This is a genomic window from Nitrobacter sp. (genome assembly GCF_051535215.1).
Classification (GTDB): domain Bacteria; phylum Pseudomonadota; class Alphaproteobacteria; order Rhizobiales; family Xanthobacteraceae; genus Nitrobacter.
The window spans coordinates 1-42,911 of the sequence record NZ_JBPPLY010000019.1; the positions used below are offsets into that span (position 1 = coordinate 1).

41 protein-coding genes and 1 tRNA gene are annotated in these 42,911 nt (G+C 61.2%); 21 read left to right on the forward strand and 21 right to left on the reverse strand.

All coding sequences use genetic code 11. The features are described from left to right. Nucleotides 1-344: hypothetical protein (locus ACS3WB_RS14285; protein WP_438276159.1), on the forward strand; the 344-nt coding region annotated here is incomplete at its 5' end. 599 nt (nt 345-943) lie between these two features. After that, nucleotides 944-1,387 (forward strand): tRNA (N6-threonylcarbamoyladenosine(37)-N6)-methyltransferase TrmO, encoded by a 444-nt coding sequence (gene tsaA, locus ACS3WB_RS14290; protein WP_438276160.1) that lies wholly within the window; start codon nt 944-946, stop codon nt 1,385-1,387. Between the two features lie 69 nt (nt 1,388-1,456). Here tsaA and ACS3WB_RS14295 read toward each other — a convergent pair whose 3' ends face one another. Beyond that, nucleotides 1,457-2,608 (reverse strand): hypothetical protein, encoded by a 1,152-nt coding sequence (locus ACS3WB_RS14295; RefSeq protein ID WP_438276161.1) that lies wholly within the window; start codon nt 2,606-2,608, stop codon nt 1,457-1,459. Nucleotides 2,609-3,149: 541 nt separating this feature from the next. Here ACS3WB_RS14295 and ACS3WB_RS14300 point away from each other — a divergent pair. The 3 genes from ACS3WB_RS14300 to ACS3WB_RS14310 all read left to right on the forward strand — a co-directional run bounded on the left by ACS3WB_RS14300 (nt 3,150) and on the right by ACS3WB_RS14310 (nt 5,140). After that, complete coding sequence (locus tag ACS3WB_RS14300; protein WP_438276162.1) at nt 3,150-3,317, forward strand: hypothetical protein; 168 nt, start codon at nt 3,150-3,152, stop codon at nt 3,315-3,317. Nucleotides 3,318-3,670: 353 nt separating this feature from the next. Further along, the gene (locus tag ACS3WB_RS14305) at nt 3,671-3,940 is read left to right on the forward strand and encodes a hypothetical protein (RefSeq protein WP_438276163.1); all 270 of its coding nucleotides are present in this window, start codon (nt 3,671-3,673) and stop codon (nt 3,938-3,940) included. A gap of 120 nt (nt 3,941-4,060) precedes the next feature. Further along, the gene (locus tag ACS3WB_RS14310; RefSeq protein ID WP_438276164.1) at nt 4,061-5,140 is read left to right on the forward strand and encodes a CobW family GTP-binding protein; all 1,080 of its coding nucleotides are present in this window, start codon (nt 4,061-4,063) and stop codon (nt 5,138-5,140) included. Between the two features lie 794 nt (nt 5,141-5,934). Here ACS3WB_RS14310 and ACS3WB_RS14315 read toward each other — a convergent pair. Together ACS3WB_RS14315 and ACS3WB_RS14320 are read right to left on the reverse strand one after the other, a co-directional pair. Beyond that, complete coding sequence (locus ACS3WB_RS14315; protein WP_292617925.1) at nt 5,935-6,132, reverse strand: hypothetical protein; 198 nt, start codon at nt 6,130-6,132, stop codon at nt 5,935-5,937. A 1,016-nt stretch (nt 6,133-7,148) separates the two neighbouring features. Continuing rightward, nucleotides 7,149-7,904 carry a hypothetical protein gene (locus tag ACS3WB_RS14320; RefSeq protein WP_438276165.1) on the reverse strand — a complete coding sequence of 252 codons (756 nt, stop codon included), beginning with the start codon at nt 7,902-7,904 and terminating at the stop codon, nt 7,149-7,151. A 617-nt stretch (nt 7,905-8,521) separates the two neighbouring features. On the opposite strand from ACS3WB_RS14320, the gene ACS3WB_RS14325 reads away from it, so the two are divergent. Then, nucleotides 8,522-8,929: a DUF59 domain-containing protein gene (locus ACS3WB_RS14325; protein ID WP_438276166.1), complete on the forward strand. Its 408-nt coding sequence runs from the start codon at nt 8,522-8,524 to the stop codon at nt 8,927-8,929. A 773-nt stretch (nt 8,930-9,702) separates the two neighbouring features. On the opposite strand, the gene ACS3WB_RS14330 is transcribed toward ACS3WB_RS14325, so the two are convergent. From ACS3WB_RS14330 to argH, 4 genes are all read right to left on the reverse strand, one after another. Continuing rightward, nucleotides 9,703-10,260, reverse strand: a complete 558-nt coding sequence (locus tag ACS3WB_RS14330) for a c-type cytochrome (RefSeq protein WP_438276167.1) — start codon at nt 10,258-10,260, stop codon at nt 9,703-9,705. Nucleotides 10,261-10,551: 291 nt separating this feature from the next. Then, nucleotides 10,552-11,817 (reverse strand): diaminopimelate decarboxylase, encoded by a 1,266-nt coding sequence (gene lysA / locus ACS3WB_RS14335; protein ID WP_438276168.1) that lies wholly within the window; start codon nt 11,815-11,817, stop codon nt 10,552-10,554. A gap of 372 nt (nt 11,818-12,189) precedes the next feature. Further along, complete coding sequence (gene lptM, locus ACS3WB_RS14340; RefSeq protein WP_438276169.1) at nt 12,190-12,495, reverse strand: LPS translocon maturation chaperone LptM; 306 nt, start codon at nt 12,493-12,495, stop codon at nt 12,190-12,192. Nucleotides 12,496-12,557: 62 nt separating this feature from the next. Further along, nucleotides 12,558-13,955 carry an argininosuccinate lyase gene (gene argH, locus ACS3WB_RS14345; RefSeq protein WP_438276170.1) on the reverse strand — a complete coding sequence of 466 codons (1,398 nt, stop codon included), beginning with the start codon at nt 13,953-13,955 and terminating at the stop codon, nt 12,558-12,560. Between the two features lie 223 nt (nt 13,956-14,178). On the opposite strand from argH, the gene tlpA reads away from it, so the two are divergent. Then, entirely contained in the window at nt 14,179-14,850 is a 672-nt protein-coding gene (gene tlpA / locus ACS3WB_RS14350) for a thiol:disulfide interchange protein TlpA (RefSeq protein WP_438276197.1), read from the forward strand. Between the two features lie 183 nt (nt 14,851-15,033). Here tlpA and ACS3WB_RS14355 read toward each other — a convergent pair whose 3' ends face one another. From ACS3WB_RS14355 to ACS3WB_RS14365, 3 genes are all read right to left on the reverse strand, one after another. Then, nucleotides 15,034-15,615 (reverse strand): YqaA family protein, encoded by a 582-nt coding sequence (locus ACS3WB_RS14355; protein WP_438276171.1) that lies wholly within the window; start codon nt 15,613-15,615, stop codon nt 15,034-15,036. Between the two features lie 50 nt (nt 15,616-15,665). Next, nucleotides 15,666-16,064, reverse strand: coding sequence for a phosphoribosyl-ATP diphosphatase (gene hisE / locus ACS3WB_RS14360; protein WP_438276172.1), 399 nt, complete (start codon nt 16,062-16,064; stop codon nt 15,666-15,668). A gap of 119 nt (nt 16,065-16,183) precedes the next feature. Continuing rightward, entirely contained in the window at nt 16,184-16,564 is a 381-nt protein-coding gene (locus tag ACS3WB_RS14365; RefSeq protein ID WP_438276173.1) for a hypothetical protein, read from the reverse strand. Nucleotides 16,565-16,780: 216 nt separating this feature from the next. Between ACS3WB_RS14365 and ACS3WB_RS14370 the strand changes: the two genes are divergently transcribed. The 6 genes from ACS3WB_RS14370 to ACS3WB_RS14395 all read left to right on the forward strand — a co-directional run bounded on the left by ACS3WB_RS14370 (nt 16,781) and on the right by ACS3WB_RS14395 (nt 24,577). Beyond that, entirely contained in the window at nt 16,781-17,842 is a 1,062-nt protein-coding gene (locus tag ACS3WB_RS14370) for an ABC transporter substrate-binding protein (protein WP_438276174.1), read from the forward strand. Nucleotides 17,843-17,968: 126 nt separating this feature from the next. Continuing rightward, complete coding sequence (locus ACS3WB_RS14375; protein ID WP_438276175.1) at nt 17,969-19,768, forward strand: glucan ABC transporter ATP-binding protein/ permease; 1,800 nt, start codon at nt 17,969-17,971, stop codon at nt 19,766-19,768. 307 nt (nt 19,769-20,075) lie between these two features. Next, complete coding sequence (locus tag ACS3WB_RS14380) at nt 20,076-21,512, forward strand: D-alanyl-D-alanine carboxypeptidase family protein (RefSeq protein ID WP_438276198.1); 1,437 nt, start codon at nt 20,076-20,078, stop codon at nt 21,510-21,512. 97 nt (nt 21,513-21,609) lie between these two features. After that, the gene (locus ACS3WB_RS14385; RefSeq protein ID WP_438276176.1) at nt 21,610-23,292 is read left to right on the forward strand and encodes a long-chain fatty acid--CoA ligase; all 1,683 of its coding nucleotides are present in this window, start codon (nt 21,610-21,612) and stop codon (nt 23,290-23,292) included. 80 nt (nt 23,293-23,372) lie between these two features. Next, complete coding sequence (locus tag ACS3WB_RS14390) at nt 23,373-23,942, forward strand: DUF924 family protein (protein WP_438276177.1); 570 nt, start codon at nt 23,373-23,375, stop codon at nt 23,940-23,942. Between the two features lie 149 nt (nt 23,943-24,091). After that, a complete protein-coding gene (locus ACS3WB_RS14395) occupies nt 24,092-24,577 on the forward strand; it encodes a peroxiredoxin (protein ID WP_438276178.1) in 486 nt (161 codons plus the stop codon). A gap of 207 nt (nt 24,578-24,784) precedes the next feature. On the opposite strand, the gene rnhA is transcribed toward ACS3WB_RS14395, so the two are convergent. The 3 genes from rnhA to ispH all read right to left on the reverse strand — a co-directional run bounded on the left by rnhA (nt 24,785) and on the right by ispH (nt 27,307). Then, entirely contained in the window at nt 24,785-25,240 is a 456-nt protein-coding gene (gene rnhA / locus ACS3WB_RS14400; protein ID WP_438276179.1) for a ribonuclease HI, read from the reverse strand. Beyond that, nucleotides 25,237-26,217 carry a homoserine kinase gene (locus tag ACS3WB_RS14405; protein ID WP_438276180.1) on the reverse strand — a complete coding sequence of 327 codons (981 nt, stop codon included), beginning with the start codon at nt 26,215-26,217 and terminating at the stop codon, nt 25,237-25,239. The genes rnhA and ACS3WB_RS14405 overlap by 4 nt, the downstream gene beginning before the upstream one ends. A gap of 127 nt (nt 26,218-26,344) precedes the next feature. Then, nucleotides 26,345-27,307 carry a 4-hydroxy-3-methylbut-2-enyl diphosphate reductase gene (gene ispH, locus ACS3WB_RS14410; RefSeq protein ID WP_438276181.1) on the reverse strand — a complete coding sequence of 321 codons (963 nt, stop codon included), beginning with the start codon at nt 27,305-27,307 and terminating at the stop codon, nt 26,345-26,347. Nucleotides 27,308-27,554: 247 nt separating this feature from the next. Here ispH and ACS3WB_RS14415 point away from each other — a divergent pair, with 247 nt between their 5' ends. Further along, nucleotides 27,555-28,253 carry a DUF1013 domain-containing protein gene (locus tag ACS3WB_RS14415; protein WP_438276182.1) on the forward strand — a complete coding sequence of 233 codons (699 nt, stop codon included), beginning with the start codon at nt 27,555-27,557 and terminating at the stop codon, nt 28,251-28,253. A 227-nt stretch (nt 28,254-28,480) separates the two neighbouring features. Here the strand turns inward: ACS3WB_RS14415 and ACS3WB_RS14420 are convergent, their stop codons facing one another. The 5 genes from ACS3WB_RS14420 to ACS3WB_RS14440 form a co-directional block, all read right to left on the reverse strand. Further along, on the reverse strand, nt 28,481-28,738 hold the full coding sequence (locus ACS3WB_RS14420) for a hypothetical protein (RefSeq protein ID WP_438276183.1): 258 nt from the start codon (nt 28,736-28,738) through the stop codon (nt 28,481-28,483). Nucleotides 28,739-28,814: 76 nt separating this feature from the next. Continuing rightward, the gene (locus ACS3WB_RS14425; protein WP_438276184.1) at nt 28,815-30,740 is read right to left on the reverse strand and encodes a propionyl-CoA synthetase; all 1,926 of its coding nucleotides are present in this window, start codon (nt 30,738-30,740) and stop codon (nt 28,815-28,817) included. 836 nt (nt 30,741-31,576) lie between these two features. Then, complete coding sequence (fba, locus tag ACS3WB_RS14430) at nt 31,577-32,662, reverse strand: class II fructose-bisphosphate aldolase (RefSeq protein WP_438276185.1); 1,086 nt, start codon at nt 32,660-32,662, stop codon at nt 31,577-31,579. Nucleotides 32,663-32,812: 150 nt separating this feature from the next. After that, entirely contained in the window at nt 32,813-33,685 is an 873-nt protein-coding gene (locus ACS3WB_RS14435) for a phosphoribulokinase (protein WP_438276186.1), read from the reverse strand. 19 nt (nt 33,686-33,704) lie between these two features. Beyond that, nucleotides 33,705-34,742 carry a class 1 fructose-bisphosphatase gene (locus tag ACS3WB_RS14440; protein WP_438276187.1) on the reverse strand — a complete coding sequence of 346 codons (1,038 nt, stop codon included), beginning with the start codon at nt 34,740-34,742 and terminating at the stop codon, nt 33,705-33,707. Between the two features lie 129 nt (nt 34,743-34,871). Here ACS3WB_RS14440 and ACS3WB_RS14445 point away from each other — a divergent pair, with 129 nt between their 5' ends. Further along, a complete protein-coding gene (locus ACS3WB_RS14445; protein ID WP_438276188.1) occupies nt 34,872-35,828 on the forward strand; it encodes a LysR family transcriptional regulator in 957 nt (318 codons plus the stop codon). Nucleotides 35,829-35,914: 86 nt separating this feature from the next. Here ACS3WB_RS14445 and ACS3WB_RS14450 read toward each other — a convergent pair. Then, nucleotides 35,915-35,991: transfer RNA gene (locus ACS3WB_RS14450), tRNA-Pro, on the reverse strand. A gap of 67 nt (nt 35,992-36,058) precedes the next feature. On the opposite strand from ACS3WB_RS14450, the gene ACS3WB_RS14455 reads away from it, so the two are divergent. Both ACS3WB_RS14455 and ACS3WB_RS14460 read left to right on the forward strand, forming a co-directional pair. Continuing rightward, the gene (locus tag ACS3WB_RS14455) at nt 36,059-37,045 is read left to right on the forward strand and encodes an L-threonylcarbamoyladenylate synthase (protein WP_438276189.1); all 987 of its coding nucleotides are present in this window, start codon (nt 36,059-36,061) and stop codon (nt 37,043-37,045) included. A 38-nt stretch (nt 37,046-37,083) separates the two neighbouring features. Continuing rightward, nucleotides 37,084-38,520, forward strand: coding sequence for an FAD-binding oxidoreductase (locus ACS3WB_RS14460; RefSeq protein WP_438276190.1), 1,437 nt, complete (start codon nt 37,084-37,086; stop codon nt 38,518-38,520). Nucleotides 38,521-38,578: 58 nt separating this feature from the next. Here ACS3WB_RS14460 and ACS3WB_RS14465 read toward each other — a convergent pair whose 3' ends face one another. Next, a complete protein-coding gene (locus tag ACS3WB_RS14465; RefSeq protein WP_438276191.1) occupies nt 38,579-39,346 on the reverse strand; it encodes an SOS response-associated peptidase in 768 nt (255 codons plus the stop codon). A 63-nt stretch (nt 39,347-39,409) separates the two neighbouring features. Between ACS3WB_RS14465 and ACS3WB_RS14470 the strand changes: the two genes are divergently transcribed. The 4 genes from ACS3WB_RS14470 (at nt 39,410) to ACS3WB_RS14485 (ending at nt 41,215) form a co-directional block, all read left to right on the forward strand. After that, entirely contained in the window at nt 39,410-39,919 is a 510-nt protein-coding gene (locus ACS3WB_RS14470) for a hypothetical protein (RefSeq protein ID WP_438276192.1), read from the forward strand. After that, on the forward strand, nt 39,919-40,344 hold the full coding sequence (locus ACS3WB_RS14475) for an NUDIX hydrolase (RefSeq protein WP_438276193.1): 426 nt from the start codon (nt 39,919-39,921) through the stop codon (nt 40,342-40,344). The genes ACS3WB_RS14470 and ACS3WB_RS14475 overlap by 1 nt, the downstream gene beginning before the upstream one ends. 90 nt (nt 40,345-40,434) lie before the next feature. After that, nucleotides 40,435-40,812, forward strand: a complete 378-nt coding sequence (locus tag ACS3WB_RS14480; RefSeq protein WP_438276194.1) for a TIGR02301 family protein — start codon at nt 40,435-40,437, stop codon at nt 40,810-40,812. Between the two features lie 136 nt (nt 40,813-40,948). Then, complete coding sequence (locus ACS3WB_RS14485) at nt 40,949-41,215, forward strand: hypothetical protein (RefSeq protein WP_438276195.1); 267 nt, start codon at nt 40,949-40,951, stop codon at nt 41,213-41,215. Nucleotides 41,216-41,346: 131 nt separating this feature from the next. Here ACS3WB_RS14485 and ACS3WB_RS14490 read toward each other — a convergent pair whose 3' ends face one another. Next, entirely contained in the window at nt 41,347-42,681 is a 1,335-nt protein-coding gene (locus ACS3WB_RS14490) for a dihydroorotase (RefSeq protein ID WP_438276196.1), read from the reverse strand. Between the last annotated feature and the right edge of the window lie 230 nt (nt 42,682-42,911).

Sequence of the window (42,911 nt, forward strand, 5' to 3'; positions counted from 1 at the left end):
CCGCAAACGCCGATCCACTCGCGGCAGCCGCCGCTACTCCAAACGCCAATCCCAGAAACCGGCGGCCAAACCGGCGGCCATCAAGGCCATTCGACATCTTCATGCCGCTCGCGCTCCTTGTCATAAACCCGCACCAGCACCTGGCGGCCATCGATACGGGCCCAACAAGCGCGTTACGTACCGGCCGTTTTCTTAAAGGAGTATATTTTAAGATGCAAGCGCCGTTCATGCTGCTCTGCGGCAATGACGAAAGTCGTTCCTTTACGATGATCAATTGCATCTCCGCGGACGCAACAAGCGTCTCGTCCGGATTTTCAAGTCAATGCGTGAAGCTGTTGCGTTGATGAGCAGTCTAAGATTGGTTTCGGGCGCAATCAGCGACTGAAATCTTCTTACTCTTTCTTGACCATGTACCGAATTCCGCTCCTCGGCGATGACAATCATCAGCAAACACAGTCGCGGGAATGAAGCTCGCACAGATCCGCGCGGCGGAAAAAAGCAGTTTTGCGAAGGAGCGGCCCATTGTAGGGAGGGCCGTTTGCTGAAGCGCAAACACGCCGCCTATCGTGGCGTGACTTGAAGGCCTTAAGACCAGATTATCAGCACACTTCGCGCTCTTTCATTTTCATGCTGCGCGGATCGCATGCCTCCACTGCACATCCGACATCGCAATCCGTGATCGACAGCACAACCTGAATTCAGGCGGCAGTGTTCCCTATCTCACATGCGCAAGCCGGTACGGAGACGAATTGAGGTCGCAACGACACACATTTTCTTGGCGAAGCGCCCGTCACTGGACGGCGTCATTGACGCTCACGGGAGGCATTCGGCAGAATAGCCGAAACTCGAGCTACGGTCCGCGCTCCGAGCGGCAAGAAAGCATGCCGGGACAATATCGCAGACTCAATCATCACGCACCCGGCAGTCCCACATGACGATTTGCATGCAATCAATAGGTACGGTGCGCAGCCCGTACAGAAACAAGGACACGCGAATTTCCCGCCGTGACATTGTCGCCGAGATCGTAGTGCGCGAGGATCTCGAGCGCACCCTGACCGGCATCGAGGACTGGTCCCATTTGTTTATCTTGTTTTGGATGGATCAGTTCACCTGGACGCCCGAGCAACTCACAGTCCATCCACGGCATCGCGAAGATTTGCCGGAAGTCGGTGTGTTCAGCGCCCGTGGTCGAGAGCGGCCCAATCCGATCGGACTCGCCGTCGTCGAATTGCTGAAACGCGACGAAAACGTTCTGACCGTGAAAGCGCTGGACGCCTATGACGGCACCCCTGTCCTCGATATCAAACCCTACGATGCCTATGACGCCGTCACCGGGCTCCGGGCTCCGGAATGGTGGTTGATGGCAACGGGCCGTTTGAAACCGTAACAGCCGCTTCGGTCGGCGCGTCAGCCTACGCCGACGACCCGTCGCTTCGCACATCCGACGCTTACACCATCAACGCGAGGGCCGGCGCGTCGGCGCGGACTGCCGCCATTGCCGCGACAGGCTTATCAGCCGATCGCGCGAAATCGTTCCGCCGTGATAGACGGCGCGCGACACCGCGCCCGCACCCAGCACCGCATCTCCGAATTCGTGCCGCCGCAGGAACGGATGATGCGGCAGATAGGTTCGGACCATTTCCCTGTATTTTTTCATCTCAGAGGGAGGCAACCTGACACGGCCGGCGCCCTCGAGCGGCTTCGACTCGATGTACTGCGCAAGCAGCGACAACTGCTCCTCGACATCATAAACCGCGTTTGGCAGCGCGCACTCGCATTGGTCGCTCAGCCGATCCCGCAACTTATCCTGTTCGCGACCCAGTATTTCGTACAAAACCGCCTCGACCATTCCCCAGGCTTCGCGGCCGCCGTTTGCGCTGAGGTTCCTGGCGACGTTTGCGAAATCATCGATCACGGCCAGGATAGATCCTACCGCCGCAAGAACCGGAGCGTATCCGGCGAACACTTTGCCTCGTTCGTTCTGCCACAGCTCTCCTGCCGGCAGCCCCAGCGCTGCTTCGATTGCGTCAAAATAAACAGTGATAAAATCCTGCGCTTGTTCCGGGTGCTGCAGATAGTGCGAACCGGGCCTTGCGGCTGATGCGGCATAGGCGTGGATCAGTTGGCGCGCTCCCTCCTTGTCGAAAAACTCGACGTTCGCCGTGACGTGCGTAATCGCGTGCGCGGCGAGTTGCTGCCGGGCCAATTCGATCGACTCGAACCGCCCCAGCAAGACCAGCTTGGGTCGCGAGGTAACGCGTCGGTCGCTCTGCAGGAGTTCGACGATGGATGCGAGAAACTGCTCGATTCCCGCTTCGCCCGACAGCAGCCTTCCTTCATCGATAGCGTCCACAATGAGTGGAATCTTCCCCTCGTGAAATGCGGCGAGCGGATCGCTTTTGTCGGCGGCTTCCAGACCAGCCATTATTGCCCGCAGAGAGCCGGCCGAAACGGAAACCTTGGCCAGGTCGAGGATCGGTGCCTTGAGCGTCGCGGACAGTTGCCTTGCCAATGTGCTCTTGCCGATCGCTGCGGAGGCCTCGATGAAAACGATCTCCTTCTCCAAGGCAGACGGGTCGCCCTCCTCGATTTCCAGCCTGGGTGCCACGAACGGCGTGGGCGCCTCCCCGACGACGAGGCATCCGGCTTCACCGGACTTCGGGAAATGGATGGGGCGATTCAACACGCGAACGAGTGAGCTTAGTGCAGTTTCCGGCATCAGATGACCTCTTCGAAGGCCGCACGTTTACAATCGCAAAACCTCGGGTTCAATGGATAAAGGCGTTGCAGCGACACACGTCAAACAGCCGGTCAACGGGACGGATGCGCAGATTCGAAGCGCGTTTTCCAAAAAGGCTTTGTCCATTCGCTTGCGAACGATGAAGCCGGCTATCTGCCTGCAGACGGGAGACCGACTGCATAACGGCTCGCGCACGGACGACGTGGCCCGATGTTGCACCGCAATGTACTTGACCAGCGGCTGCCATCGAGAATTCGTCGTTCTTGAAACCGAAGCCGCGGAGCGGCGCGGAACGGGCGATGGTCGTCAAATCGAATGTGTACGCCGGCAAAAATCCATGCCATAGGAAGCTATGCTAAAAGGTTGGAAAATCAGTTCCGTAAGACCCGGCAGAGGGGCCAGTGGTGCAATGCGCCACGAATTCATCCTTGTCGCCATCGCCGATCAGGCCGAGGCTCTGCGAGCCGTCAAGGAGTGCCTTCCTGACGCGGAAATCACGGTCGATTCCGAAGCCACTCCGGAGCTTTTGGCCGAATATCAGGTCATCGAAGGCGAAATGGTCGTTCTCGCCGATTGATCGCATTCGCGCGGAAGGCCCGTTTCCGTCAAACTGGTCTGGAGCGCCTATGGCGATGCGCGCGCTTCGACACGATCTTCACCATGATTGCGGACGGTGCCTGACGCGCAAGATCCGCGCGATCAGCAATGGCGAGGGCATATTTTCAGTCGACAGGGTCCGAATTTCTTCATAGCAACGGCTGCAGTTATCGTCAGTCGCGGCAGGCAAGGCATCGGGAAACCGGCTGGATTGACAACAACGAAATCCGGCGCTGATCGAACAGGTCCCCATGCACATCTGATCGCCCATGAACAGGCAGTAGCCGGAATGCTCGAGAGGCAGAGACAGCGGCCTTAAGGAGAGAATAACCAATGCGATATCGTACCAACCAGGGGCTGTTGATCGAGGCCGCCACATCGGCCGAAGCAATCACCCGTCTGCGCGAGTCAAGCTGGAACGAACAAAACCTCAGCGACCACGCCTATATGGAAGCGGTGGCCGATCGGATGTTCCAGGAAGGCATCCACCTCTCGACCATGAGTCCGGACATTTTCATCGCCGGGTTATTGGGCGCCGGGCTGCTGACGCGGGAGGCGGACGACACCCAGCCGGATGCGGCGAAGCAGGAAACAGAGCGATAACCAGGTCAGGCGGCTGCGACGCGGCGACAGCCGGTAAGTCCGACGCCGGGAGACGAGTCCTCGCGGCAATTGATGCAGAACGGCTGGACGCCTATATAGCTGGACCAGCGGAGAAACCAAATGACTGATAAAATCCCGGTCACCGTGCTGACCGGCTATCTCGGCGCCGGCAAGACCACCCTGCTCAATCGCATCCTTTCGGAGGAGCACGGCAGGAAATACGCCGTCATCGTCAACGAATTCGGCGAGATCGGCATCGATAACGATCTTGTCGTCGGCGCCGACGAGGAAGTGTTCGAGATGAACAACGGTTGCATCTGCTGCACCGTACGCGGCGATCTCATGCGCATTCTTGCCGACCTGATGAAAAAGAACGGCAAGTTCGACGCCATTATCGTGGAGACGACCGGGCTTGCTGATCCGGCACCGGTGGCACAGACCTTCTTCGTCGACGAGAACGTCGGAAGTAAAACCAAGCTCGACGCGGTCGTCACGGTCACCGACGCCAAGTGGCTCAACGACAGGCTCAAGGATGCTCCCGAAGCCAAGAACCAGATCGCCTTCGCCGATGTAATTCTGATCAACAAGACCGATCTGGTATCTGCAGCCGAACTCAGCGAGATCGAAGCGCGCATCCGCGGCATCAATCCTTACGCGAAGCTGCACAGGACCCAGCGGGCGCAGATCCCGCTCAACGAGATCCTGGAGCGCAATGCCTTCGACCTCGACCGCATTCTCGATTTCGAACCGGCTTTCCTCGAAACCAAGGATCACAGCCACGATCATGACCATGGCCACGATCATCACCACGATCACGGCGATGACCACCATCATGATCACGATCATGACCATCACGATCACAAGCACGAAGAACACAACGGCGGGCTCAAGCACTACCACGACGAGGAGATGCAATCGCTTTCGTTCCGGACCGACAAACCGCTGGACGCGGATAAATTTTTTGCCTGGATCGAGGATCTGGTGCAGGTCGAAGGTCCGAACATTTTGCGAAGCAAGGGCATCCTTGCTTTCAAGGATGAAGATCGGCGCTTCGTATTTCAGGGCGTGCATATGATTCTGGACGGCGACCATCAGCGCCCCTGGAAAGAGGACGAAAAGCGCGAAAGCCGCATGGTCTTCATCGGCCGCAACCTGCCGGAAGAGAAGATCGCTGAAGGATTCCAGAGCTGCATCGCCTGATGTGAGCGATTCCTCTAGCCTGCTGATATGGTGAACAAACGAGAGACTTACGGTTTCACAAAAACCGTAAGTCTCTCGGTTTTGGTTTGACGCATTTTTTTGCGCGAACCGGTATCCATCGTCGGGTCAGCCGAGGATATACTTGGCTCGAAATGGATTAGAAACGACAGGTCCCGGCATCGGCGACACAGCCAATCCGATCTCGCGTTCCAGGAAGATGCTCCATGGGAGCACGACGACCACACACGCCGCGCCATTTGAACAGCAATAAGAGCGGCCAAAGGCTCAGCTCAAAGAGCTAGACTAGATGAATCAGAAGCGTGGCTCTGTGATTTTGATCCGACGCGTTTTCTTCGCGCGAACCGGTATCAACTTCGCTTGAAACGCTCTAGCTGCAAAGCCTCGACAAGCTCTTCCTGCCACGACGAAGCTGCTGACCGCCTACGCAATCAGATCGCTCGAACAAGGTTGATTCAGAGTAGATGATGCGCTCGCCTTCGCGTGGCTCCGCGGAGATTCTGTTTGGCTGTCAGCCAATATCGGATTTCAGCATCTCGAACAGCGCTGGTCGCGGACCGCGGCCAATAAGCATTCTCAAGCTCGGCATTTCGCGGTCAGCCGCAGATGGGGCTGGCATGCTTACGGGTAGCCATCCCAGACGCTCCCCCTCTAATGTCTTGGGGGCCGACGCCGCACGAGTAACGGCGACCGGTGGAGACTGTCGCCGGAAGGACGATGGCGAAATGCCATCGACCTGCCATGCGACATTCTGAATTCTACGGCTCCTCTGAATTCTACGGCTCCTCAGAGGGCCGCGAGAAAATGATGAGCAAAAAGCCGACTACGGCCATCCCTGCGCCGTAATAGACCCATTCGGTATGCCTGACGAGGATGCTATCGGCGGGAAGGTTGTAAAACCGGAAGCCCTGTCCCATGAAGCCCAGTCCGGCGACCAGGGTAATAACCCCGACGATTCTCAATAGAGCGTGCATTCTAAGGCGTTTTCCCGGATGTTGATGTTATTGGATGAGGCCAAGCAGCGAGTTCACTATACTATGCGTCCTCGGGTTTCGCTTCAACTCCATTTGCGCGTTTCGCGATATCCCTCATCGACTATGCGGCAAGTCTGCATGAGAACGAAGCAACTTCCTCCGCTTTTCTATCGGCGACGTTGCTCGCATCAATGGCGCGACAACCCAATCAGATCGTTCCGCGCTGCAGCTTGCTTTTCGCAGCGCGGAAGATATCGATAATTGGAAGTCGCGTTTTATCCGGCTCGTCAGGCGATTGACGGAGAAATAGCAGGACGCGCCAAGACGCTTTCCGCTTTTCATCGAAAAGAAAATCGATTGATTTTGGTTTTGGGCGCGTTTCGACAGCCGGCTTTTCGCTTTGAGTCAAACCCCGCATACACACTGCGCTCGACCGCGCAATAGCCGAGATTGTATTGACCAATGGCCGAGCGCGCATCCTGTCAGTTCCGGGATCCGCAGGAGACGCCAGCATGACAGGGCAGCACCGCTTCTCCTCGGTTGCTGGACAAAACTGGCTTGGGACGTGCGTGCCGGCGCGCGACAGGCGATCAATACGACTTTCACTGATCGTTTGTGAAGTTTACCGCTCGGATCCTGCCGGGCCGCTTTCCGAGGGTGCTCAGGTTTGCATCCTAAAGCGTTTTTGCGCGAAGGATATTCTCAGCGCTTGACCCGAGGATAGATACCGGCTCGCGTGAAGGAATACGTCAAAACAACAATATGGAACTTAGCTTCTGATCAGAAACTAAAATGCACCAAGTTCATCGTCATATTCAGCAGACGTCTGGTTTTGATTGACGCATGTCACTTACGCAAAACGGATAGGCTTCTTCAGGCGAGTCAGAAGGGACGCCACATCCGAAAGAAACAAATTCCAGCGGCCAAAAACGCGTCGACCGCGGCCCGCGCTACCCTCGTTTCCGAGGTTGGCGCGTTTGACCGCGGTCGTCGACGAATAAGCAGCTTAGCCCAAGCTAAGCGGCAGAGGCAGACTTGGCCTTGACTTTGCCTTCCGGCTTTTGCGCGGGAAGCGTCTTCACAGTCGGCACACCGTCCTGGAAGCTTACCTCGGTGCCAATACCGGCAGCCAATTCAGCTTCAAGAATAGAGGGCTGCTTGGGAGCAGTGAACCGCTGGAACGATTCGGCAAGCGCCATTGAAAGATCAATAGCCGTGCCACGGAACGTGTCCCACAACATTACCGCGCCCTGGCTCGGCACGAACATTCCCTGCTTGCTCGAACTGCGGTTCAGAGCGAGACGCGAATCGCGAGCGCGCCGATGTCCGGCATGCGCATGATCGTGCTCGTCATCCTGCGGAGCATTGGCGGGCAACTGCAGCACCGTGGCGGTCTGACCACTTACGAGCTGCGTAATCTTCAAAACTTGCCCGTTCGGAAATTCCAGCGCGTCATGCTGAACGTGCGGATTGTCCACGTCTACCTTCCGGAAGCTCGCGACCTTGTGATCGACACGAGCCTTGCCCGAGAACTTTATGCCAAGAAAGCTGCGGGGGCATTCGTACTGAACGTTCTCGTCAAAGGCGAGTTCCGTTCCAGGAAGCAAGCAGACCGCCAACTCTGGCGGGCTGTCATGAATCACAAGCTTGGGGCCGAGCTCGCCTACGGCGGCAAAACCGCGCACGTTTGATTTTGCAAGCTCCATCGTAACCAGCTTATCGGCGACCTTGGCAGGCCGCGACGCTACGTGATGCAGACTGTAGTCGCACATGAAGGGCTCCTCTGGTTGGGACTACGCACTCCCCACATCAATAACAATACCCGCGATGCGAACTCGTTCCGCCGATTTCTCACTCATGAAAGGCGGTTGCGTATCTTAGTCCAACGATCCAACCATGCTAAATTGGTGTAGTCAGAATCTACCACGGCAACAACGATCGCGTCAACTCCATTCCGTGCGGCAGCCTGGGGACGAGAGCGGCAATTCGCCCCGAAAACGGGCCAAAATTCGCCACATGCGAGCGGAACGCGCTTCGGAAAACCATATCCCGCTAGAATTACTCAAACCGGAGTTCTGGCTTATCTTGAGACTTCGCGACCTCTACGGGAACTTACCTCATCCACCCGCGAATATCACGAGGTCAAATCCGGAATCATGCCATGCCACTTCGGTCGCACCCCGCCGGTCTGATACCAGGCGTTCTTCTGTTGACGCTTGGAGAAGACCTGTAACTGCGCTATGTAGAGCAATACGCTGCCTAAACCGAAGGCTGCATTGGCGAACGCTTTGACGACGTTCGAGCGGAAGACAAATCAGAATCCGCACTCTCCAGACCACACGGGCCGACCAGAGTGCAGCCCGTTCGCCAAAGCGCAGGAGTATTTGGTATGACCGACGAGGCGAATCTAGCTGGAACCGAAAGCGTTTCCTCGGATGGCGCGGACGCCGCCGACGCGACGGATTCGTCATCGAATGTCCCGGCGGATGAAATGGCGCGCATGGGAGAGGATATCGTCGGCGCGCTCAAGACGGTCTATGATCCGGAAATTCCGGCCGACCTCTACGAACTTGGGCTGATTTACAAAATCGTGATCGACGACGACCGCACCGTCAATATCGAGATGACGCTGACGTCACCAAATTGCCCATCGGCGGCGGAACTGCCTGGCCAGATAGAGAACGCGGTCAAAAGCGTATCGGGCGTGCAAGGCGCCAAGGTGGCGATCGTATGGGAGCCGGCGTGGGATCCCAGCCGCATGTCCGACGAAGCGCGCACCGTGCTCAACATGTGGTGATGGTCAAGACCATCACCCGCTCACATCATTCAATCACGCGGGCGGTCGGCGGTCGGCGGTCGGCGGTCGGCGGTCGGCGGTCGGCGGTCGGCACAGAGATTGAGACGGAAACGCCCCGATTGCAAGTCACGGCGGGTGACCCAGCCGCGCGTTCAACGATTGCCGCTCGTCCTACCCGGCGTCAGCCTGCGAAGATCTCTGGGAGCCGACCAACACATCTGCTGGCGGATGCTGGCGGAACGAGGTCGCTCGGCAGAGGCGGCCCTGATTGAGTAGACTGGTTCTTTTAGAGATTAGCTTATCTCTTGCTTGCAGTGCAGCAAAAGCAGGCGGGCAACTTCGCGCGCTAACATGGTCACAGAAGCGTCTATCCGGATGGCAGGCCATTCGGCGGGTCATATGGACAGTTGTGGGCACGCCGGCACGCCTGCCGGGCGAGTGCCACTCCGGAACAGTGCGATGAGATGTTGGCAGGGCTCCGACGATAGCACCGCTGAAATGCAGCCCGAAGCGGGAACCTACCAGACGCGGCTATTCACGAAGCAGTTCGACCGCACGTCGCGAATTCGCACAAGCAACGCATTCGCGGTAAGTGGCTCGCGCGGTGAACGGCTTGGCCGCCGCTCTGGCTCTTAGCCGAGCCTGAACCGCTGTGCCCCATGGGGCGAACGCGAGCGGAAACTCGCGAACGCCATGGGTCGTGACACAATCAAATGCAGCGAGCCGCTCTTGCTGCAGGCATCGGCCTCCTTTCGGAGACCTATGCCCTTTCTTTACTTCGGCAGCGGCGCCGGGCTCTTCGAGAGCGTATTGAGATAAGCGACCAGGTCGGCGCGCTTGGTCTCGCTCTTCAAGCCGGCGAAGCTCATCGACGTGCCCTTAACATAGGCGCGCGGATCTTCGATCCACTTGTCGAGTTCGGCAAACGTCCAATTACCACCCTTGGCTTTCAAGGCGGCGGAGTAGTTGAAGCCCGGCACTGAAGCTACCGGCCGATTGACCACGCCGTAGAGATCAGGACCGATCTTGGGCCCCTTGCCTTCCTCGGTGTTGTGGCAGATCTGGCACTGCTTGACGAGCCCGGCACCACGCTCGGCGGAAGCGCTGGCAAGCAGCTTATTGAACGCCGCCGGATCAGCGGCGGCGGCTACCGGCGCAGCGGCGGCTGCCTTTGCGTCCGCTTTATGGGCAGCCTCAGCGTGCGGTTTCTCCGGCCCGCTGAACGACTCGTCGATGATGCGGACCGTTTGAACAAACAACAACGTTCCCAGCAGCGCGCCGAGAATGGCGTTGGTCCGGTTTGAATGCACTGTATCACTCCCAGAGGTCATTACTGAAGTACTCCCAGCGGTAGAGGAGCCAAAGAAACCCGGGAATACCCCGGACGAACTGTAAGGATCGATGGCGGCGGCACCCCCCAGATCATCGATCTTGGAACAGCCCCACTATAGCCCGTTTTGCGTGCCTAAGGGGAGCGGCGGGCACACCCATATCAAATAGATGTTTGTCGTGCAACGGTTCAACCCGGCAACTGACGCGCCGGATTTTGCACTGCGAATGCGATCTTTCATAGTGCAGCGCACTGCGCCGCATATGGTGAACACAGCACCTCAAGGATGAGGTCACAGCCAGGGCGCGACCGCATCCATCGCAATGAGTTGCTCGACCTCGATGCGCGGGCGGACCACCGCATACTGATCGTCCTTGACAAGCACTTCGGGGATCAACGCGCGGGTATTGTAGGTCCCCGATTGCACCGCGCCGTAAGCGCCAGCGGTCATGATCGCAAAAAGATCGCCGGCTTGCGGCTCCGGCAGATTGCGCTCGAGCGCCAGGAAATCTCCGGTCTCGCAGACCGGACCGACGACGTCGGCAACCATAACCGCAGCGTCTTTCGGCGCCGCACGCACAGGCATGATCTGGTGATAGGCTTCATACAATGTCGGACGGATCAGGTCGTTCATGGCGGCGTCGATGATGACGAAATTCCGCGCGCCACCGCGTTTCACGTAGATCACGCGGGTCACCAGAATGCCGGCATTGCCGACGATCATGCGGCCCGGCTCGAACACCAGTGTGCAGCCGAGATCGCGCGTCACGCGCCTGACCATGTCGGCATAGGCGCGCGGCTCGGGCGGCGCGGCACGGTCCTCGTAATAGGGGATGCCGAGACCACCGCCGAAATCGACGTGGCTGATCGTGTGGCCGTCGGCGCGCAACGCAACGACAAAATCCACGAGCAGCTGGAAGGCAGCCTCCATCGGGCCAAGGTCGGTGATCTGGCTGCCGATATGCATATCGACGCCGGTGATTGCGATGCCCGGCAGCTTTGCCGCGCGGGCATAGACCGCGCGCGCCTGGGCGATCGGAATGCCGAACTTGTTCTCCGACTTGCCGGTCGTAATCTTGGCATGCGTGCCGGAGTCGACGTCGGGATTGACGCGCAGCGAGATGCGCGCCGTACGCCCGGTTTCGGACGCAAGCCGGGACAGAAGTTCGAGTTCAGGCTCGGATTCCACGTTGATGCAGAGAACGTGTGCATCGAGCGCCGCGCGTAATTCTGCCTCGGTCTTGCCGACGCCCGAGAACAAGATCTTGCCCGGCGGAATTCCTGCCGCCAGCGCGCGCTTGAGTTCGCCGCCGGACACCACATCCGCCCCTGCCCCGAGTTTCGCCAGCGTCCGCAGCACCGACTGATTGGAGTTGGCCTTCATGGCATAGCAGATCAAGTGGTCGACGCTCGCGAAGGCGTCGGCAAACACGCGGTAGTGCCGTTCCAGCGTCGCGGTCGAATAACAATAGAACGGCGTGCCGACCACGTCAGCCAACGTCGACAGGTTGACGCTCTCGGCGTGCAGCACGCCGTCGCGGTAATCAAAGTGGCGCATGGACCTGGTGTTCCGAATCCGAAGTTCGCCTCACGATGCAGCACCTTCCGTAGCGAACTTCGGATTCGAAAGGACACTCAAGCATGATCCCGAAAAGTGGGAACCGGTTTCCGGAAAAGATCATGCTCAAATAAAAAGATAAAGTGACGGGTCCAGGTCAACGCAGTTGAGACAGACTCCAGCGAATTTATATTTCGAGTGGTTTGGGTTCAGAAGTTCGTTTGAAGGAGACACGGGGATGATGAAGCAAACTTCTGAACCACCACACTAGAGCGTTTGAAGCGAAGTGGAAACCGGTGGTGTGAAGAAACGCGTCACATCAAGAGCATGCAGCCCCGCTACTGATTCCATCAGAAGCGGAAAGGAAGTGCCTCAGTGGCTATCGAGCAGCGGATCGAGGATGAAGGATTTCCTGGCGCCCTTGGAAGCCGCCGGACCATTGTTCATGCCGTAGGAAGGATCGAACAGGCTGCCCTTGGCGGCCGCCTCGCGCGCGCTGTCATCGGCCGCCGCCGTGGCACGCGACTGCTCCGACGCCGTCGGCGGCAGATCGAGGCCGCCCTTGCGCCCGCAACCGGCCAGCGCCAGCGTTGCTGTCGTCAGGAAAATCAGCGCCCATCTCGTGGACACCGAGGTTGAAGTGCTGTTCACGGCGATATCCCCAATCGGCGGCACCATACAAAGAATGCCCGGCTCTGGCGAGACCCGGAAGTCCGGAAAATTCGAACGAATATTTCGGATCAGCCTGATTTTCGCTCTTTTTCCAGCCGCTTGAGCCAGGCCTTTGCCTGCGTGCTGACGTTTTTCGGCGCGGTCCCGCCGAAGCTCGTGCGGCTTTTCACCGACGCTTCGACGGACAGCATCGCAAGCGCATCGCGCGTGATGCGCGGCTCGACTGCCTGCATCGCGGACAGCGGCAACTCATGCAGCGCCAGTCCCTGCTTCGAGGCGGCCGCGACGATGCGTCCGGTGACATGATGCGCATCGCGGAACGGCATCTTCAGGGTCCGAACCAGCCAGTCAGCGAGATCCGTCGCGGTGGCATAGCCATCACCGGCGGCGGTTTTCATCCGCGCCTCGTCCGGCACGAGGTCGGCAACCATGCCGGTCATGGCGCGGATCGCGAGCGAAAGCGCGCCGAATGCTTCCATCGCGCCCTGCTTGTCCTCCTGCATGTCCTTTTGATAGGCGAGCGGCAGTCCCTTCATCACGATCAGCAGCGCCGTGAGCGCCCCGACGATACGGCCGGTCTTGGCGCGCACCAGTTCGGCGGCGTCCGGATTGCGCTTCTGCGGCATGATCGAGGAGCCCGTGGTGAACTTGTCCGACAGTCGAACGAGGCCGACCAGCGGCGAGGTCCAGATCACGATCTCCTCTGCGAAGCGCGACAGATGCGTCGATGCGATCGCCGCAGCCGAGAGCGTCTCCAGCACGAAATCGCGATCGGACACCGCATCGAGCGAATTCGCCATCGGGCGATCGAAACCGAGTCCCTTCGCGGTGGCGCCGCGATCGATCGGAAAGGATGTGCCGGCCAGCGCCGCCGCACCGAGCGGGCTCTCGTTCAGGCGTTTGCGCGCATCCGCAAAGCGGCCGCGGTCGCGCGCCGCCATCTCAACATAGGCCATCAGGTGATGGCCGAAGGTCACCGGCTGCGCGGTCTGCAAATGCGTGAAACCCGGCATCACCGTTCCGGCATGCTCCAGCGCACGCGTCGCCAGAACATGCTGAAAGGCCGCGAGCGCCGCGTCGGTCTCGTCGATGACATCGCGGACGTAGAGACGGAAATCGGTCGCAACCTGATCGTTGCGCGAGCGGGCCGTGTGCAACCGTCCGGCGGCGGCGCCGATCAATTCTGCGAGCCGGCTCTCGACATTCATGTGAATGTCCTCAAGAGCCCGCTTGAAGTCAAAAGAGCCCTTGCGAATCTCTGACAAAATCGTGTCTAGACCCCTGCCTATGTTTTTTGCATCATCCGCCGTGATGATGCCTTGAGCGGCAAGCATGGCAGCATGGACCTTGGACGCGGCGATGTCCTGGGCGTAAAGATGGCGATCAACGTCGATCGAGACGTTGATTTCTTCCATGATCGCGTCGGGACCCTCGCCGAACCGGCCGCCCCACATCTTGTTGCTCATGTTGTTCTCAATGCCCGCGCCGCTCATTTCATGCCTGCTGGACGACCGATCCAGCCGGTTCGTTCAAGCCGTTTGGATTCTCTCACCCTTTCACCGAAACGGTGACAGAATTCAGGTTCTTGATTTGGAGCGTTTTCTTCACGCGAACCGAAGCCCACTTTGCTGGAAAACGCTATAAAGCCGAAGCCTGCATACCCGCATCTTGTACAGGATGACAAACGATATGACTGGAACCACCCCGCCGTCCCGCCGCACCCAGAGCAGGCTCCCCGTCGGCCCGCTGGTCGCGGTCGCCCTCGTTGCCGGAGTCACGGCCACGCTTCTGGGAGCCGGGCACCTGAGATACGCAAGGTCCGCGGCGAGCGCTGGCATGCCGTGCAGCGCCTCCCTGGACCTGTCCAGAAAGCTCGCCCCCCGCGCCATCGGCGAAGTGGCCGCCCTGACGATGGCCTCAAAACCGCGCCAGATACCGGACCTGGCCTTCATGGACGGCGACGGTCAGCCCAAGAAGCTTTCGGACTGGAAGGGAAAAACCGTTCTCCTGAATCTGTGGGCGACCTGGTGCGTGCCCTGCCGCAAAGAGATGCCCGCGCTGGACAAGCTCGAAGGCAAGCTCGGCAGCGATAAATTCGCTGTCGTCGCCATCAACATCGACACCCGCGACGCCGACAAGCCGAAGGCGTTTCTGAGAGATGCCAACCTGACCCGTCTCGGCAATTTCCACGACGATAAAGCAGAAGTATTTCAGCAGCTTAAAGGAATAGGGCTGGCACTGGGCATGCCGACCTCGGTGCTGATCGACGGCCAGGGATGCGAAATCGGCAACATGTCCGGACCGGCGGAATGGGACAGCCCCGACGCGATCGAACTGATACAGGCGTCGTTGGCGCACTGAGCGCGGGCGCTACCGTCGAACGCGTCGCTCTCACGTTTTCGAGCGCAGCATGTCCTCGGGCCTAGTCCGGGGGTGGATCTCGGATCGCGTCAAGAAACGCGCAAACGAAGCCATCAGGATCAGCGCCGAAAAGCTACGGTTGTTCACCCTCGGCCAAATGCCGGGACTAACCACGCACACCCGCTAGAGCAAGCGAAACGCGATCACAAAACCAAGGACGATAACGGCGGCACCCAGCGCCACCCACAGGCCGAGCCGCTTCTCGATCTCGTGCCGGATGACGTCGCCATAACGATTGAGCAGAACCGCAACGATAAAGAAGCGGCCGCCCCGGGCAACGATCGAACACAGGATAAACAGCCAGAGATTATACCCGGCGAAACCCGAGGTGATGGTGACGAGCTTGTAGGGGATCGGCGTCAGGCCCTTGCCGATGATGATCCAGGCTCCCCATTGCGCATACGACTCGCGGAAGGACTCTACCTTGTCGCCCAGGCCATAGAGCTGAATGAGCCACTGCCCCAGCGAGTCGTAAAGCAGCGCACCGATCGCATAGCCGAGCACGCCACCGGCAACCGAGGCGACGGTACAGAGCGTCGCGAACAGCCAGGCACGTTGCGGCCGCGCCAGCGACATCGGCAGCAACATGATGTCGGGCGGCACGGGAAAAAAAGAGCTTTCGGCAAAAGCCACGGCTCCGAGTATCCATAACGCGTGAGGCTTGTCGGCGGCGGCAATGCACCAGTCATAGGTCTGTCTCAGCATGGCGCGATCAACCACTGCGCGGTGGATTTGTCCATGGTTGGACTGAGGATTCAGCGGCGTTTGCGCAACCGATGGGCCTCGAGCGCGACAACCCGCTCCCTCGCCGACCTGGCGGAAGGCTTGAGCGGTTTAGCCGCGGTTTTCGGCAGCTTCTCGGCGATACCGAATAACCGCTCGCGGCGGTCGATCTCGGCCCACACGTCCTCCGGACGGATTCCGGCCGCGGCCCACAGCACGGCGAGATTATAGAACAGATCGGCGCTTTCGCGGATCACCGCATCCGGCTTGCCAGCGACCGCATCAATCGCAACTTCGACGGCCTCCTCCGCAACTTTCTTGGCCATCTTGGCGGGACCGCGCTGAAACAGCCGTGCGGTTCGCGAGGTGGCGGGATCGAAATCCCGCGCCGCGATCACCGCCTGATAAAGCCGCTCCAACGAATCACTCATACCGGCCACGCTAGCGGACACACATGGCCGCTATATTAACGCCGGGAATCAAACGACGCCGACCGCGATCGCAGCCGGCGCCGGTCATCATCTCTTAGTCTTAATAACTCCCGAAATCCTCAATAAGGGACGTAGTATCGGGGTCCGCCGTAATAATAGCCGCGGGGCGGGCCATAATATCTGGGGCCGTAATATCCCGGGCCGTAGTCATAATACGCATCGCGACGCGCCTGGCTCGCCGCGATGGCGCCGACGGTGCCCATGATGCCGGCGAATGCAGCCGCGGCGGCAGCGTCTCCGCCGCGCCGATAATGCCGATGGTGCCGGCGCGCGGCGCTGAAATCCGTTACTTCACTGGAGGATTGGGTCGCCGAGATTCCGCTGGAAACCGGCGCGGAGGACCCGGCGAAAGACGGGCCGGCCGCTGTCAGAGCGATCGCCGCAACCGTCGCAAAAACGACGCCTCGACCGCTCGATTTGAAGTTTCTGCGCGTCAACATCTGACTATCCCTCTGCTGATATTCTTGGCCGGTTGAGGCCACTCCGGAGTCAACTTCCCGATTCACATCGAGTTCCAGCGTCCAAATGCAAGTCTGACGGGCTGCGGCAAATCGCGCGGTCATCGCGTATTCAGATTATCTCTGCTAGGCTCTTTGCTCCGAAACCTGCGGGCGTTTGCGCAAACCTCCGCAATCCGGCCGATTGCCCCAACGCCCATGCAAGTCCGTTCCCTGCGTCCTTTCTGGTTTGTCCTGCTGATGCTCCTGGGCACGGTCGGTGTTGCGCGCTCCGGCATCGCGGATGACCGCGCCAAAGCCGCCGCACTCACCCAGATCGAGTTGTCGCTTGATCGCCCGATAGACGCAGCTGTCGCCCCCATCGTGCTGGCAACGACCCGAGGCCTGTTCCGCGCCGAAGGCCTGAATGTCACGACGACCGCCGCCAGCGACACGTCCGACGCCATCGCGCGCGTCGCGGTCGGAACAAGTCAACTGGGGCTAGCCGACATCAATGCACTGATCCGCTTTCGCGACGAGCCGGGCGCGCCGCCTGTCAAGGCGGTGTTCGTGCTGTTCGACAAGGCGGGCTATGCCTTCATCGCGCGCAAGAGCCGGGGCATCGACACGCTTGCCGATGTCGAGGGCAAGACGATCGGCGTCACCGACGGCGACTTGTCGATAAGGTTGTGGCCCGCTCTTGCCCGTCGAAACAAGTTGCCGCTCAAAACAGTGAAACTGGCTCAGGTCGGCCCCGCCGTTCGCGAACCGATGCTTTCGGCAGGCCAGCTCGACGCCATATCCGGCCTGTCATATCTGTCGGGGGTCGACCTGCGCAATCGCGGCATCCCGGCCGACGATCTCACGGTCCTGCGCTTTGCCGACTACGGCTGCGCCGCCTACGGCAAGGTTCTGATCGTCAATCCCGAGTTCGCCGCCGAGCAGCCGAAAGCAGTCAAGGCGTTCGTGCGTGCGGTGATTGCCGGCTTGCGGCTGACCGTCAAGGCGCCCGAACAGGCGGTCGACGATGTGCTCGCCCAGATGGATAGCGGATCGCGCGCGGTCGAGCTTGAGCGGCTGAACGCGGTGCTGAGCGACAACATTCTGACCAGCGAAGTCAAGCACAGCGGCATCGGGGCGATCGACCCGGTCCGGTTCGAGACGTCGCTCGACCAGATCGCCGAAGATTTCAAATTTCGCCATCGTCCGACGGCCGCTGATATTTTTGACGACAGTTTTCTGCCGCCAGCCGGCGACCGCAAGATCACGCAGGCCGAATAACGCCGGCCGAAGCCGCTATATCCCACCCCCCGATCCTGATTAGAATGCAGCGGTCTCTTCCCTCCGGCGCATCCCTCGTTCGCGTTGCCGGAGTGCCGCCACTGCAATCCGCCAGAGCATTGTCCGATGTCGATGGTCCGCCTTTATACGCGCGTTCTTGAAGCGCTCGGCAAGGAAGCGCGGCTTGGCTGGATGCTTGCCGCGGCCAATCTCCTTCTGGCCGGCGCGCAGTTCGCCGAACCGGTGCTGTTCGGCCGCATCGTCGACGTCCTGTCCGGCAATCCTGCCGCCGGCCCTTTCGGGACGACTTCGACGTCGCCATGGCCGCTGCTGGCGGTCTGGGTGGCGTTCGGCCTGTTCACCATCCTGTGCGGCGTGATCGTGGCCTTGCAGGCCGATCGGCTCTCGCATCGCCAGCGCCAGGCCGTGCTGACGGACTATTTCGAGCACATGCTGCAATTGCCGCTGAGCTATCATGCCGGCGCCCATTCCGGCCGGTTGATGAAGGTGATGCTGCAGGGCACCGACGCGCTGTGGCGGCTATGGCTCGGCTTCTTCCGCGAGCATTTTGCCGCGATCATGTCGCTGGTGGTGCTGTTGCCGCTGTCGCTTTATATCAACTGGCGGATGGCGATCGTCCTGTTCGCGCTCTGTATCGTGTTCACGATGCTGACGACGCTGGTGGTTCGCAGAACCTTCGACATGCAGAACGAGGTGGAGACGCATTTCAGCGATCTCTCCGCGCGCGCCTCCGACGCGCTCGGCAATGTCGCACTGGTGCAGAGCTTCGTGCGCGTCGATGCCGAGGTTCAGGGTCTGCGCTTCGTCGCCGACAAATTGCTGGCGGCGCAGATGCCGGTGCTGTCGTGGTGGGCCGTCGTCACCGTGATGACGCGCGCCTCGACCACGATCACCATCCTGGCGATCTTCGCCGTCGGCATCGCGCTGAACCAGCGGGGAATGACGTCGGTCGGCGAGATCGTGATGTTCGTCTCCTTCGCCACCATGCTGATCCAGCGACTCGAACAGGTCGTCTCCTTCATCAACAGCGTTTTCATGGAAGCGCCGCGACTCAAGGAGTTCTTCGCCGTGCTCGACGCCGTTCCGGCGGTGCGCGACCGTCCCGACGCCGTCGATCCCGGACGATTGCAGGGTCTGGTCGAATTCGACGACGTGTCGTTTTCCTATGACGGCAAGCGACCCGCGGTGGAGAACCTTTCCTTTGTCGCATTGCCCGGCCAGACCATTGCGCTGGTCGGCCCGACCGGCGCAGGCAAGTCCACTGCCGTCGCGCTGCTGCATCGCGCCTTCGATCCGCAATCCGGCGCCATCAAGATCGACGGCATGGATATTCGCCGCCTCACGCTCGCCGGGTTGCGCCGAAATATCGGCGTGGTGTTTCAGGAGCCGCTATTGTTCGACCGCTCGATCGCGGAAAACCTGCGCGTCGGCAAGCCGGATGCGTCCGAGCAGGAGATGCGACTCGCGGCCGAACGCGCCCAGGCGCTGGAGTTCATCGAACGCGGCGAGAAAAAATTCGACACTCATGCGGGAGAGCGCGGACGCATGCTGTCGGGCGGCGAGCGGCAGCGACTGTCGATCGCCCGCGCGCTGCTCAAGGATCCGCCGATCCTGATCCTCGACGAGGCGACCTCCGCGCTCGATGCGGTGACCGAGGCCAGGGTCAATGCCGCGCTCGACGAGGTGATGAAGGGCCGCACGACCTTCGTCATCGCGCATCGGCTGTCGACCATCCGCAATGCCACGCGTATTCTGGTTTTCGAGCACGGACGCGTGATCGAAAACGGTACCTTTGAAGAACTCGTCGCGAGTGGCGGCCATTTCGCCCAGCTCGCGAAAGCACAATTTATGATTCCGGATGGTTCCCCGACCGTCGAAATTCGGCCCCTTTCGTCGGGGAATTAGGCGGGGACCACTGTTCTGGCTCGGCAAGCCGGTATAGGTTGGAGCAGCCGCAATCGATAGCGCCGGACATGCTTGAAACCCAGCGCGTATTCCGCAAAAGTGGATACCGGTTTTGCGATCAGGATACGCGCAGTCACTCAATGAGAGCATTTTCTTACGGCTAACCACGCCACTTAGCCGGAAAATGCTCGAAGCTGGCCTCCTTGCCAAAGGCGGATCTCAAAGGACCGGAACGACCGTGCATTTTCTCATCGTCCTGCTTCGCAAATCCATCGCCCGAGCTCGCACATCGTTGCCGGTCTGGATGATGCTTGTGAGCGGATTGATCATCGCGGTCGCGCCGGTGCGCGCGGCGCACGCGACCGAAGCGCATCTCCTGATCGAAGCCGATACCGGAAAAGTGCTGGAGGCGGAGAACGCGACCTACCCCTGGTACCCGGCCTCCCTCACCAAGCTGATGACTGCCTATGTCACGCTGATGGCGGTCAAGCAGGGACGCATCACGCTCGATACGCTGTTCACGGTATCGCCGACCGCGGCCGCCCAGTCCCCTTCGAAGATGGGCTTCCGGCCTGGCACGCAGGTAACCGTCGACAACGCGCTGAAGATGATGCTGGTGAAGTCGGCGAACGACATGGCGGTGGTGCTGGCGGAAGGCGTCGGCGGTTCGATCGACGGTTTCTCGGCTGAAATGAACGCCACAGCGCAGCGGCTCGGCATGACCCAGACGAGCTACGTGAATCCGAACGGCCTGCCGGCAGATGGCCAGATCACGTCGGCACGCGATCTCGCCATTCTCGCTCGCGCGATCATTCACGATCTCCCGGAGTACGAATATTTCGTTCACATCCCCTCGATCCGCTACGGCCGCAAGGTGACGCAAAACTTCAACAAGCTGATCGGGCGCTTTCCTGGCGCCGACGGCTTCAAGACCGGCTTCATCTGTGCTTCCGGCTATAATCTGGTCGGCTCGGCCACGCAGAATGGCAAGCGCCTGATCGCGGTGGTGCTCGGCGCATCCTCCGGCACGATGCGTGCGGTGCGCGCTGCGCAGATGCTGGAGCGTGGCTTCGCCAACAATACGTTGTCGTGGCTGCGTCCCGCGCTCGGCACGGTCGACAATCTGGCGCCGATCGCGGCCACGCCTCCGAATCTGCGCGATGAGATGTGCGGCCCCAAGCGCAAGCATCCCGCCAGCGACGAGGACGACGATGTTGCGGCGAACACGACGACGACCGGAGCTGCCGTGATGTCGTTCTTGGCGACCGGCGTGCAGCCGCCGGCGTTGCGTCCGGCGGACATGATCGCTGCCGCACCTGCCCCGTCGGACCCGATCATCGTCTATACCGGACCGACACGGACCGGCGCGGCGATCGCCGCGGCCGCGGAAGCCGATGCGGCGCGTGACGCTCCGCCGAAAGCAACCAAGCGCAGCAAGATCGCTCACGGCAAGCGCGGCGGCTCATCTGCGGCCCAAACCGAAGCCAAATCCGAAACCAGGCCCGGAGCGAAGTCTGAAGCCAGCACCGATCCAAAATCCAGACACCGTGTCTCGGTGACGATCAAACCCGGCGCCGGCGCGAAGTCCTCCGCAGTCCAGGGCGACGGCGCCAAAGCCACGAATGCCAAGACGACCCACGCCAAGGATGGCCACGCCAAAAGTGCCCGCGCCAAGCAGGCCGCCGGCGGTGCCGCCACCAAGCCGAAGCCGGCGGAAAACGCCAAAAGCGAATCCGGGCAATAGTGCGCCGGCACAGTCGCTTGCCTTGGACAACCGCCTTGCTCAATACTCCCTGAATAGAACCTTCCTCGCTTGAATGCGGGAGACCCCGGGGAGTCGCATGGATCGCATCTGGCTCAGCCAATATCCCGCAGGCGTGCCTGCCGATATCGACACATCGCAGTACGCCTCGCTGATCGACTTGCTCGAGGAGAGCTTCGCCAAATTTCGCGATCGCAAGGCGTTCATCTGCATGGACAAGGCGATCACCTATCGCGAGCTTGACGAGGCGTCACTGGCGCTCGGCGCCTGGCTGCAAGGCAGGGGACTGAAAAAGGGCGCGCGCGTCGCGCTGATGATGCCGAACGTACTGCAATATCCGGTCTCGACCGTGGCCGTGCTGCGCGCCGGCTATACCGTGGTCAACGTCAACCCGCTCTACACGCCGCATGAACTCGAGCATCAGCTCAAGGATTCCGGCGCGGAAGCCATCGTCGTGCTGGAGAATTTCGCGCATACGGTGCAGCAGGCGATCGGCAGAACCGACATCCGGCATGTCATTGTCGGCAGCCTGGGCGACATGCTCGGCTTCAAGGGCGTGATCGTTAATTTCGTGGTTCGCCACATCAAGAAGATGGTGCCGCCGTCATCGATCCCGGGCGCGGTCAGGTTCAACGATGCCCTCGCCGCAGGACGCGGCATGACGCTGGCCAAACCGAACCTCGTGCCCGACGACGTCGCCTTCCTGCAATATACCGGCGGCACCACCGGGGTCTCGAAAGGCGCAACGCTGCTTCATCGCAATATTCTCGCCAACATGCTGCAGAATGACGCCTGGCTGCAGCCGGCACTGAAGAAGCCGCCGGTGGTCGATCAGCTTTTCATCGTCTGCGCGCTGCCGCTCTATCACATTTTCGCGCTGACGGCGTGCTTCATGCTCGCGATGCGCGCAGGCGGCGTCAATCTGCTGATTCCGAATCCGCGCGACGTGCCGGGCACGGTCAAGGAATTGATGAAGTATCAGATCAACTGCTTCCCGGCGGTGAACACGCTTTACAACGCTCTTCTCAACGCGCCCGGTTTCGACAAGGTCGATTTCTCGAAGCTCAAAGCCTCGATCGGCGGCGGCATGGCAGTCCAGAAGACCGTCGCGGAGAGGTGGCTGAAAGTAACGGGGTGCCCGCTGCTGGAAGGCTACGGGCTTTCGGAAACCTCGCCGACGCTGACATGCAATCCCGCCGACCGAGACAAGTTCACCGGCTCGATCGGCCTACCCATGCCCTCGACATACATCTCCATCCGCGACGACGAGGGCCGCGAGGTACCGCTCGGCGAGGCCGGCGAAATCTGTGCCAGGGGCCCGCAGGTGATGCCAGGATACTGGAACAGACCGGATGAGTCCGCGAAGGTGATGACGGCGGACGGCTTCTTCCGCACCGGCGACATCGGCGTGATGTCACCGGATGGCTACACGAAAATCGTCGACCGCAAGAAGGACATGATCCTGGTCTCCGGCTTCAACGTCTATCCGAACGAGGTCGAGGAGGTGATCGCGAGCCATCCGGGCGTGCTGGAATGCGCGGTGGTCGGCGTCAAGGACAGGAAGTCAGGCGAGGCGGTGAAGGCTTTCGTGGTCAGGAAGGATCCGAACCTCACGCCCGAGGACGTCATCAAGTTCGCGCGCACGGAACTGACGAGCTACAAGGTGCCAAGGCAGATCGAATTTCGCGACTCGCTGCCGAAAACCAATGTCGGCAAGATTCTCCGCCGCGAACTGCGCGAGGAGAGCGAGACAGCGGCATAGCGGATGCTGCTCGGCCGATTGATCCCGATCCAGTATTGAAGCGCCGTCCGCCTGCCGCGGGCGCACCGGAAGGCATTCGTGTGATAAACGTCGATAATCCGCCCGCGCCCCTCCCCCTGCCCGCCGATGTCCTCGCCTTCTGGCGCAAGGCCGGCATGGCTAAATGGTACACCAAGGACGAGGCGTTCGACGCCGAGGTGCGCCGCCGCTTTCTGAGGCTTTGGGAGGCGGCGCGCGCCGGCGAACTCGCCGCGTGGGAGACGACCGACGACGGCGCGCTGGCGCTCGTCATCGTGCTCGATCAGTTTCCGCGCAACATGTTCCGCGGCGACGCCAGGACCTTTTCGACCGACGATCCGGCGCTGGCCGTTGCCGCGCGCGCCATCACTCGCGGAGCCGATACGCGCATCGCGCCGGATCTCATCGAATTCCTTTATATGCCGTTCATGCATTCTGAGCGGCTTGCCGACCAGGACCGCTGCGTCGCGCTGTTTCGCAGCCGCGGCCGACCGGAAAATCTCAAATTCGCGGAAGTGCATGCCGACATCATCCGAAAGTTCGGCCGCTTCCCTCATCGCAATGCCTTGCTCGGACGCATGACGAGCGCGGAGGAACAGGCTTTTCTCGACGCGGGCGGGTTCGCCGGATAGCTGCTTTGTCTTGTCGCGCATTCTGCTTCGCCCGAAAATGCGTTAATGACGGTACGTTGAATGGCTGCCCGTTGCTGTTTCGCGTCCGCGTCATATTGTGCCGACGCCCGCCCCGTCACACCCGAGCTGAATTTCAAGGAGATACGACGATGACCATCAAAGTTGGCGACCGCCTGCCCGACGCGACGTTCCGCATCATGACCGAGGATGGGGTTCAGACCAAAACCACCGCCGAGATCTTCAAGGGCAAAAAGGTGGCCTTGTTCGCGGTGCCCGGCGCCTATACCGGAACCTGCCACAAGCAGCATCTTCCGAGCATTTTCTCAAGCGCCCGCGCCATCAAGGACAAGGGCGTGGATCAGATCGCCATCGTCTCCGTCAACGACGTCTTCGTCCTCAACGCGTGGAAGCGCGATACCGACCAGCGCAACGAGGCGGTGTTCCTCGCCGACGGCAACGCCGAGTTCGCCAAGGCGCTCGACATGACGTTCGATGGTTCGGAGAAAGGTCTCGGCATCCGATCGAAGCGCTATTCCATGCTGGTCGAGGACGGCGTGGTGAAGAAGCTGAATGTCGAGGACTCGCCCGGCAAGGTCGAGGTCTCCGGCGGCGACACGCTGCTGGGGCAGCTTTGATCCAATAAGCGACCACTTATTTTCTTCGTCATGGCTGGCATAGCCGTTTGAAGAACTGCGTCGCTTCGCTTGCCTATAGTCCCGGCCATCCACGTTTTCGTCGGGAATTGCCGTAAAGACGTGGATGCCCGGCACAAGGCCGGGCATGACGGCATTGTATGTAATTAGGCTCTATTATTTCCTCGCCCGCGGTGAGAGAGGGCAAGCTTACTTCAACCGCGCCTGGGACACGCCTTCGCGCGCGAGCTGATCGGCACGCTCGTTTTCCGCATGGCCGTCGTGCCCCTTGATCCAGTGCCAGCGCACCTCATGAGGCTTCAGCGCATCATCGAGCCGCTGCCATAAGTCGGCGTTCTTGACCGGTTTTTTATCCGCGGTGCGCCAGCCGTTGCGCTTCCAGTTATGGATCCAGCTGGTGATGCCTTGCCGAACATATTGGCTGTCGGTCGTGAGGTCGACCAGCGCCGGCCGCTTCAGCGCCTCAAGGGCGGAGATCGCCGCCAACAGCTCCATCCGGTTGTTGGTGGTGTGCGGCTCGCCGCCCTTCAATTCCTTCTCGATGTCGCCGAACCGCAGGATCGCGCCCCAGCCGCCGGGACCGGGATTTCCCGAGCACGCTCCGTCGGTGAAAATCGTGACATGAGGAAGCGTAGAGGAATTCACGCCACCGTCCCCGGCGCCAAGACGCCGTAGTCGCGAATGCTGCCAATACTTTGCTGGAAGCGCAGCTTGCGGACGTATTCGAGCGGGTTTTTCGGCTTCACCAGCGCGCCGGGGGGCACGTTGAGAAAATCGACCAGCCGCGTCAGCAGAAACCGCAGCGCGGCGCCGCGCGCCAGAAGCGGCAGCGCCGCCTGTTCGGCCTCGGACAGCGCGCGTTCGCGATTGTAGGCGCCGAGCAACGCCCGCGCCTTGGTAACGTTGAAGGAATGATCCGGCTCGAAACACCAGGCGTTGAGGCAGATCGCGACGTCGTAGGCGAAAAAGTCATTGCACGCGAAATAGAAATCGATCAGTCCCGACAGCCTCTCGCCAAGAAACAGAACGTTGTCCGGAAACAGGTCGGCATGGATAACACCGGCCGGCAGATTGTCCGGCCAGTGCTGTTCGAGATGATCGAGTTCGGCCTCGAGAAAATCGTGCAGACCGTGCTGCACCGTATCGATGCGCGGCGCGGCCTGGTCGAACAGCGGCCGCCAACCCCGCACCGACAGCGCGTTGACGCGTGTCATGGTAAAATCGCGGCCGGCAAGGTGTAGCTTCGCCAGCGCCTCGCCGGTGGCGGCGCAGTGGGTGACGGTCGGCTTGCGCGGCCACACCCCCTCGAGAAAATCGATGATGGCGGCAGGTCGTCCAGCGAGATGGCCGAGCGTTTCGCCGCCGCGCGTCTTGACCGGCTGCGGGCATACGATGCCGTGCATGGCGAGATGACCCATCAGGCCGAGAAAAAACGGCAGGTCACCGACCGCAACGCGCTTTTCATACAGCGTCAGGAAAAACGATCCGGCGGTGGTGTGCAGTAAATAGTTGGAGTTCTCGACGCCCTCGGCGATGCCCTTGTAGGACAGCACTTCTCCGATATCGTAGGCCTTCAGGAAATCCGCAAGCTCATCGGCGGCGACGTCGGTATAGACCGCCATCTGGTGTCCCCATTTCGGACTTCGCGTCTATAGCGTTTTCGAGCGAAGTGGATAGCGGTTCGCGTGAAGAAAACGCGTCAGTCAAAATTTTAGCGCCCGTTCCGATTCCATCAGAAGTGAAAATGCTCTAGGCCGCGTCGGGTCGCAGCGAGCGTGGTAGCGGGAAGAACTCGTTCTCTTCCGCAGCCGAAACCGTCTCCACGTCGAGATCGTAGCGGGCCGCGAACGCCCCCATGATCTCCTCGACGATCACTTCCGGCGCCGAGGCGCCTGCGGTAATGCCGAGGCTCCTGATCCCCTCAAACCTGTCCCAATCGAGGTCGCTGGCGCGTTGCGCCAGCACCGAAACCTTGCAGCCCTCGCGCTCGGCGACCTCGCGCAGCCGCTGGGAATTTGAGGAATTCGGCGCGCCGACCACGATCAACGCATCGACCACCGGCGCGACCTTCTTGACCGCGAGTTGGCGGTTGGTGGTGGCGTAGCAGATATCTTCCTTGTGCGGACCATTGATACTCGGGAAGCGTCGCTTCAGCACCGCGACGATTTCGGCAGTGTCGTCGATCGAGAGCGTCGTCTGGGTGACGAAGGCGAGATTGCCGGCATCTTTCGGTGTGAAGGCTTCGGCATCCTCGGCGGTCTCGATCAAGGTTACCGCCCCCGCCGGAAGCTGGCCCACAGTGCCGACGACTTCCGGGTGATGCGAATGGCCGATCAGCAGAATCTCGCGCCCGCGCTTGAAATGGATCGCCGCCTCGCGGTGAACCTTGGTCACCAGCGGACAGGTGGCATCCAGCGAGAAGAAGTTGCGCCGCTGCGCGTCGGCGGGCACCGATTTCGGCACGCCATGAGCGGAAAATACCACCGGCGCCTTGGTGTCGTCGGGAATTTCCTCCAGTTCCTCGACGAAGATCGCGCCCTTGGCGCGAAGGCTGTCGACCACGTAACGATTATGCACGATCTCGTGACGCACATAGACCGGCGCGCCGTAAAGCGTCAGCGCACGCTCCACGGTATCGATCGCCCTGACGACGCCCGCGCAGAAGCCGCGGGGCGAACAAAGCACGATTTTAAGTTTCGGTTTGGCATTCATGGGGCGATCCGGGACCGAATCACCCCACACCGGCGGGGCGGGAACGGCCAATACGAGGAACGACTTTGGACGGCTTTCAGGCGCTGTCAAGGCTGTTCCGTCAAGCCATTCCATCAGGCCATGGGCCGGCAACAGCAAACCATTGCGCACCCGACCGTCGGGGGCTTATATAGGCCAATTCCCGTCATCGTCGATGACCAAAAGGCTCTGCCCCTGAGGGGTGGGCGGAGCGCAAAGGAGATTTGCCATGAGCAATGCACCGCTGATGCCGAAGGCGACTGCCGTGTGGCTCGTCGACAATACCGCCTTGTCGTTTGACCAGGTCGCCGATTTCACCAAGATGCATCCCCTGGAGGTCCGCGCCATCGCCGACGGCGATGCCGCCCAGGGCATCAAGGGCATGGATCCGATCTCCACCGGCCAGCTAACCCGGGACGAGATCGAGAAGGGCGAGAAGGACCCGGACTACCGCCTCAAACTCAGCGAGAGCAAGGTGGTGCTGCCCCCCGCCGCCAAAAAGAAGGGTCCCCGCTATACCCCGGTATCGCGTCGTCACGAGCGGCCGAGCGCGATCCTCTGGCTGGTGCGCAACCATCCGGAATTGAAGGATGCGCAGATCATGCGGCTGGTCGGCACCACCAAGACCACGATCGCCGCGGTTCGCGACCGCACCCATTGGAACGCCTCGACGCTGACGCCGATGGACCCGGTGACGCTCGGTCTCTGCTCCCAGATCGAGCTCGACTTCGAGGTGCAGCGCGCAGCCAAGGAGAAGCCCACCGATCAGCAGTATGGCGGCGCCACCCTGCTGCCGGCGTCGGAGACCACGCGCAGAGATGCCGATTTGGAGCCGACCGAAAAGCAGCGCGACGATCTCAACGTCGACGCCGTGTTCGCCAAGCTGAAGACCATCGGCGGCAAGAAGCAGGACGACGAGGACGAGTAACGCCGATCATTCCTCGAGGTGCGCGGCATTTCAAAGACGACGTATAACACGCGTCGTCATTCCGGACGGCTTGCGACGCAAGCCGATCCGGAATCCAGCAACTAGGTTCTGATTCCATCAGAAGCGGGAAGGCTCTAATGTCTTAGCGATCGCTGGATTCTGGCTTCGTCGCTTCACGACACCCCGGAACGACCGGCAAGTTTTGCGTCAATTGCAACACGAACCCGCTACTGCCCGTTCAGCATCCGCTCGGCGAGATCGCGGTGGGTGCGCTCCATCCGGTCGGAGCGGGTGGCGGCGACGTCGCGATCCTTGCGGCAGGCGGTATAGGCCGCGGAGCCCTGCGGCCCGCCGTGCGCCTGGCAATACGCATCGTCATCGCCCTGCGAGACTGCGCTCGCATTGTGCCGTTCGAGATTTGCGCAGCCGCCGAGCGACGCAATCAATACAAGAGCGGCGATTCGTATCGATGTCTTCAGTCGCATGGTCGTTCCCGGATTGCCAGTCACGCGACTGTTCGGACTCAATTGCGGGAAATGTAAGTCCATCGAAGACCCCCGCTCACGTTCTGCTTTTCAGCGCGCCCTGAATCTCATCGAGCACCTTGGGATCTTCGATGGTGGCGGGCATCGTCCATTCATCGCCGTCCGCGATCTTCTTGATGGTGCCACGCAGGATCTTGCCTGAGCGCGTCTTCGGCAGCCGGTTCACCGTGATCGCGCGCTTGAACGCCGCGACCGGGCCGAGCTTCTCCCGCACCAGAGCTACGACTTCTTTCTCGATCTCGGCGGCGTCCCTGCTAACGCCCGCCTTCAGCACCAGAAGACCGCACGGCACCTCGCCCTTGATCGCATCCCTGATGCCGAGTACCGCGCATTCGGCGACATCGGGATGCGATGCGAGAATCTCCTCCATGCCACCCGTCGACAGCCGATGACCGGCGACGTTGATGATGTCGTCGGTGCGGCCCATGACGAAAATGTAGCCATCCTCGTCCTTGTAGCCGGCGTCCGAGGTCTTGTAGTAGCCGGGAAATTCGCTGAGATAGGCTTCTTTGCAGCGCGCGTCCTGCTCCCACAGCGTCGGCAGGCAGCCCGGCGGCAGCGGCAGCTTGATGACGATGGAGCCCATCGCATTGGCCGGCAGCGGCTTCGCCGCTTCATCCACGATATCGACCTGATAGCCCGGCATGGCCACCGTCGGCGAGCCATGCTTCACCGGCAGCATGCCGAGCCCGACCGGATTGCCCGCGACGCACCAGCCGGTTTCGGTCTGCCACCAGTGATCGATGACCGGCCGATTCAAATGCTTTTCCGCCCATTCCACCGTCGGCGGATCGGCGCGCTCGCCGGCAAGAAACAGTGTGCGGAACTGGGACAAATCGTATTTGCGGATGAAGGCACCATCCGGGTCTTCTTTCTTGATGGCGCGGAACGCGGTCGGCGCGGTGAAGAACGCCACCGCCTTGTGCTGCGAGATCACGCGCCAGAATGCGCCCGCGTCCGGCGTGCCGATCGGCTTGCCCTCGTACATGACCGTCGTCGCGCCATGGATCAGCGGGCCGTAGACGATATAGCTGTGACCCACCACCCAGCCGATATCGGAACCGCACCACCAGACCTCGCCCGGCTTGACGCCGTAGAGGTTGAACATCGACCATTTCAGCGCAACCAGATGGCCACCATTGTCGCGCACCACGCCTTTCGGCACGCCGGTGGTGCCGGAGGTGTAGAGAATATAGAGCGGATCGGTTGCGAGCACCGGGACACAGGGCGCGGACTTCCCGACCGCCATCGCGGCCGCGCGTAAACCTGCCCAGTCGTGATCGCGGCCCGCGATCAGGTCGCAGCGCTGTTGTGGCCGCTGCAGGACGATGCAGACGGGAACCTTGTGCGCGGCGAGCTTGATCGCTTCGTCGAGCAGCGGCTTGTATTGCACGATGCGGCCCGGCTCCAGGCCGCAACTCGCTGAAAAGACCAGCTTCGGCTTGGCATCATCGATTCGGGTCGCAAGCTCCTTGGCCGCGAAGCCGCCGAACACCACCGAATGCACCGCGCCGATCCGCGCGCAGGCCAGCATCGCAACCACGGCCTCCGGCACCATCGGCATGTAAAGCACGACGCGATCGCCCTTGGCGACACCGAAGTCCTGCAGCACCGCGGCGAGCGTCGCCACTTCCTTGAGCAACTCGGCGTAGGTGAAGGTGGTGATGACGCTCGGCCCGCCCGGATTGGCCAGCGGGGAATCATGGATCAGCGCGACCTGGTCGGCCCGGCCGCCGTCGACATGGCGATCCAGTGCATTGTAGCAGGTATTGACGACGGCGCCGGCAAACCACCGGCCGTAAAGCCCCATCGACGGATCGAAGATCTTTTTCGCCGGCTCGATCCAGTCGATGTCGCCTGCGGCGTCAGCCCAGAAACCCTCGGGATCGCCGAGCGAGCGGCCGTAAATCTCGCGATAGCGGCTTTTTTCCTGAATATTCATGGCACGTCTCCCGTTCATTCATTGTCACGGGATGCGGTGCTCATTTCAAGGGCGGCGGCCTCGTTCTTACGGCGCATTCCTCCTTCGAGGAAGCCACGCTCCGGTTCCGCAAGCGAACGGTCGTCGCCTCGTGCCGCTCGGTCGACAACCGAGACGGTATCACAATTTACTTCCGCTTCTCTTTCAGACGCTCGACGTTATCGGCCGCCAACTCCGCAAACACGCGGCTGGCAAGAACGTCGGACGCCACCCGACTTGACGTCCTTGGCAATCAAAATCACATCCTCATTCGCGACAAGACGGTTGGCCTGACGCAAACGCATAGGATCAAGCGCATTCGAATCGAGCCTTCGTTGAAGAACAAGGGTCGGGCCTTGCGCAACGCGATGCAGCGCACAACGGCGCGTCAGAGGTGAATTATAGTTCATGTGCGCAGCATCACCTCCGCGATCGCGAGCAATTCCTCCTCGGTAAGTCGGGGAAGTCGATATGATGGACGATGCGCGAACGAAAACCGGGACTGCTGGAGAAGAATCTTTCCATATGGTCGGCTTGGCCCGCGAGAAGCACCGCCAGATCCTCGTTCCGTCGAGGCCTCGCCGGCTACCGCCGCCAAGGCCTCGATGGAAATCCACGCCGTCCTGCGGCGTCACCCCAAACAGATGACGTCGGTGTCCTTCGGCGTTTAGTCGGGCTCCCGATAGCCTGTCTTCTCATAGGCCATGTCTTCTCATAGGCCATGACACTTATTTGTAGCGATCCCTGCCGCGGACGGTCAGCAGTTTCCCGTTCTGGGACTTTGTCTCCCTGTTGATCCGCGGAGGTTCGATCCAATCTCACTCCGCGGCGACGGCCCTATCGCCGATGCGCGGATCAAGTTTGCCCGTGCGATATAGCTTGGCCATTTCAGCCAATGGGATCACCTTGATCTTCGATGCGTTTCCGGCGGTGCCGAACTGCTCGAAGCGCTCGCGGCAGAGGTCGCGCATCGCATCCATCGCGGGCTTGAGGAACTTGCGCGGATCGAATTCGCTTTTGTTGTTGGTCGCGATTTTCCGGAACACCGCCGTCATCGCCAGACGGCAGTCGGTATCGATATTGACCTTGCGAACGCCGTGCTTGATGCCGCGCACGATTTCCTCGACCGGCACGCCCCAGGTCTGCGGCATCTCGCCGCCGAACTTGTTGAACTCGTCCTGCAGGTGCTGCGGCACCGAGGACGAGCCGTGCATCACCAGATGCGTGTTGGGAAGGCGGCGATGGATCTCCTCGACGACTTTCATGGCGAGAATGTCGCCGTCCGGCTTGCGCGAGAACTTGTAGGCGCCGTGCGAGGTACCCATCGCGATCGCCAGGGCGTCCACCTTTGTGGCGCGGACGAAATCGACGGCCTGATCGGGATCGGTCAGCAGTTGATCGTGGCTGACGGGACCTTCAATGCCATGGCCATCTTCCTGCTCGCCGCCGCCGTGCTCGAGCGAGCCGAGCACGCCCAGTTCGCCTTCCACCGAAGCGCCGACCCAGTGCGCCATGTCGACGACCCGGCGGGTGATGTCGACGTTGTACTCGTAATCGGCCGCGGTCTTGGCGTCGGCCTTGAGCGAGCCGTCCATCATGACCGAGGTGAAGCCGTACTTGATCGCGGTGGCGCAGGTCGCTTCCTCGTTGCCGTGATCCTGATGCATGCACAACGGAATATTCGGATACATCTGGTCCAGCGCATCGATCATGTTCGCCAGCATGATGTCGTTGGCGTAGGAGCGTGCGCCGCGCGAAGCCTGGAGAATAACCGGCGCGTCGACGGCAGCGGCCGCCTCCATGATGGCGAGACCCTGCTCCATGTTATTGATATTGAATGCCGGTACGCCGTAGCCGTGCTCGGCCGCGTGGTCCAGCAGTTGCCTCAGTGTAATACGAGCCATTTTTTCCTCACCCTTGGGATGTGCTGATAGCAGTCGCGCAGGGGATTATACCCCCCTTGCCCATGCACCGATCAACTACTTCGATGTCGCGGTTCCAGCCGTCATTGCGGCGGTTCCGCTGGACTTTACCTATCGTCATCAATTCGCCGGTCATGCGCGCCTTTTCCGCTCGATGAGCTGAAGGATCAGCGGCGTCAGGATCAACTGCATCGCGAGATCCAGCTTGGATCCGTGAATGACAATCGAGTTTGCGCGCGACATGAAGCTGTTCGGAATCATCGACAGCAGGTACGGAAAATCGATGCCGCGCGGATTCTTCATCCGGATCACAACCATCGATTCGTCGGGGGTCGGTATCCACCGCGAGATGAACGGATTCGAAGTGTCCACCGTCGGCACGCGCTGGAAATTGATGTCCGTCTCAGCGAATTGAGGACAGATGTAGTTGACGTAATCCGGCATGCGCCGAAGGATGGTGTCAGTGACCGCCTCGGTGGAATAGCCCCGCGCGTTGCGATCGCGATGCAGCTTCTGGATCCATTCGAGATTGATGACGGGAACGACGCCGATCTTGAGGTCAGCATATTGGGCGACATTGACCTTATCGGTGACGACCGCACCGTGCAGACCTTCGTAAAACAACAGGTCCGAGCTCTCGGGCAGTTTCTGCCAATCGGTGAACGTCCCTGGGGGAACCTTGTGCAACGCGGATTCCACGTCGTCATGGACATAGTAGCGCGTGTTGCCGGTTCCGGTTTCGCTATAGCTCTTGAACACGGCCTCCAGCTCGGCGAACAGATTGGTCTCCGGACTGAAGTGGCTGAAATGCTTGTTGCCCTTGTCCGACTCCTCGGCCATGCGGGTACGCATTTCGGCGCGGTTGTAACGGTGGAACGCGTCTCCCTCGATGTAGGCGGCCACCACGTTCTCGCGGCGGAAGATCTGCTCGAAGGTGCGCTTGACGGATGTCGTGCCGGCGCCCGACGAACCCGTGATTGAAATGATAGGATGCTTTCTGGACACGATTGCGACAGCCCCTCAATCAAACGCGAAACAAGCCGCGATGCCCGAACAACGGAGAATTCGTTTCCAAGGCAACGTCGGGTGTGGTGTGCATGTGTTCAAGCCGCTGGACGTTCTTGATCGAACCCATGATCAGCGGAACACGCTGGTGGAGGGTGCGGGGAACGAGGTCCAGAACGCGTTGACGGCCGGTGGTGGCGCCGCCGCCCGCCTGCTCGATGATGAACGCCATCGGATGCGCCTCGTAAACCAGGCGCAGGCGGCCTTCTTCATAGCCGTCCCGGGCGTCTCCGGGATAAAGGAAGATGCCACCGCGAATGAGAATGCGGAAGGCTTCGGCGACCAGCGAGCCGATCCAGCGCATGTTGAAATCCTTGCCGCCCATCCCGTCGGCGCCCATGAGGCACTCGTCGATATAGGCGCGAACCGGCAGATCCCAGTGCCGCCTGTTCGAAGCGTTGATCGCGAACTCCGTCGCGTTCGGCGGGATCTGCACCGTCGATCCCGTGAGCTTGAACACCCGCTCCACGCGATCGAGAGTAAAGATATCGACGCCCTGGCCGAGGGTGAGGACGAGAGAGGTTTGCGGACCGTAGACAACGAAGCCAGCCGCGAGCTGCGCACTTCCCGGCTGCGCGAAGGCGGCGTTGGCATCGGTGGGCGTCGGCATGATCGAAAAGATCGTGCCTACCGACATGTTCGTGTTGATGTTCGACGAACCGTCCAGCGGATCGAACGCAACGCTGATCGGAGAGCCCGGATTCAAAATCTCAAGTTCCGCCATTTCTTCAGAAGCCAGCACTGCGATCGGCAGGGCGCTGAGGGCTTCGCGGATGATTTGATCGGCGCGAACATCGAGATCCTTCTGAACATCGCCGTCGGTGTTGCGTCCTTGTGCTTTGCCGGTGATCCCCGCCAACGCGCCACGGCACGTCAGATCGGAAATATCGATTGCAGCCTGCGCGAGCGCAGCGACCGCTTCCTTCACTGCTCGGCGAAGCGGATCCGACCCTCCTTCACTATCCATCCTTTGCTGCAGTGTTAGCTCTTGGCTCATTCAGTTTCCCCTTCGGCCGCAATGTCCAAACAGCCGATCTGCCGCTTTCCAGAGCATTGCGAAACATTGACTCGTTGCATGTAATAAGTACAATTTCAATATCCTTAATCGAACCAAATTTCTTCTTATATGATCTCGAAGCTTCGCGACGTCACCATTCGGCAGCTTCGTGCTTTGGCATCCGTTGCAGTTGGAGGCAGCGTCACTGCAGCCGCAAACAAGCTGCATTTGACTCAACCTGCCGTTACGCTGCAGTTGCGGAATCTGCAACAACTCTGCGGACTGCCTCTGCTTCAGCGCACCAGCGACGGCATGGTGCTCACGCCGGCAGGACAAGAACTGTACACGCTTTTCGAACGCGTCGAAGCCGCGATCGAAAGCTGCGCGACCTCGCTCGACATGATAGCCGGCCGAACCGGCGGACGCATATCGATCGGCGCTGTCAGCACGGCAAAATACTTTGTCCCGTTTGCGATTTCCGCCTTCTCGAAGCTCCATCCAGGGATAGACATCAGCCTGACGATCGTCAATCGCCAGGAGATACGTCAGGCCTTGCGCGGCTATACGCTCGATTTTGCGATCATGGGCCACCCGCCTCCAGACATCGAACTGGATAGCCATCTGATCGGCGATCATCCGCATGTCGTCATTGCGCCGAAAGAACACAGGCTTGCAAACGCGTCCAGACTCGCCGCGGTCGATCTGGCGCAGGAAACCTTCGTTTCCCGCGAGCCGGGCTCCGGTACACGGTTCCTGATGGAGCAGTTTTTCGAGAACAGCAATCTTGAACCCCAGATCGGCATGGAGATGAGCAGCAACGAGACCATCAAGCAGGCGGTCATTGCCGGTCTCGGGATTGCTTTCATCTCGGCGCATACGGTGGCGGTCGAACTCAGGGAAGGCCGGATGATCACGCTCGATGTCGCCGGTCTCCCAATTGTGCGACAATGGTTCGTCGTCCGGAGGAAAGACAAGGTCCTGCTTCCTCCGGCTCAGACAATGCTCGACTTTCTGGTCGTCAACGGCAAGCAGTTCCTGCCGCAGGCGCCGAGCGCGGCCGATCGGCCCGACCCGAGGCGCAGGTAAAGTGGACATCTCGCGTCTTGCCCGGCGAATTCGCCGCGCGCTGCGTTGCGCGGCCAAGGCATCGAAACTATAAGTCATTGAAATAATGGTCGGAGTGGCAGGATTTGAACCTGCGACCCCTGCGTCCCGAACGCAGTGCTCTACCGGGCTGAGCCACACTCCGACAAGACGCGGCTTATAACCTTGGGTTTCGCGCACCGCAAGAAGCTGGATCGAAAACTGAAATTCCAATGACCGTGGAGTTGACAACGCAGATTAGACCGGCCGGCGCGGCCGCCACGTCAAAAGCCGCCCGGACGCTTCGCGACGGCGGGCTGGTCGCGTTCCCGACCGAGACGGTCTACGGGCTTGGCGCCGACGCCGCCAACGCCGAAGCGGTCGCGCGGCTCTACCGCGCCAAGGGCAGGCCCGCGTTCAATCCGCTGATCGTGCATGTCTGCGATCTCAAAGCCGCCCAACGGATCGCCTGTTTCGATGCCACGGCGCTTGTGCTCGCTGACGCATTCTGGCCGGGCCCGCTGACACTGGTGTTGCCAAAGGCTCCGCGCTGCCCGGTGGCCGAACTTGCCACGGCCGGCCTCGACACCATTGCAATCCGGGTTCCCGCCCATCCGGCGGCGCGCGACATCCTGCGTGAATTCGGCGGCGCGGTGGTGGCGCCCTCTGCCAACCTGTCCGGCCATGTCTCCCCGACGACGGCGGCCCATGTGCAAAGCGACCTTTCGGGACGGATCGACCTGATCGTTGATGGCGGGCCGGTCGAGGTCGGCGTCGAATCCGCCATCGTCGGCTGCTTCGCGTCCCCGACATTGCTGCGTCCCGGCGGGATTCCGCGCGCCGAGATCGAGCGCGTGCTCGGCAGTTCCCTGACGCTGACCGATACCGGCGCGGCCGATGGACGACCGCTGGCGTCCGGGATGCTGGCCTCGCACTATGCACCCCGCGCCAGGGTCCGCCTCGATGCCACGAGCCTGTCACGCGGCGAGGCGCTGCTGGCTTTCGGTCCGGCCGTTCTCGCGGGCAGCGAGACCGCGGCCGCCGTGATGAACTTGTCCGAGCGCGGCGATCTCAAGGAGGCCGCCGCCAATCTTTTCGGCTATCTTCGCGCTCTGGACGCCAGCGGCGCACGGACCATCGCGGTGATGCCCGTCCCCGACCATGGACTCGGGGAAGCCATCAACGACCGGCTGCGCCGCGCCGCCGCGCCGCAAGACTGATGGGCACATCGTCCAATCCAACGGACACCTGACGCGCCATGACCATCGTTCCGCCGAGATCCGCATTGCCGCCGCTGTCGCCCGATCTGATCGCGCGCTTTGCATCGATCGTCGGCGACAAATATGCGGTGACCGACGCCGACGAACTGGCGCCATACCTCACCGAGCAGCGCAACCTGTTTCAAGGCCGCTCACCGCTGGTGCTGCGTCCGGCATCGACGGCGGAGGTATCCGCGATCTGCAAGCTTGCGACCGAGCACCGGATCGCGCTGGTGCCGCAGGGCGGCAATACCGGCCTTGTGGGCGGACAGACGCCGCACAATGGCGAAGTGGTGGTCTCGACCCGGCGGATGGATAAAATCCGCGAGATCGATACCGCCTCCAACACCATGACGGTCGAAGCCGGCGCGGTGCTGCAGATCGTCCAGCAGCGCGCCAGCGAGGTCGACCGCCTGTTTCCGCTGTCGCTCGGCGCGGAAGGAAGCTGCACCATCGGCGGCAATCTCTCGACCAATGCCGGCGGCACCGGCGCGCTGGCCTTCGGCGTGGCGCGCGACATGGCGCTCGGTCTCGAGGTGGTGCTTGCCGACGGGCGCATCCTCAACGGCCTGTCGAAGCTGAAAAAGGACAATACCGGCTACGACCTGCGCAACCTGTTCATCGGCGCGGAAGGCACGCTCGGCATCATCACCGCCGCGGTCCTGAAGCTGTTTCCGCGGCCGCGAGCAGTGGCAACCGCCTTCGTCGGCCTGACATCGCCGGCCGATGCCTTGAAATTGCTGGCCATCGCTCGGACTGAGGCCGCCGGCAGCCTGACCAGTTTCGAACTGATCGCGGAGATCTGCGTCGACATGTGCGTCAGGTACGGCGACGGCATCCGCGATCCACTCGGCAAGCGCCATCCCTGGTACGTTCTGATGGAAATCTCCTCGTCGCGCGACGACGCGCCTGCAATCCTCGAAGCCATTCTGGGACGGGGCATGGCGGACGGCGCTGTCAAAGATGCGACGATCGCGTCCAGTCTGCAGCAGCGCGCGGCGCTCTGGAAACTGCGCGAGGTGATCCCGATGGCGCAGAAGCCGGAGGGCGGCTCGATCAAACACGATATCTCGGTGCCGATCGCGGCCGTGCCCGCTTTCATCGCAAAGGCGAATGCCGCCGTGACCAAGCTCGTTCCCGGCGCGCGCCCGGTCGCCTTCGGCCATCTCGGCGACGGCAACATCCACTACAACGTCAGCCAGCCCGTGACCGGCACGACGGCGCAGGAATTTCTCGCCCGCTGGCACGAGGTCAATGCCGTGGTCTTCGCCATCGCACTGCGGATGGGCGGCTCGATCTCCGCCGAGCACGGCATCGGCGTGCTGAAGCGCGATGACCTGCCCCGCGTGAAAGACAGAACCGCCATCGAAGTGATGCGCGGCATCAAGGCGCTGCTCGATCCACTCGGCATCATGAATCCGGGCAAGGTGCTGTGAGCATTCACAGACATTGCGTTGGCGACGTCATGGCTGACGCACCGGCGTCATTCGCCGGTCAAAACAACGAGCCCTGGCCGTCATCGCCGGAGACGACGGGCGCAGCTTTGCGCGGCACGCTCTTCTTCCCCGCATTCGTCGCCTCTGCTTCTGCCTGTTCCGCCGAGATCGGCAGAATCAATTGCTCATCGTCGTTGGCGACACGGTTCACGCGCGTCGAGACTTCATGCCAGACAAATTCGCCGTCCTCCGGCGCGCGCAGCAACGGCATGGCCTCTCCGGCATCGATAGCGTCGCCGTCAAGCCAGCGCGCATGATCCGCAGGCGCGATCGTCACCGGAACCCGCGGATGCAGCGTCGAGAGACCGCCATGCGCCGCCGTGGTGACGATGGCCACCGTATCGAGTTCCTCACCGTTCGGCCCGACCCAGGTCTCGGAAAGCCCTGCGAAGGCGATCAACCCGCCGTTGCGCGGCCGAATGAAGAACGGCCGCTTGCGTCCCTCCGATTGATGCCATTCGTAATATCCGTCCGCCGGGAGCAGACAGCGCCGCCGTTTCATCGCGTTCTTGAACGCCGGCTTGTCCACCACGGTCTCGGCGCGGGCATTGATGAGAAGTGCAAACTGCCGAGGGTCCTCGACCCAGGCCGGAAGCAGACCCCACCGCATCAGGCGAAAATGCCGGCCGCCGTTCTCGAGGATGACAACGGGGATCGGTTGAGTTGGTGCAATATTATACCGAGGCGGAAAATTCGGCTGTTCGGCGTAGCCAAAAGCCTGACGCATCGCCTCCGGCGGCGACAGGATGACGTAGCGTCCGCACATTTCCTCATCCAAACAGGTGCGACATTCAGTCCGTTTTAATCCCCGTGTCCAACACTACAACCAATGACAACGGCGTCCAGCAAACCATCACCTTTTCCAATTGCGAAGCAGACCGATCCGAAAGGGTCCGGTCGGGCAGGCGAGCTGTCGGCCGCCAACATCAACCCGCGAACCGGTCTTGCGACCGACTATCTCAATCATTTCAACGAAGCCATCATGCTGCTCGAAATGATCCCCGACATGCCGGACTGCGCCGCTGACTTCATGGAATGGCAGCCCCTGACCTATCCGGAACATTTCATGGCCTCGAACTTCAAGGCCCGCGATCTCGCGATCGAGGCTTATGAGCAGGCCGACCCCGACATTCGTGCCAGATTCGACGACGTGACCGGCAACATGAAAGCCATTTTAACCGCCGTGGCCTTGGCGATGAAAGGCGTCCGCCAGGACAAGACCCGCGCGGTCCTCGCCATTCAGGCCACAAGCTGGGTCAAGCCGCTGGTCACGCTGGCCGGCGGCATCATCAATGGAGAGCGCGGCGAAACCGACGTCGATTACATCATGAACCACTGATGCCGTCGCCCGAGCCTTCCCAGATTCCCCGGCTTGCCGTCAGTGCCGCGATCTTTCGCGACGGCAGGGTTTTGCTGGTGCGCCGCGCCCGGCCGCCCGGCAAAGGCTTGCATTCGCTGCCCGGCGGTCGCGTCGAATTCGGCGAGACTATGGCGAAGGCGCTGCATCGGGAAGTAGCGGAAGAAGTCGGGCTGAGGATCGAGATCGCCGGCCCGGCGGGCTGGCGCGAGGTGATACCGGCCGAACCCGGCCACGGGCATTTCGTGGTGATGGCGTTCGCGGCGCGCTGGGTCGGCGGTGAGCCCGTCTTAAGCGACGAACTCGACGGCTTCCGCTGGTTTGCCCCCGACCTGCCGGACGATTTGCAAGTCACCGAGGGGCTGCAAACCGTCATCGATTCGGCGCGGCGGCTCGTCGGAGCCTGAACCTGAAAAGGCGAAGGGCTGCCCGTGGATCGCCCAGCCTTGCTTCGATCGCATTGAAAAGGCATATCACGACGGAGCCGGACTCCCTCGATGCACAAATCGGTTTTTGCCGTTGTTGTTCTAATCGCGATCTGCAGCGCGTTGCCCGCGCGTGGGCAGGAAGGGGCTGCGCCGTTCGATGCCGACCTGCAGCGGCTGGCCGAGATCCTCGGCACGCTGCACTATCTGCGCGGCATCTGCGGCGCCAATGAAGGCGCCAAATGGCGCAATGAAATGCAGGCACTGATCGACGCCGAAACGCCGACAGGCGAGCGCCGCGCCAGGATGATCGCGGGCTTCAACCGCGGCTATAACGGGTTCCAGCAGACCTACAGGGTGTGCACCCCGGCCGCCAATGTCGCGATCCGCCGCTATACCGAGGAAGGCGCGAAGATTGCCCGCGACCTGACCGCCAGATATGCAAACTGATTTCCGGGGTGGTTTCGGTCTCAAAATTCGCCAGACGCGTTAACCTTTCTTAAAGAACCGGCTGTCCGGCACGGATTCGCATGCTAAACCAAGACAGTTGTTAAGCGGTTCCTTTCGTCAGACGACCGGATTTTTCATGCGCCCGCCATTTACCTTCAGCCCGGCCTGCGATTCGTTGCCCGATCAGGAGCAGAAACAGGCTGCACTGAGTTATCTCAACGAAGCGTGGGCCGAGGCACGCCACGACGGCGTGGACGGCGATTGTCTGGCGCAGGCCAGCCTGTTCGCGGCTTTCGCGGAACTTGTCAGTACCTACGGAGAGGACGCGGTGGCGAATTTCGTCGAAGGCCTCGCAGGCCGCATCCGCAACGGCGAGTTCTCGATCGGCCTCGCGAAGCAGTAGCTTTTCATCCGTTGCCGTCATCGCCCGGCGTGACCGGGCGATCCGCTTCCGGATCCTCGATACTGACCTCGCGCCCTGCAATACTAGATCATCCGCTTTCGCGGTGATGCCGTCCAGAATTGCAGCCCTCGCTATGCTTTCAGCGTCTCCAGAAAGCGCACCGGCTCGCCCGCGGCTGGCGTCGTCAATTCGCCCTGCCACATCACGCGGCGGCCGCGCACGAAGGTGCCGACCGGCCAGCCCGTCACCTCGACACCGTCATAGGGCGTCCAGCCCGCGCGCGAGGCCACCCACTTGTTGGTGATGGTCTCGCTGCGCTTGAGATCGACCACGGTGAAGTCGGCATCAAAGCCGGCCGCGATCCGGCCCTTGCAGGCGATATTGAACAGCCGCGCCGGTCCGGCGCTGGTGAGATCGACAAATCGCGCCAGCGACAGCCGGTCCGCATTGACGTGATCCAGCATCACGGGCACCAGCGTCTGCACGCCGGTCATGCCCGAGGGCGAGGCAGGATAGACCTTCTGTTTCTCCTCCAGCGTGTGCGGCGCATGATCGGAGCCGAGCACGTCGACAATGCCCTGCTTGATGCCGTTCCAGATGCCTGCGCGATGCGCGGCATTGCGCACCGGCGGATTCATCTGCGCCAGCGTGCCGAGCTGCTCATAGCAGCCGGGCGCGACCATCGTGAGATGATGCGGCGTCGCCTCGCAGGACGCGACATCCTTGTGGTCGCGCAGATATTCGATCTCTTCCTGCGTCGAGATATGCAGCACGTGGATACGCTTTCCAGTCTCGCGGGCGAGAGTGACGAGCCGCTGCGTCGCCTTGAGCGCGGCCGTCTCATCGCGCCACACCGGATGCGAGCGCGGATCGCCCTCGATGCGCAATCCCTTGCGTTCGTTGAGGCGGTATTCGTCCTCGGCGTGAAACGAGGCGCGGCGGCGGATCACGTTGAAGATTTTTCGCAGGCTGTCGTCGTCCTCGACCAGCAGCGCGCCGGTGGACGATCCGACGAACACCTTGACCCCGGCGCAGCCCGGTGCGCGCTCCAGTTCGGGCAGGTCCTGCACGTTGTCGCGGGTGCCGCCGATGAAGAAGGCGAAATCGCAATGCATGCGATGATGCGCCGCCTTCATCTTCACGGCGAACGTTTCCGTCGTCACCGTCAGCGGATTGGTGTTCGGCATCTCGAACACCGCGGTGACGCCGCCCATCACGGCGCTGCGCGAGCCGCTTTCGAGGTCTTCCTTGTGGGTGAGCCCCGGCTCGCGGAAATGGACTTGTGTGTCGATCACGCCGGGCAGGATATGCAGCCCCCGGCAGTCGATCACCTCGGCGGCGGCGGCGTGACCAAGTCCGCCGATGGCGGCGATGCGGCCATCCGATACCGCGATGTCGCCGATCCCCTCGCCGTCCTGATTGACGATGGTGCCTGCTCTGAGAATCACGTCAAATGTCTGGGTCATTTGTCCTGATCATCGTCTCCGACAGCTTTTCCGCACGCTGCAGCGCCACGCGGACCCTTGTTGCGGTCACCTTACCGGCTTACGTTCGGAAGCGAAATCCGGAACGCAGGTTTCCCCGGGGTACTGCGCAAGACCCGCCAAGACAACAATGCCCGGCCAAGAGATAGTGTCATGAAAGCAGCGTTTCTTCCCGACCGGGGGGTGGTCAAGGTCAGCGGCGACGACGCCCG

Excerpts from the sequence above, each read along its gene's own strand:
- ACS3WB_RS14440 (WP_438276187.1), bottom strand. The coding sequence starts at position 34,742 with ATGAGCCAAGAGCTAACACTGCAGCAAAGGATGGATAGTGAAGGAGGG.
- tlpA (WP_438276197.1), top strand. The coding sequence starts at position 14,179 with ATGACTGGAACCACCCCGCCGTCCCGCCGCACCCAGAGCAGGCTCCCC.
- ACS3WB_RS14445 (WP_438276188.1), top strand. The coding sequence starts at position 34,872 with ATGATCTCGAAGCTTCGCGACGTCACCATTCGGCAGCTTCGTGCTTTG.
- ACS3WB_RS14380 (WP_438276198.1), top strand. The coding sequence starts at position 20,076 with ATGCTTGTGAGCGGATTGATCATCGCGGTCGCGCCGGTGCGCGCGGCG.
- ACS3WB_RS14370 (WP_438276174.1), top strand. The coding sequence starts at position 16,781 with ATGCAAGTCCGTTCCCTGCGTCCTTTCTGGTTTGTCCTGCTGATGCTC.
- fba (WP_438276185.1), bottom strand. The coding sequence starts at position 32,662 with ATGGCTCGTATTACACTGAGGCAACTGCTGGACCACGCGGCCGAGCAC.
- ACS3WB_RS14305 (WP_438276163.1), top strand. The coding sequence starts at position 3,671 with ATGCGATATCGTACCAACCAGGGGCTGTTGATCGAGGCCGCCACATCG.
- ACS3WB_RS14425 (WP_438276184.1), bottom strand. The coding sequence starts at position 30,740 with ATGAATATTCAGGAAAAAAGCCGCTATCGCGAGATTTACGGCCGCTCG.
- lptM (WP_438276169.1), bottom strand. The coding sequence starts at position 12,495 with ATGGTGCCGCCGATTGGGGATATCGCCGTGAACAGCACTTCAACCTCG.
- ACS3WB_RS14315 (WP_292617925.1), bottom strand. The coding sequence starts at position 6,132 with ATGCACGCTCTATTGAGAATCGTCGGGGTTATTACCCTGGTCGCCGGA.
- ACS3WB_RS14420 (WP_438276183.1), bottom strand. The coding sequence starts at position 28,738 with ATGCGACTGAAGACATCGATACGAATCGCCGCTCTTGTATTGATTGCG.
- ACS3WB_RS14465 (WP_438276191.1), bottom strand. The coding sequence starts at position 39,346 with ATGTGCGGACGCTACGTCATCCTGTCGCCGCCGGAGGCGATGCGTCAG.
- ACS3WB_RS14395 (WP_438276178.1), top strand. The coding sequence starts at position 24,092 with ATGACCATCAAAGTTGGCGACCGCCTGCCCGACGCGACGTTCCGCATC.
- ACS3WB_RS14325 (WP_438276166.1), top strand. The coding sequence starts at position 8,522 with ATGACCGACGAGGCGAATCTAGCTGGAACCGAAAGCGTTTCCTCGGAT.
- ACS3WB_RS14405 (WP_438276180.1), bottom strand. The coding sequence starts at position 26,217 with ATGGCGGTCTATACCGACGTCGCCGCCGATGAGCTTGCGGATTTCCTG.
- ACS3WB_RS14300 (WP_438276162.1), top strand. The coding sequence starts at position 3,150 with ATGCGCCACGAATTCATCCTTGTCGCCATCGCCGATCAGGCCGAGGCT.
- ispH (WP_438276181.1), bottom strand. The coding sequence starts at position 27,307 with ATGAATGCCAAACCGAAACTTAAAATCGTGCTTTGTTCGCCCCGCGGC.
- ACS3WB_RS14485 (WP_438276195.1), top strand. The coding sequence starts at position 40,949 with ATGCGCCCGCCATTTACCTTCAGCCCGGCCTGCGATTCGTTGCCCGAT.
- argH (WP_438276170.1), bottom strand. The coding sequence starts at position 13,955 with ATGAGCAACAAGATGTGGGGCGGCCGGTTCGGCGAGGGTCCCGACGCG.
- ACS3WB_RS14480 (WP_438276194.1), top strand. The coding sequence starts at position 40,435 with ATGCACAAATCGGTTTTTGCCGTTGTTGTTCTAATCGCGATCTGCAGC.
- ACS3WB_RS14310 (WP_438276164.1), top strand. The coding sequence starts at position 4,061 with ATGACTGATAAAATCCCGGTCACCGTGCTGACCGGCTATCTCGGCGCC.
- hisE (WP_438276172.1), bottom strand. The coding sequence starts at position 16,064 with ATGAGTGATTCGTTGGAGCGGCTTTATCAGGCGGTGATCGCGGCGCGG.
- lysA (WP_438276168.1), bottom strand. The coding sequence starts at position 11,817 with ATGCGCCACTTTGATTACCGCGACGGCGTGCTGCACGCCGAGAGCGTC.
- ACS3WB_RS14490 (WP_438276196.1), bottom strand. The coding sequence starts at position 42,681 with ATGACCCAGACATTTGACGTGATTCTCAGAGCAGGCACCATCGTCAAT.
- ACS3WB_RS14355 (WP_438276171.1), bottom strand. The coding sequence starts at position 15,615 with ATGCTGAGACAGACCTATGACTGGTGCATTGCCGCCGCCGACAAGCCT.
- ACS3WB_RS14330 (WP_438276167.1), bottom strand. The coding sequence starts at position 10,260 with ATGACCTCTGGGAGTGATACAGTGCATTCAAACCGGACCAACGCCATT.
- ACS3WB_RS14320 (WP_438276165.1), bottom strand. The coding sequence starts at position 7,904 with ATGTGCGACTACAGTCTGCATCACGTAGCGTCGCGGCCTGCCAAGGTC.
- ACS3WB_RS14415 (WP_438276182.1), top strand. The coding sequence starts at position 27,555 with ATGAGCAATGCACCGCTGATGCCGAAGGCGACTGCCGTGTGGCTCGTC.
- ACS3WB_RS14455 (WP_438276189.1), top strand. The coding sequence starts at position 36,059 with ATGACCGTGGAGTTGACAACGCAGATTAGACCGGCCGGCGCGGCCGCC.
- ACS3WB_RS14375 (WP_438276175.1), top strand. The coding sequence starts at position 17,969 with ATGTCGATGGTCCGCCTTTATACGCGCGTTCTTGAAGCGCTCGGCAAG.
- ACS3WB_RS14470 (WP_438276192.1), top strand. The coding sequence starts at position 39,410 with ATGACAACGGCGTCCAGCAAACCATCACCTTTTCCAATTGCGAAGCAG.
- ACS3WB_RS14460 (WP_438276190.1), top strand. The coding sequence starts at position 37,084 with ATGACCATCGTTCCGCCGAGATCCGCATTGCCGCCGCTGTCGCCCGAT.
- ACS3WB_RS14385 (WP_438276176.1), top strand. The coding sequence starts at position 21,610 with ATGGATCGCATCTGGCTCAGCCAATATCCCGCAGGCGTGCCTGCCGAT.
- ACS3WB_RS14475 (WP_438276193.1), top strand. The coding sequence starts at position 39,919 with ATGCCGTCGCCCGAGCCTTCCCAGATTCCCCGGCTTGCCGTCAGTGCC.
- ACS3WB_RS14365 (WP_438276173.1), bottom strand. The coding sequence starts at position 16,564 with ATGTTGACGCGCAGAAACTTCAAATCGAGCGGTCGAGGCGTCGTTTTT.
- tsaA (WP_438276160.1), top strand. The coding sequence starts at position 944 with ATGCAATCAATAGGTACGGTGCGCAGCCCGTACAGAAACAAGGACACG.